Origin of the sequence: Emticicia fluvialis (genome assembly GCF_024793945.1) — a bacterium.
Taxonomy (GTDB): Bacteria; Bacteroidota; Bacteroidia; order Cytophagales; family Spirosomataceae; genus Emticicia; species Emticicia fluvialis.
This window is the reverse complement of the sequence record NZ_JANUSD010000018.1, coordinates 57,672-98,571: the sequence shown is the minus strand read 5'-3', so window position 1 is coordinate 98,571 and position 40,900 is coordinate 57,672. Positions and strand designations below refer to the sequence as shown.

Sequence of the window (40,900 nt, the reverse complement as noted above, 5' to 3'; positions counted from 1 at the left end):
CAAGATTTACTTTAAGGGGTCTTCAGAAGGTAGGTATTGAGTTTGGCCTGATGGCTATCGGGCATAATCTGAGAAAGTGGGCAGCAAAACGCCTGTCTGAACAAGAAAATCAACAAAATTCAGCATCTACCGCTCAAAATAGGACTATTGCTATACTTTTTGAATCTTACCAGGTAAAATATCGCTACGCCGCTTAGTAAAACCCGAATCATTCCTATCTAAACTAAAAAAAGAAGCTGCCCCTTTTTGGACAGCCTCTTTTATTGTTTTATAACGTATGATTGTTTCTAATTCAGATACCTGGTCTCCCGAGGCCTGAAGAACGGAATATCATTCCGTTCAACGTTAAACCGCCTTAGTTTTACCCGGCATCGGAATCGGATACCAACCATCTTTGTCTGGCAAAACTTTGGGTAGCGTATCCCAGGTATATTTATCAGGCATCAGGTTAATTTCAGAGTTAAGGGCTTCTTCCCATTTCACACGTTTACCTGAATAACTGGCCATGCGACCCATAATGGCTGTCATTGTACTTTTTGCACCGTTTTCAGCGTCATTCAAAGGCTTGTTGTTCACAATGGCATCAAATAACACATCGTGTTCTACCTGATACGGGTTTTTATCGCCATCGCCTTTGTGTCTCCAGATACTGTTACCTTTCAGGTCATAAATTCTACCCTCAGTAGCACGGCCTTTAGTACCAATCAGGTGCTCTGAAACGTCAGAAACCGTACCCGGCTGGTGGCGGCAATAGCTGTTCAGAATCATGCCGTCGGCATATTTAAACTCTATTGCGTGGTGGTCATATATTTCACCGAATTTTTTATCGGTTCTTACCTGGCGTCCGCCCATACCTAATGCTTCGGTAGGGTACCCACCTTTAAACCAGTTGATAACGTCAATGTTATGGATGTGCTGCTCATTGATGTGGTCGCCGCAAAGCCATACAAAATAGTACCAGTTACGCATCTGGTATTCCATCTCTGTCTGGCCGGGTTGGCGCTCATTTACCCACACACCATCGTTATTCCAGTAACAACGGGCAGAAACAATATCACCTATGGCACCTTCAGTGATAACTTTGTTGTAAGTCTCAAGATATGATTTCTGATAGTGACGTTGCAAACCAACCACTACTTTCAGGTTCTTCTTTTTCGACTCTTCGGCCGCTGCCAACACACGGCGGATACCAGGGGCATCAGTTGCCACAGGTTTTTCCATAAAAACGTGCTTGCCCTGGCGCACCGCCTCTTCAAAATGAATAGGACGGAAACCCGGAGGGGTTGTCAACAATACTACGTCTGCCAATGCAATGGCTTGTTTGTAACCATCAAAACCTGTAAACTTACGGTCTTCAGGTACATCAATCTTACTTTTTACACCTTTTCCGGGTTCTTTTTCGGTTGTAAGGTTTTTATAGCATGAGTCTATTCTATCACGGAAGGCATCGGCCATTGCTACCAGTTTCACATTTTGCTTTACAGAGAGTGCCTGCATGGCCGCACCTGTTCCACGTCCGCCACAACCAATCAAAGCAATTTTGATGGTATCATCAACAGAAGAGTTGGCTGCTGACTCAAATGGAAGACTGGTAACAGACAATCCACCTGCTACTACAGCAGACGCCTTTACAAAATCCCGGCGAGAAAAGTTTGTGTTCATTTGTTTGAGAGGTTATACGAGTTGATATTTTTCAGAAAACAAATTTATCTTATTTCCTGAAATTTTCATGTTTTTTTTTGGAAAATGTCAAGCCGCTTATTCTTAATTACTTGAAAATCAATTTAATTATCGATAATTTTGATTATAACTTACAACAGCATAGGTCATTATAAATGAAGCATTTCAGAATAATGAAACCTTTATTTACTAACGGTTTAACCAATGACCGGCAAAAATATAGAACAAAACCGCCGGATTCCGGAATACAAGCGTGGGAAAGCATGGCATGACCATCAATAAAAAACTAATTGCTGAATACCCGGCAGCCGGGCAATATACCTGAACATGCTGAAGATGATTCGTGAATTTCTGATAAGAAATAAACAAACTGTAATGTATGGCGTAAGCCTGGCCATACTACTGTTTTTGCTGAAATGGCTAGAGCTGCGGTTCATACTTTTTAGTCACTCAATGGAAATTTACATTGGGTCCATTGCCCTTTTATTTACCGGCCTGGGCATTTGGCTGGCATTAAAACTGATGTCTCCTAAAGTAGAAGTTAAGATTGTAGAGCAATTGATTGAAAAGCGGGTAACAAAACAAAACAACGATGAATTTGAGTTGAATGAAGCATTGCTACTTGATTTAGGCTTGAGTAAAAGGGAACTGGAAGTATTGGAATTGATGGCCAGCGGGCTAAGCAATCAGGAAATTGCCGGCAAACTGTTCGTTTCGCTCAATACGGTAAAAACGCATACATCAAACGTGTTTGAAAAACTGGATGTAAAAAGGCGCACCCAAGCCATAGAAAAAGCAAGGCGACTGAGCCTTATTGCCTGATTATGCTCATACTTTGGTATGAAAAATCAGGTCTCGAGTCAAAATCACCCAAAAGTATGAGCCCCAATTGATTTTTTGATGCCAGTTTTACGACCTAAATAAAACAAAATACTATGAAAAGAATTGTACTTGTAAGTGGACTCATAGCAGGGCTAATTGTGTCTACATTTATGGTTTGCTCAACGGCATATTGCTATGCCACCCAACAGTTTGAGGGCAGTATCTGGGTGGGGTATGCCTCTATGTTATTGGCTTTCTCGCTGGTTTTTGTGGGCATAAAAAACTACCGCGACAAACACAAAAACGGTGTTATCAGTTTTGGGCAGGCCTTTAAAGTGGGTTTGCTGATTAGCCTGGTTGCTTCTACGGTTTACGTGGTAGTCTGGACGATTGACTACTATGTATTTGTACCTGACTTTATGGAGGTTTATTCTACCCGCATGATAGAAAAGGCAAAGGCCAGCGGAGAAACAGCAGCTAATATACAGGAAGAAATAGCCATGATACAGCAATCGGCAGGCATTTATAAATCGCCCCTGGGGGTTATTGCTTTTACTTATTTTGAGATACTACCTGTGGGCTTGTTGGTAACACTCATTAGCGCATTGATACTAAAAAGAAAACAAGCAGTGGCAGGGTGATAATTGAGTGATTGAGCGGGCGGCGTTCAGCTGAATGAGTGATTGAGTGATTGAGTGATTGAGTGATTGAGTGATAAATTTAACTTAATCAGTTGATTTCATACCTGTTTAGTATAAAAAAATGGTGAATGCCGATAATTTTTATCAAGGCATTCACCATTTAATTTTATAGCAATTCGTATGTGCTAACTCGCCATCTGTTCATTCGCAATTCAGCCAATCACTCATTCAGCGGAACGCCCGCTCATTCATTAATTCAGCGTAACACCGCCCGCTCATTCACTAATTCACTAATTCACTAATTCACTAAATGCCCCATTCCCAAATCAAGGTATATCCTTAGGAGGGCGGGCAAAGTATGCTTCTATTTCTTCTTTAGATGGCTGTTTTACGGGTCTTACTACCCTGAAACCCAGAAAAGGTGCATCGGTCAACCACCAGTCAGACTTAGGAATCTGAGGGTCACGTTGTTTCAGTTCAGGAGTTGACGTTTTGCGAGCAGCGCTACGGAGTTTGTCGGCGTCGTCGTCCCAGTGTCCGCCACGAATCACGTGCGGATAATGCTTCGTTGGTTTTACATAAGGGTTATTAGCAGCCTCAGGTTTACCGTAGAAGTCTGCCACATACAAGTCAGATGTCCACTCGGCCACGTTGCCATACATATCATACAAGCCCCAGGCATTTGGTTTTTTCTGACCAGATTTTTTATAAGCGCCATCTGAGTTATCAAAAAACCAGCCATAGTCTTTCAGCTGCGAGGCGTCATCACCAAAATAATAAGCAGTCTTGCTACCGGCACGGGCGGCGTACTCCCACTCTGCTTCTGTCGGAAGGCGATAAAAATGCCCGGTTTTGGCGTATAGCCATTTACAGAAAGCTCTGGCAGCAAACTGTGTAACATTACAAACCGGAAAACCACTTTCTTTTCCTTGACCGAACGACATCTCTACATAAGGTTGTGTCGGGCGGGCAACTACCCCTACTCTGCTTTGCACTTCGGGTGTGTTTTTAGTATCGGCCACCTCCAGTTCTTTGTTAAAGAAGGTTTCGTACATTTCCCAACTGGTTTCAAATTTAGCCATCCAGAAGGCATCAATCATTACAGTGTGTTGGGGGCCTTCATCTGGTTTGCGGTCTTTTTCGGTAGCAGGGCTGCCCATTGTAAATTCGCCTGCCGGAACGGGTACCATGTCGAGCCCATGAGAAAGCCCCGGAATATGCTCAGTGTAAGGTTTGAAATCATCACTGCGGAAACCGGAAAAAGCCAGTAAAGTTGCGCTGAGAATTATGGATATTTTTTTCACTTAGGTTGAATTTTTAATTTCACAAATATACTTACAGCATCTGTTCTATTGCAAAAATCACGATTTCAGAATACTTATTCTTTATAAAATACACGTTTTACGCGTTCGCTCACACCAGTAAGAATCTCATAGGGTATCGTTCCTATTGAGGCCGCCAGCTCATGTATCGGCAGGTCTTTACCAAATATTATCACCTCGTCTCCCTCTTCACAACTGGCTTCTGTTACGTCTACCATGGTCATGTCCATACAAACATTACCAATTACGGGGCATCGTGTTCCATTAACCAGTACATAGCCTACACCCTTACTGAAACCGCGGTCGAACCCATCGGCATAGCCAATGGCAATAGTAGCAATGCGGGAGTCTTTATCAAGTACACCTTTACGGCTATAACCAATGGTTTCTCCTTTTTTTAGGTGTTTAATCTGCGATATAATGGTTTTAAGTGTTCCAACGGTCTGCAAAGATTTCTGCTCGGTTCCGGTAGCTTCTACACCGTAAAGACCTATACCCAGGCGTACCATATCAAAACGGGCCTCCGGAAAACGGATAATACCCGCCGAATTGCAGATGTGTCGTAATGGTGGTGTTTCACCCGCAGGCAGGGTCTGTATTATTTTATCAGACATCCGTTGAAAGCGGTCTATCTGAGACTTTGAAAAATCATTATGTTCGGCTTCGTCGGCCCCCACCAGATGGCTGAATATAGATGCAATCTTAACAGAAGGATTCGATTTGAGCTGCTCAATCAGGGTATCGATATCCTGTTCCTCAAACCCAAGCCGATGCATTCCGGTGTCTAGTTTAATATGAATTCTGAATGTGGTATCAGGATATGAACGGGCAAAGTCAATAAACCGTCGGAAGATTGAAAAACTGTAAATCTCAGGCTCCAGATTATATTCTTTTAACTTACTGAAAGTTTCGGGCTGAGAATTAAGCACCATAACCGGCAGCTTAATGCCATTCTGCCGCAAAACCACTCCCTCGTCAGGATACGCCACCCCCAGGTAATCTACCCGGTGGTATTCAAGCAGGCTGGCTACTTCGGCGCTACCGCTGCCATAGGCATAGGCTTTTACCATTACCATTATTCTGGTGTTGTTTCCGGCTTTGCTTCGGTAAAAATTAAGATTATTGGTAAGGGCATCCAGATTAATTTCAAATACTGTACCATGCACTTTTTGTATGAGCCTGTCAACGATTTTCTCAAATGCAAACTTTCTGGCACCTTTTATCAGAATCAGGCTGTCTTGCAGTTGGTTAATCGGGTATTGTTTCAGAAACGCTTCGGTTGACGGGTAGAAAACCCCATCATCAAAAAAATGCTGGTTTCTTGAAATGTCTTCTCCTATACCCACCAGGTGGTCAATGCCTTTGCCTTTTACCAAATCGGCAATACTCTTATACAACTCGGTTTCTTTAAGGCCAGACTGCAGTAAATCGCTGATTATTAACACCTTGTTTCTTTTGGTGTGGTGCTGGCTCATAAAATTGAGCGCCATGTTCAGGCCTGCGTAGTCGTTATTATAAGTATCGTCTATCAGGTAGCAGTCATTAATGCCCTGTTTCAGTTCCAGACGCATGGCTACCGGCTTCAGATTCATCAGGGCGTCGGCCATCACGCCTGAATCCTGCCCTTTGGGGGTCAGCAGCAGGCGCGCAAAAACACAATGAGTAGCATTTTCTATAGAGGCATCATCAGTAAACGGAATCCTGAATTCATATTCTTCGGCGTTCCAGTTGATACACAGTGTTGTATAATGTGAGGCTTTGCTGTAAGTAACATTTATGGGGTTCTCCTGGCTCTTAGACCAGCCAATCAGCTGTATACCCGGATTAACCGCTTTCAGCAATAGTTTTATTTCTTCATCTATTTCTTCGTAGTCTTTACAATAGATAAGCGTTTGGCTCTTTTTAAACAAACGCAGCTTTTCGGTAACTTTTTGCTTGCGGCTTCTGAATCCCTCATCGTGTGCCGAGCCAATATTGGTAAAAATGCCAATGGTTGGGCTAATGATTGGCTCAAGGTTTTCCATTTCTCCTGATTTAGAAATCCCTGCTTCAAAAATCCCCAGTGTGTGGCTTTCATTCATTTGCCAGACAGATAAACCAACGCCTATCTGCGAATTATAGCTTCGCGGACTTTTGATGATGGCGTAATCGCGGGCCAGCAGGTTACTCAGCCATTCTTTTACAATGGTTTTGCCATTACTGCCCGTAATGCCAATAACCGGAATGCTGAATTTCTTTCGGTGCGCTGCAGCAAGGTTTTGCAAAGCTTTTATGCCGTTTTCAACCATCCAGAATTTCCCGTCCGGAAAGCGGACAAGTAAATCAGCAGGCGCTGCTTTTTTTTCAACTACAAACTCCCGGACACCCTTCCGGTACAGTTCTTCAATAAAAGCGTGGCCGTCATGCCTTTCTCCTTTAATAGCAAAAAAAATACTTTGCTGTGGTTGAGAAACAAAACGGCTATCGGTAAGCAAAACAGTAGCCCCTGTCAATATGGGTTCAGAAAAGAAGTTCACGGGTATAAACAAAAAAAAGAATGCTGAAGAAAAACAGATACTCTATAAAGACGGCACCAGTTCAAGATTAACGGTACTGTTAGAGGATATTAACTGATTATTGGTGGCTTGCAGTATCAGTTTGGTATTGGCAAGCTGTATTACTTTAAAATCGCCACCGAAACCGGTAATCTGAATCTCCATTATCGTATTATTGCTTTTAAGATACCATGTGCCTGCATTTTTTATTTGCTTTGACACTCTGTCGCGTCCGCGGGTTACGTTGTCTTCCCGGAACTCAAATTCAAGATCAAATATGGCCTGAGCCTGAGAATTCAGCTCGTTGTTTCCCAAGGTTTTTCCGTTTACGTCGGTGTAACGGTCAAGTTTCCAGTAATTGGCCGACAGTATCTTTACCGAAGCAGTGGCAGGATTATTGCCGTCGCTTTTGCAGGCTGCCGCAAAAACTGACAACATTAGTATAAAAAGTAGTTTTTTCATGTGAGTTTACCGTGAGGAAAATAAATTATGGCTGCAAAATTAGTATTTCAGCCTAGAGTAAACGTAGAACGGCGTGTTTTTATTCAAGGTTATACGGTAAAAAATCATTTACCTTGGCCCCGTACTTATGTAGCTCTCTTACAATGGTAGAACTGATAGGTGCCAGTTCTGGCGATGTAATGAGAAATACGGTTTCCAAATCATCTATCAGATGGCGGTTTACCTGCGATATCGTGTTTTCGTATTCAAAATCGGTAGTGTTTCTAAGCCCCCTCAAAAGAAAATTAGCCCCCAGGTTACGGGCTACATTGGCGGTCAGGTCATCATAAGTAATTATTCTTACTCCGTCGGTTCCTTTAAATGCCTCTCTGATTTTCTGCACCATCAGTTCTAAAGGGAAATAGCGATTTTTCTGGGTATTGGTGCCTATACCTATTATTACCTCATCAAACAGTTTAAGCCCTCTTAAAACAATATCAGCATGGCCTTTGGTGAAGGGGTCAAATGAACCGGGGAATAACGCTATTTTTTTCATGTAAAACCAGGGTTAATTAGAATGGGTGAGAAAGCCAGCCAGAATTACTGTTTGCCTTTTTAAGCAATAAAATTAAACCTCAAAAATTTAAGGAAAGGCAAAGTTGACTGAATATTTTAAAACTTTTAATATTTCAGCCGTAAATCTGCAAAACTAAAGGCTTTTCTCATGCCTAATATTCACCTTTTTATATCTTTCTGCGCTTACATTTTCTCAACTCTCACAACAATAGACCTGCTGAAATCGGGCAAGATTGTTGCATTGTTTTTTATTTCTCCTTTGGTCCATTGTTGTTTCCAGGGGTCATAAAACTCTACTCTTACCACTCCGGATTCAAGTTTAAACTTCTGGCTTTTAACTACCCGCGGAGCCTTACCATTTACAAGCTCGGTCTGCCAGTTGTTTTCGCCATCTCTTATCCATACCAGGTCTTTGCCGGTACCCAGTAAACTGTAAATCTTAAGTTGGTTTTCGCCATTGCTAAAGTAGGGTTTGGCATTTTCTTTTACAGGGTCAAATCCTTTAATGGCTTGGCTAAAACGGCCCAGATGATACCACAAGTTATTCTTGTCAACATAAAAATCCCAGTACCAGCTTTGCCCCGGAGCTGCCGAGCCAGAAAAGAATGGAGCAAAAAGTAAATCGTGAAACAAAATACCGTTTACGTCTTTATCAAACAATTTAGATGGCCCCGAATGGTTAGGCTCAACGGCGCTTGTTTCTGCCAGAACAATTGGTTTATCAAGATTAAACGACCTTAAATCGTTAATGGCATCTGCAGCCAATTCATCCATTGGCCCTCTGCAAACCGCCAGTTCGGCCCCCATGTCAAGGTACCGATGCACCTGAGCAATTGAATTATCAGGAATGGCCGAAAATGTTTTATAAATAGACCTTGCCCAAGAGGTACTCATGCTACCCATGCTCTGCATAACCAGATGGTTAGGTGCCAGTTTTTTAACACCCGGAAAAATCTCTTTCATCCAGGCCTCCACAGCTGGCGTAGGCACTCTGGTATGCTCCATTTCGTTCCACAGTTCCCAACCAAATATTATGGGTTTGTTGGCATACCGGTTTAGCCAGAATGCCGCCCGGTTGAGATACACGGCTCTGCCTTCTTTGCTATTAATGTAGTCGGGCATATCTTTAAATTTGCCACCGTTTTTAACAGCATAAAATGGTTTGTCGAAAGCAAGCGAGTAAACAAAGGGCGCCGGATACCCGGTTAAATCTCTGAAATGCTCAAAGCAAAGTTTTAATCTTATCTGGTATTTTTCGGCCAATGCTACAAGTTTATCAACCCGCTGGGCAATAACCGAATCGTAAACACCTATTTTTTTATTTTCAATTTCAAAAGCAGGCGCGCTAAGCCAGATTCTGGCAAAATTACCACCATACTTTGCTGTTTCCTGAAAATAGTGTTCGTATTTCTGCAAGATAACTTCTTCTTTGTCTTCCTGCCTGATAAATGAAGTATTGATACCGATAGGTATAAAGGTATCGCCATTGGTAAGCTGTAGGTATGCCTTGTTCTGAGGGCTTATACGTACATAACTTTCTGCTGCGGGTTTTACAACAGTGGTGTCTACGGGCGGTTTGGTTGTGACTACTTCTGGAGCACAACTCATCACAGACATAGAAAAGAATAATAAAACGGACGTAATCATGCGTTTGCGACTTCTGTTCTTCATTTAATAATAGGGCGTAAAGTACTATAAATAATAGTCAGATTGTAATTAAAAAACGATTTAAACGGTCAAAAGCATGGCTACATATTTATTATTCCAACTCCAGCCTGAACACCCATACCGCTTTCGGTACTGAATGCTTGAATAGGAAATTTGAAATAACAGATTGGTGGATTATTTGCCGATAAAACAAATAAACAAAGGAGAAGCCTCTACAACTCAGGGTACCTGATTTACCCGGTTATAAAAACTATCCAGATGTTAATCTGGTGTTTATCAATCATATGAGAGTACACCCAATTTAACTTAGCGATTGTTGTGAATTAAATCAAAATCTTTTTTGAAGTGTTTTAAATAATTCGATTCGAAATTAACACACAGGCAGGTAATATAAAAATAATGCAGTAAATATCAACAAAAATTTAATCTGTCAGGGATTAACAAAACTAAAGCTTTGGTCAGTAGAGATAATAAGAACAAAAGAGGGTGTAATACCGGTGCTCGGGCATTTCTTCAAAATACTGGCTGAATTTTATTCTGGACGGGTTGGCAGCAAATTCAATATTTTTGAAAGTTTTGTTCAGAAGCACAAACCCCTCTGAAAAAGTGGTTATCTCGCCATAAAATCTAACGGGTACGTCGGCATCCAGTGTAAGCTCGTTCATAATAAACATAACGTAATAAACCATGTCCTGGGCAGTACGGTATTGAAGCCTGTTGCAGAAATGCAGTCGGGCATCCTGAAAATAAACCACCGATACGTAGTTTTCTTCAAAATACAAATGCAACCCTGTGTTGGTTTTATCTTTGATGCTCCCCTCTATCAGCGTACTCAGCAAAGGTTGTGGCGTTATTTTCTTGGCCGGATACATTTCTTTCAGCCAGTTAACCAACTCTTTTTCTACACTGAAAACATTAACAATACCCGAGTGGCCATGTTTAAATTCAAAAGCCTGCTCGAGTTCTGACAGATTTTTACCGGCAGCAAAATTAAGATATTTGGCCATGTCGTCTGGCTGATAAAGCTCATCCGGTATCAGGGTAAAGTGGTTAGTGCTCACGGTAAGCCTGATGCTCTTCCAGTAATTGGCTGATAAAAACGGGTGGTTCTTGTAGATCTGCTTTACGGTAGCCAAAAGCTGGCTGTGCTTAAATAAAGAAAAAACGTGGTAGTCTTCCAGCCACATAACCACCTCATGAATAGTATTATAAACTGCAAAACGAAAACGGTCATGCCCCGCCTCAATCAGCAAATGGCAGTCTGCTATCTGACTCACATCAAAGCGGTCGTCCTTAACCTCAAAGCTAGGCGAAATATTAGTTACAGTGGCCTCCAAATTATCTACCCTATTTTTATTATTCAAAACGGAATATCGCAATATTTTACCAGATAGGCAAAAACATCAGACATCCTGGTTATTTATCTTCCTGTAAAGCTCCTCTGAAACATATTCTCTGTTTTTAACAGGCACCCACTTTACCTCTTTTATTACTTGTATGTGGTGGTCAGCCTCGGGGTCATGCCCTGTTTTTAAAGCTCCAGATACAACCTTTACTTCAAAATACAACTCAACACCATGCAAAGGGTAGTGAATAAACTCCGACACAAACAAAAATCGGCCTACACTTATTTCCAGTCCGGTTTCTTCCAAAAACTCACGCGCCAAAGCAATTGGCAGTTGCTCGCCTTCCTCAACCCCTCCACCGGGGGGCAGCCAAACGTCATTGTCGTTCACAATGCCTTTATGGCACACCAGCAATATCTGCTCATTTTCTATACATACCCCACAAACCCTGACACGAATCTGATGCCCGTAAAATTTTAAGGCTGCTTCCTGCGTTTTAATTGGCATTAGTAATTAGAAAGATTCTGCAAAGATATAGATTACTATCTTAGCGGACTTCAGAAAATATGAATGTTTTTTGAGGTATTTTCTAATAGATTCATAGCTACCTTTTTATGCACGACATATATCTGCTTACTTTGCATAAAATAATGTGCTTCCGTAGATGAACCTTGCCCCAGATATTAAACCTTCAGAAAGGTTATTTAAAAAATTTCCTTTTACGCCAACACCCGGACAAGCCCGCTTGTTTGAGTTGATGGATGAGTTTATTCTGAGTGAGGATAAATACAGAGATGTATTTTTACTGAAAGGCTACGCCGGTACCGGTAAAACTACCTTTATTAACACACTTTTAAAAGTGTTGAAAGAGTTTGGCTATAAATCGGTACTGATGGCACCTACCGGCCGTGCCGCTAAAGTAATGGCAGGCTATGCTAAAAAAAGCGCTTTTACGATACACAAGAAAATATACCGGATGGTAGAGAACACCTATACTGGTGCACTGGTATTTGAGCGGGTAAAAAACAATAATGAAGGCACCGTTTATATTGTAGATGAGGCCTCTATGATATCAGACGAGCGCGATTTTGGCACTAAAAGCCTGCTGCACGACCTGCTGGACTTTGTTTTTGAACAGGAAACCAACAAATTAATACTGATTGGTGATGAAGCCCAGCTGCCCCCCGTGAAAATGAACGTAAGCCCTGCCCTGAATGCCGACCACCTGAGGAACCACTACCACACAGAACTGACCGAACATTGCCTGACAGAAGTAATGCGGCAGGAGCAGCAGTCGGGCATATTGGCCAATGCGACGGCACTAAGAGATTTGCTTGATACTGAAAACCCGGCGATCAGATTAATGACCAGCAGGTTTAAAGATATATACAAAATGGGTAGCGACCGCCTGGAAGACGGCCTGCGATATGCCTATGGGAAGTATGGCCGAGAAAATACGACTATTATTACGAGGTCTAACAAAACAGCGGTGCAGTATAACCGATACATCAGAAACGCCATTAACTATGCCGATAGTGAAATTGAAAGCGGTGATATGCTGATGGTTGTACGCAATAATTATTCGGTTCTGAATGAAGATTCTAAAGCTGGTTTTATTGCCAACGGCGACTTTGTGGAAATAGTAAAGCTGCGTAAAGAGGAAGAAATACACGGTTTCAGGTTTATAAACGCTTCTCTAAGGTTGGTTGATTACCCCGATGAGCCCGAGTTTGATGCCAAACTGATACTGAACACGCTTTATTCAAACGCCCCTACCTTAACGCAGGAAGAAAACAAGGCCTTGTATGAAAGCGTGATGAAAGACTATTTCTGGGCGAAGTCGAAAAAAGAGCGACAGGAATTATTAAAAGCAGACCCTTACCTGAACGCCTTGCAGGTAAAATTTGCCTATGCCCTTACCTGTCATAAGTCGCAGGGTGGGCAATGGGATGCCGTTTTTATAGACCAGGGATACCTGCCCCCTGACACCGAGATTGACAATGACTATATCCGGTGGCTTTATACGGCAGTTACCCGCGGCGTAAAAGAGGTTTTTCTAATCAATTTCAATAAAGATTTTTTTGAGTAATCGTTCCAGGCTATGTCTAAGCATCATAAAAAACTCAACACTTATATTAACAAAAAAGCTTTTACTTCGCCCGGCACATTGGTTTACGTGGGCAAAGAAGTAGCCGAAAGCACCACTATTAAACTTGTAGAGTTTAATCAGGAGGTTTATAACGAAAAAACCACTAAAGTTTTAAATGATTGCCGCCCGTCTAAAAAAGAGAATCAGGTGGTTTGGCTGGATATTGACGGTATACATGAAGTGCAGGTCATTGAGGCCATCGGCAAGCTTTATCATTTACATCCGCTTTTGCTGGAAGACATCCTGAACACCGGCCAAAAACCAAAAATGGAGCATTTTGGCGACAACCACCTTTTTACTGTACTTAAAATGTTTCAGTTTAACACAGAGCTAAACATGATTGAGTCAGAACACGTGGCTCTGGTATTGGGAGAAAATTACGTAATCAGTTTTCAGGAGATTCATAAAGCTGATGTGTTTGCACCTATTTTCAGCCGCTTAAAAGCATCAATAGGCAAAACCCGCCGGGGAAAAGCCGACTATCTGTATTATTCGTGCTGCGACCTGGTAGTTGATAATTACTTTGTGGTGCTTGAAAAACTGGGCGAAAAACTCGAAGAACTTGAAATAAAAATTATTGATAAACCCCAAACCGACGACCAGAAACAATTGTACCTGCTGAAACAAGAGCTGATGACTGTCAGAAAAGCAGTTTTACCTCTGCGCGATATGTTCGGTACGCTCGTCAGAGAGGAGTCGCCTCTTATTCAGTCTGCTACCCATATTTATATAAGAGACCTCTACGATCATGTATTGCAGATACTGGATACCATTGAAACCTACCGAGAAATAGTTGAGAATATACAGAATATTTACCTGACCAGCCTGAGCAACAAAATGAATTCGGTTATGAAAACCCTTACGGTTTTCACGGCAATTTTTATGCCTTTGTCGTTTATAGCAGGTATTTACGGCATGAATTTCGACAACATGCCTGAGCTTCGGCACCCGTATGGTTATTTTTATACACTTGGGGGCATGGTTCTGATAACAGCTACGCTCTGGATTTATTTTAAGTGGAAAAAATATGTTTAATGCAATCTCAAAAGGTTAATCAATAGTAATTACAGTAATTTTCATGTTTTTTTGAAAGGATTACTTTTTACGCACGCCGACCTGCATAAGTTGGCAACAAAATGCTTTTAATGGTTAATACTGCCGTCCTTTCCAGACCAGCCTGGTAGGCAATATATAACTTACCAACTGCAAAAACCAGAAAACATACATATACACCGTGTAGGCTGGAATGTAACGAAACAACCGTAACTGATGCAGACGGGTTAAAATACCGTAACCCACAATCATATTAATGAGTAGGTTAAGACCAAAAACAAAAACAGGAATCTGCCAGTAGAAAAAACCGAGAATGACCAAAACCGGTAAAGCAACCCCCTGCAACAATGCCGGAAAAATAAGTGCTGTACCCGTAGATAACCCTCCGGCCACCCATCTTTTACGCTGCTCAAAATAATGAGGGGGTGGCTTGGTAATGGTCATAACCGAGGCATCAAACCCTTGTTTGTAGGCATACCCTTTGTCTATTATAGCTTTATAAAGCGCGTAGTCTTCTACTATTGAAAATTCAAATCCCTCATAACCACCTGTGGCCAGATACGCTTCTTTCAGCACCATCATGTTATTGCCCATAGCCGTTGAAGGTATCTTCATATCGGTCAGGGTTTTCATTATCTTCAATGCAAAAAACCATTCAAGAGCCTGACAGGCTTCAAACCAGTTGGTGTTCTTCACTAAAGTAATGCCGGTAACCACACCTACCCTGTTTTCGCCGGGCTTTTTATTCATTAGTGCCATCATTTGTTCAATCCAATGGGCCGGTACTTCTACATCCGCATCGGTAATGAACAGATATTCGCCTGTGGAATGTGCAGCCAATTGAGCCAGCACATTAGCCTTGCCCTTCAGGTGAGCCACCTGCTTCTCAATGGTCAATACATTGAATGCTTTTCTGTCGGCATCTGTTAAACCTTTCAGATATTCATTTATTACACCCGCCGTATTGTCTGTTGAGCTATCATTACCAATCAGAATTTGTGTAAATTCTTTTGGGTAACTCAGTTTCCTGAGCGATTCCAGCAGGTCGGTTATATTGTTTTCCTCATTGCGGGCAGCAATCAGGATACTCACCATCGGTAAACTCATGGGTTTAATCCTTAATACTGGTCGCTATTTTTTTAAAATCGGGCAATAGTTTATCAAACTCCGAACTCAACGACCAGCATAGTATCTGATAATAATATTTTTTCGTTTCAACGTAGGTAATCAGATAGGTAATCTTTACCTCTTCTTCATTTGCTTCCTTAAAATCTACCTCAAGCTCAGACTGAAAAAACCGGTTGCCTTTCCATTCAAATTCACGCGGATCCGTCTCCGTCCATTTGTTTTTTTCGCCTTTCAGATTGATGATGTTTTCATCATGAAACTCGCGCAACGACCCGAATTTTATACCCTTCATTTCCAATTCTTCTTTCGAATCATCAATAACTACCATAAAAGCGTTTTTAACGGTATTAACATACTGCATAGATGCCACCTCGTTCAGCTTTACTGTTCTGGTCATGTAATTAGGTACTGACACATAATAAATATGCCCTGCTTTCTGCTCGGCAAATGTACTCTGGCTATACAATGCCTTGGCCGCAATTACCAGCAGCCAGGCAAACAGCACTCGTTTAATTTTCATGGTTTGAAAGGTTATACTGAGTTTAATTACGATGAATTAAGCCCAACTTGTCACAACATTTTTTTTCAGATACATTCAAAACGAAATCCCTTCTCTGAAAAATACGCAAGGAATCTCGGTAAAGCAAAACTCATATTCTTGTTGGCTTTAATGCTATCATGAAAAAGCACTATAGAGCCTGCCTCTGTGTATTGCAGTGTTTTGGCCAGTACTTTTTCAGGCGCTATATCTGCGGCATAATCTGCTGTCAGCACATCCCACATTACAATATCATATTCAGGCAGCAAAGCCCTTGCCTGGCTACGCCTGATTCGCCCATGCGGAGGCCTGAATAGTTTCTTACCAGGCAGCATCAACCGGGCCTGACTGCTAATCAGGGCGTCACATTGCTTTACGTTGTCCAGATATGCTTCAGTGGCAGTATCCCAGCCTCTTAAATGATTAAAAGTATGGTTGCCAACAGAATGCCCGCCTGCTATTACTTTATCAAAAACAAGCGGGTGTTTCCTGATGTTATCACCGATACAAAAAAAAGTTGCCCTGGCATTATATGCGGCCAGGGTTTCCAGCACAAACTCGGTTATTCCTGGTATGGGGCCGTCATCAAATGTGAGGTATATTTTCTTTTCCTGTGTTTTTTTTCGCCAGATAAAGTCCGGATACATGGCTCTCATCAGGAAGTTCGTCTTATGAATAAACATAGCCACAGTTTCTTCAAATGTTATAAAATTGTTCTAATAACTAACTAATTTATCTAAATTGCAAAAGAAAATATCAGATTGCCAGTGCTACACAATTATCTTTTCCGGTTCTGAAATAAACAATTTGTATGAACAAGTTTTTGAGTATCTGCCTTTTTTTATGCCTTTTTTTTAATGCCGGGGCACAAAATAAACCTTTAAGCAACCGCATTGCCAACTACAACATTGATGTAACGCTGTTTGCCGAAAAGAAAATTCTGCTGGGTAAAGAAACACTGGTCTGGAAAAACACATCAACCGATAACATTACCGAATTACAGTTTCATTTGTACCTGAACGCATTCCGCGATAAAAACTCGACCTTCATGAAGGAATCAGGCGGACAACTACGTGGCGACAAGTTAGATGCTACCGATAAAGCCAATCTGGGTTACATTGATGTGGTTTCAATGCAAGTGCGCAATGGAGAAACCCTGACACAGAAGCTAAAGTTTATTCAGCCTGATGACCTGAACGATAAAGACCGAACCGTAATCAGTGTGCCGCTCAGCAAACCTCTGAAACCAAATGAAACCATTACGCTGGATATTGATTTCAGAGCCAAATTACCTAAAATTTTTGCCCGTACCGGCTTTGCTGATAACTACTTTCTGGTTGGGCAGTGGTTTCCTAAAATTGGTGTTTACGAACCGGCTGGTATGCGATACGCCACTAAAGGCCAGTGGAACTGCCACCAGTTTCATGCCCATACCGAATTCTACGCCGACTTTGGCAGCTATCTGGTAAACATGACCATACCTAAAGATTATAAACTGGCCGCAACGGGTATTTTTCAGAAAGAAACACTTAATAAAAATAATACAAAAACCATAAGCTATAAGGCAGACGACGTACACGATTTTGCCTGGACAGCCTCCCCGCGTTTTGAAATCAGCGAGCGGCAATGGAAACACGTAAAGATAAAAGCCGTAATGCAACCGGAACATTCGGGTTCAACCGAACGCTATTTTCAGTCGGCCATTACAGCCTTAAACTATTTTGAGAAGCACGTTGGCCGATATCCGCATACGGTTCTGAGCCTGATTGACCCTCCGGCCAACGCCAGTGGTTCAGGCGGTATGGAATACCCGACCTTTATTACCTGCGGAACCTTGTGGGGATTACCCAAAGGCCTGAAATTTCCTGAATTGGTAACCATACATGAGTTTGGGCATCAGTATTTTCAGGGTATGCTGGCCAGTAACGAATTTGAAGAGTCTTTTCTGGACGAAGGCTTTAACCAGTATTTTGAAGGCCGCATCATGGACGAAAACTATTCGCCCGGCTCGCAGGTCAACCTTTTCGGTTTTACTATCAACGACATGGAGACGTCGCGAAGGAGTTATGTAAAAATGAAAAACCCGAAAATAACCGAGGTTTTCAGAAAAGCATGGGAGTATCCGCAAGGTACTTATACCATTATGACCTACACCAAAACCGCCGTCTGGATGAAAACCCTCGAAAACCTGATAGGCCGTAAAGTAATGGACGAAGTAATGCAGACCTACTTTGCCCGCTGGCGTTTCAGACATCCTTGCGTGCGGGATTTCATTAGTATTGTGAATGAGATTGTGCCTAAACGATTAGGAAACACATTCGGGCCTGACATGAACTGGTACTTTGAGCAGGTTTTATACAAGGCTCCGGTGCTTGATTATGCCATCAGCTCATTAAACAACACCACAAACGGACAAACCACCGAAGGCACATTTACGGCAGAGCGTTTGGGTGATATGATATTGCCCACTGAAATTCTGGTGAAATTTATGGATGGAAGCCAGCAACTACTCAGCTGGAGCGGGAAAGAAAAAACCAAGGTTTTTAAGTTTAAAAAGCCTGTTGCATCTGCTAAAGTAGACCCTTTGAATAAGCTATTGTTAGATTTAAATTTTAACAACAACAGCAAAGCCACTGAGCCATCAACGTTGGCGCTAAAAAAATACAGCATTAAAATTATGTTCTGGGTTCAGAACCTGATGCAGTGGGCGGCTATGTTGTCTTAAATTTCAGGTGCATTAATGATTTGTACTTCTGTAATTATTACAACGTAAGTAGCGCTTTGTTGAATCAAATAGCCGTAAGTAATACACCCACTATACATTTCATTCACTAAATCACTAATTCGCTCATTCACTAATTCACTAATTCACTCAATCACTCAATCACTCATTCACTCATTCACTCATTCACTCATTCACTCAATAAAAAATGTCCAATATCAGCCTGATAATTGAAGAAAGGCCCACACACTTAGGTAGTTTTATGGTGGGGCGGTTGCTGCCATTCAGAGGTAAGCGCATGGTAGGACCATTTATATTTCTTGACCACATGGGTCCGGTTTGCATGAGTGACAGAGAAAATGCAGATATTGGCCCGCACCCGCATATCGGTTTATCTACACTTACCTATCTGTTTGAAGGTAACATGATGCATCGCGACAGCCTTGGCACTGTTATGGAAATAAAACCGGGCGAAGTAAACTGGATGACCGCCGGTAAAGGCATAGTGCATTCGGAACGAACACCCGACTACCTGCGAGATACCGATAAAATGTTGCATGGCCTTCAAATCTGGATTGCCCTGCCCAAAGAGCTGGAAACCATGGAACCCACATTTTACCATGCCCCTGCTGAAGAAATACCAACCTGGCAGCAAGATGGTATTACTTACAAACTAGTAGCAGGCGAAGCTTTGGGGTATCAGTCGCCGGTGCCGGTTTATAGCAAGTTGTTTTTGATTGAACTTAAAAATACGGAAGAAAAGACCCTGACCATCGGCCGCGATTTATACGGCGAAGTAGCCATATATATTTTAGAAGGCGGCATTGAAACCGAAGGCAACAGCTATGAACCCAAGCGTATTCTGGTTGCCAAAGACAATAAACTTTGTGAATTTACCCTGAAACCCAACAGTACCATCTATATTTTTGGCGGAGAACCCTTTGCGGAAGAACGATTCATTTACTGGAATTTTGTAGCAACCAGCAAAGAAACTATTGACGATGCCAAAACCAGATGGAAAGAGCAGTCTTTCCCAAAAATTGAAGGAGAACCCGGATATATACCCTTACCAGCCTGATTATGAACAACCTGAGAATATCAACGGCGCAATTTGAAAACAAAAGCGGCAATAAACCATATAATTTATCTGTCATAGACCAACTGGCCGGTAAAGCCGCGCAGGCTGGCTCGCAGGTAATAGCGTTTCATGAATGTTCAGTAACCGGTTATACTTTTGCACGCTCACTTTCTAAAGAACAGATGCTGGCCATAGCCGAGGAAATTCCTGACGGAGAAAGCATTCAACAACTGACAGCCATTGCCCGCAAGCATGGCATTGTAGTGCTTGCCGGGCTGTTTGAAAAAGACAAGGAAGACAACCTCTTTAAAGCCTATGTATGCGTAGATAAAAACGGACTGGTGGCCAAATACCGCAAAATGCATCCTTTTATCAACCCTCACCTTACTCCCGGCAACGAATATTGCCTATTTGAAATCCACGGCTGGAAATGCAGCATTCTGATTTGTTACGATAATAATATCATAGAAAACGTGCGTGCTACCACCCTACTGGGCGCTGATGTTATTTTTATGCCCCATGTAACCATGTGCACGCCATCTACAAGGCCGGGCGCCGGTTTTGTAGACCCCCAACTCTGGCTGAACAGGGAAGCCGACCCAACCTCGTTGCGACTGGAGTTTGATGGCATGAAAGGCCGGGGCTGGCTAATGAAATGGCTGCCAGCCAGGGCTTATGATAACGCCATTTATGCTATTTTCTCGAACCCGATTGGTATGGATGCTGACCAGCTGAAAAACGGTTGCTCTATGATTGTTGACCCATTTGGTGATATAATTGCTGAGTGCCGCACACTGGGCGATGATTTTGTAACAGCCACGCTAACGCCTGAAAAACTGACACAGGCAGGCGGCTACCGGTACAAAAAAGCCAGAAGGCCGGATTTGTACCGAGACATCATCGGGCAGGAGCATACACCTGAACAAAAAGTAGTCTGGCTGAATACAGATAAATAGTATGTCATCAAACCCCGGACAAATACTTGATAAGACCCTGGTCTTTGTAACGGCTCCATCTAATCTGGGTCTGAAACGGATGCCCTATGCCGATAAAGATGGCCCGGGTACAAGAAAAATGCCTGGGGTATTCAAGCAGTTTTTATTTGCAGAAAGGCTGAATATAGCAGCGCATATACACATAGAACCTCCTACCTACAGCGGTAAGGTTGACGCTGAAACAGGCATCAGAAACCTGCCTGAAATACTTAGTTACAGTAAGCAATATGCGGCTGTCATTAAAAGTATTGTAGAAAAAGACCAGCTGCCAATTGTAATTGGTGGCGATTGCAGCATTTTAGTAGGCAGTATGCTGGCACTTAAACAGTCAGGCACTTATGGTTTGGCCCATATTGATGGCCATTCAGACTATGCCATAGCCAAAATAAGTTCGTCAACAGGTGGGGTGGCAGGTATGGATTTAGCCATTGTAACCGGCATAGGCCCAGACGCTATTACCAATATTGACAACCTGAAGCCGTATGTGGCCGAAGCCAATACGGCTCAATTTGCCAACCGATGCTATGACGAAACTTTCAACGGCAACTTCTATAATACCAATATTTTTAGTGCCGACTTACCCGAATTAAGAGCGAATGGAATTGAAGAAACAGCCAATGCATTTATAGCAAAACTACGAAAAAATAAAGTAGACGGCCTATGGCTGCATGTAGATGCTGATGTGCTTGATGAAGAGCTTATGCCCGCCGTCGATTCGCCGCAGGAAGATGGTTTATCTTATGCAGAGCTTAAGACATTGCTAAAGGCATTGTTAAGGTCGGGGTTGGTATGCGGGTTTCAACTGACTATATACGACCCCGACCTTGACCCTGGCAAAGTCTATGGCAAAAAACTGGTTGATGAGCTGGTAGATTTGTTTCAGCAAGCCTGAAATCAAACAGCCAGCATATCCATAAATTCAGTTTCTGATATCATTTTAACATTCAGTTTCTTAGCCTTTTCTAATTTTGAAGAGCCGGGTTTTTCGCCAACAATGAGGTAATCGAGCTTGCCAGATACCCCGCTAACAACCTTACCCCCATTGGCCTCAATTTTCTGCTCCAGCGCCTCACGCTCAAAGTTCTCAAATGTACCGGTATACAAAAATGTTTTTCCGGCTAAGGCTTCTCCTTCTATTTCTTTTACTTCGTTGCCCGCGGTAAACTGTAAACCTGCAGCCCGAAGCCGCTCAATAAACTGGTTATTATCTTCATTTTGAAAATAATCAAGAATACTCAGCGCAATTTTGTCTCCAATTTCAGGTGCGGTTCTTAATTCATCATAAGAAGCGTTTTTAATTGCATCTATATTTTTGAAAAAACCAGCCAGTTTTTCGGCTACTGTTGCCCCCACGAATCGGATACCAATAGCAAACAGCACCTGTTTAAACGGCATTTGCTTCGATTTCTCAATACCATCCAGAATATTCTGTACCGTTTTTTCTTTGAAACCAATCTTCTTTATTTTACCAGTCTCTTTGTCTTCTATTACTTTTTCGAGGCCAAAGAGTTTTTCATACGTAAGGTCATACAAATCGGCGGCATCATTGACCAGCCCTTTTTCATAAAGCAGTTCAATTTTTCCTTCACCCAGGCTATCAATATTCATAGCCTTGCGATGAATAAAATGCTCTATCCTGCCGCGTATCTGTGGTGGGCATCCTTTTTCGTTGGGGCAATAGTGGTTGGCTTCGCCTTCTTTTCTGTACAGTTCAGCGCCGCATTCAGGGCAATGAGTCGGGTATTCAATCTTTTGCGAAATAAAAAGATTTCGTCTCGTCAAATCAACGCCCGTTACTTTGGGTATAATCTCTCCGCCCTTTTCAACAAAAACCGTATCACCTATTCTTAAATCCAGCCTTTCTATTTCATTGGCATTATGCAGCGACGCCCGCTTTACCGTTGTGCCTGAAAGATGGATACCCTTGTTGTTCAGCTTCTCGTTGTCTAGTTCCGCCACCGGAGTAATAGCCCCCGTTCGCCCTACCTGATAAGTAACGCCTCTCAGAATGGCAGGTTTCGACTCCGCCTTGTATTTATAAGCAATGGCCCAGCGGGGGCTTTTGGCAGTATAGCCCAGCTCTTCTCTTTGCGCAAACGAGTTAAGTTTAATTACGATACCATCTGTGGCCAGGGGTAGCTTATACCGCTCTTGTTCCCATTCATTAATGTAAGCCATTACCTCTGCCATGTTGGTACACTTGCGCCAGGTCTGAGATACCTTAAAGCCCAGTTTTTTTAGTGCAATCAGGCTTTCTTCATGGGTACTGAAAATCTCGTCGTCAGACAAAAACTGATAAACGTAGGCATCCAAACCACGGCGTGCCACTTCTTTTGAATCCTGCAGTTTAAAAGTGCCAGAAGCCGCATTTCTTGGGTTGGCATAACTCTCTTCGCCAGCTTCTTCGGCCTCGCGGTTCATGCGTTCAAAAGATTCAAAAGGCAAAAAGCCTTCACCGCGTACCTCAAAAACATCGGGCAGTATAATACCCTCTTTATTATTAACTTTTAATGGCAGGCTTTTTAGTGTTTTTATATTGGTGGTTATGTCATCTCCTTTCACCCCGTCACCTCTGGTTACACCCCTTACAAATAACCTGTTCTGGTAGGTCATTGATAACGAAATACCATCAAATTTCTGCTCGCATATATATTCATAGCTTTCCCCGTTCAGCCCTTTTCTAACACGTTCGTCAAAATCAAGCAGTTCCTGCTCGCTGTAAGTATTGGCCAGCGAAAGCATAGGATACCGGTGCGCCACACTGGCAAAATTTTTGGTGATACCCCCACCTACCCTGTGCGTTGGCGAATCAGGCTGTTTCAGTTCCGGATACTCCGCTTCAAGGCTTTCCAGTTCTTTTAGCATCAGGTCAAATTCCTGATCCGAAATCTCCGAAACGCTATCCTGATAATAGCGGTCATTATAGTAATTCAGTTGTTCTGTCAGTTCAATAATTCTATCGGCCGGGTTCATTTCTGTCAAGTTCTTAGGTATAGACACTGTTTTTGTTCTTTTATGTCAAAATTAGAAGAAATATTCTAATTTCCGATTGAGGGTTTAGTTTGAAAAAAATCAAGGAAATTAACGTATAACAAAAATGCCCGCTTAAAGCAGGCATTTGTACGAAATCAAAATTCTATTGTGTCTAAACACTCATGATATCTTTCTCTTTGTCAGCCAGCATCTGTTCTGCTTTCTGAATATAAGCATCAGTCAGTTTCTGCACTCTGTCTTCAGCTTTTTTCACTTCGTCTTCAGAGCCGCCGTCTTTCTGAATCTTTTTTAACTCATCGTTCGCTTCCTGACGAACCTTACGGATATTCACGCGGGCCACCTCAATTTCGCTTTTTACTCTTTTTACCAGATCACGACGGCGTTCTTCTGTCAATGGTGGAATATTCAAACGGATAACTTCACCATCATTGGCAGGCGAAAGGCCCAGATTTGAATTGATAATGGCGCGTTCTAAATCGTTGATTAATTTTCTCTCAAAAGGCTTAATGGCAATGGTGCGGGCATCTGGTGTGCTCACTGACGATACCTGGTTTAATGGCGTGGGTACACCATAGTATTCAACCATGATGCCGTCAAGCATATTTACGCTGGCTCTTCCTGCTCTTATTTTCGAAAGTTCAATTTGAGTATGTTTCAAGGCACGCTCCATCGAGTCCTTCGACATATCAATTACGAGATCAATTTCTTCCATTGTCTAATATATTTTTCAGTCTCTGTTACTATTTAGTGATTTAGTGGTTGAGTAATTGAGTGAATATTTTTCTTGAATAATGACTTTGCAATCAGCCATTTCAGCCTAAACACTCAGTCATTAATTCACTCAATCACACAATTATTACTACTCGCTTACCAACGTTCCAATATCTTCGCCGGTTACCACTTTCATCAGGTTCCCTTCCTGATTCATATCAAACACCACAATCGGCATTCTGTTTTCTTTACAAAGCGCAAATGCGGTTAGGTCCATTATTTTAAGGTTTTTGTTAATGGCCTCATCATAACTTATCTGGGTGTAACGGGTGGCAGTCGGGTCTTTGCGTGGGTCGGCGGTATAAACACCGTCTACACTGGTGCCTTTCAAAAGCAGGTCAACGCCTAATTCATTGGCTCTTAATGCCCCGCCAGAGTCGGTCGAAAAATAAGGATTACCGGTTCCGGCTCCGAGTATTACCACTCTTCCCTTTTCAAGATGACGTATCGCTCTTCTGCGTATAAATGGCTCGGCCACCTGTTCCATTTTAATTGCCGACAGCAGCCGGGTAACTAAACCAACTTTTTCAAGGGCGCTCTGAATAGCCATACCATTAATAACGGTGGCTATCATGCCCATGTAATCACCCTGTTCGCGCTCAATACCAGAGTTAGTACTTGCCCCGCGGAAAATGTTTCCACCACCGATAACGATAGCCACTTCGCAGCCCGCATCTACCACCGATTTGATTTCCAGTGCGTATTGCGAAAGGATATCTGAATTAATAATCTGGCTTTTATCTCCGCCATTTAAGGCTTCGCCACTTAGCTTTAAAAGGATTCTTTTGTATTTAAGTTGGTTCATAGTGTATGATTTGCGCGTAAAATTAAATATTTGTCTCAATCAATCAAAAAAATACCCTCTTTGTTGAAAGAGGGCAGCGAATAAATTTTATTCAAATTCCATTATTACCTGGTTCTTCTCTACGGTCTCACCCGTCTTTACCTTTATTGTCTTCACCTTACCGTCGCCGGCGGCTTTAATAGCATTTTCCATCTTCATCGCTACCAGAATCAACAAAACGTCACCTTTCTTAACCTCATCACCCACCTGCACTTTCATTTCATAGATAAGCCCGGGCATGGGTGCTTTCAGGTTGTTCAACCGGGTTGATTTACTGCTGCTCATGCCCATTTTTTCAAGAAGCAAATCTGTTCTGTCTTTCAGATTTACGGTATGAACGGTGTCGCCGATTTTTAATTTAAAAGTCTTTTCGGCATAGTTGGCTTCTACTACCTCAACATTATATGATTTATTGTCTTTCAGAATATGAAAGTCTTTTTCAGAAATCTTTGACAGGTTCCAATCAAAAGGCTCGTTATTCACAAGTATATGCCCTTTGTCTTCAGATACCTCCAGGGTTTCGGTGTCGTTTACAATCGCTTTCAGCATAAAGCACAACTTATTTTTTGTTGATCAGATATACACCCACTAATATAATACTCATTCCTGAATAATGCAGCAAAGAAATTGGTTCTCCGTCTAAAAAGCCCATAATAGTTGCTACAATTGGTATGAGGTAGGTAACCGACGAAGCAAAAACCGGAGAAGCCGCCTGCAATATATAATTAAAAATAATAGTAGCAATGCCAGAATTAACCACACCCAGCAAAATAATTAATAACAAGGGTACGATATTGGCCTGATTGATTTTTTGGATGAAATCTGTAGAAAAGAGAATAACACCGGCCATAAGGGCAACACCAATGAGTGTCCAGCCGGTTAGCAATACCGGATTAATAGTGTTAAGATGTTTACCCGTAATGTTAACATTGAAGCCATACATGAGCGATGCCGCAATAACCAGCAAGGCATAAGGATTATTGAAAGAGAGCCCGTCTTTACCTGCCGAGAGTATAAGCATTAGACTACCCCCAAAACCAAGCACCAGCCCTGCCAATTGTGAAACCCTGATTGCCTGCTGAAAAAACAAGGCACCCACCACCAGCACAAAAAGAGGAGTGGCAGAATTGAGCGCCCCTACCAGCGAGCTGTTAACCCTTGTGCCAGCCAATGCAAACAAAAAAGCAGGAAAAAAATAGCCTAATAAACCGGTAAGTACAAAGTATTTTGTTTTTGCGGCAGGATAATCTTTCCGGTGCTTAATAAGCAAGGGCAGGAAAACCAAACCCGCCGACATGATTCTGAGGGCACCTATTTGCACAGGTGTAAAAGCGGGCAGACTTTTTTTCATGATTAAAAAAGAAGAACCCCACATGGTGGCCAACAGGCATAGCAACAGCCATACAACTATGTTTTTACGACGGGTAGCAGAAACGGCAGTATTCAATTGTTATATAATAGGTTAGTTTAATCTACACCGGCGTACTCAACCTTTATGGCTTGTTTTTCAAGTACGTATCCATCATACAAAACCGGAATTTCGTTCAGGATATCCATAATTTCGTTAATATCCAACGATTGCACTATCCGCATACGATACTCTTTAAAATTGGGCAGGCCTTTAAAATAATTACTGTAATGCCGGCGCATTTCCAGAATACCCAGGCGGTCGCCTTTCCATTTTATAGAAAACGTAAGGTGCTTACGTGCGGCCTCTACCCTTTGGTCAATACTTGGGGCGGGTAGTTGCTGGCCGGTTTCAAAATAGTGCTTAATTTCATTAAATATCCAAGGGTAACCAATGGCTGCGCGGCCAATCATGATGCCGTCTACACCAAAGCGGTTTTTATACTCAAGAGCCTTTTCAGGTGAGTCAATGTCTCCGTTTCCAAAAATCGGTATTTTAATTCTCGGATTCTCCTTTATTCTGGCTATCAGCGTCCAGTCGGCTTCACCTTTATACATCTGGGCCCGTGTGCGCCCGTGAATGGTCAGCGCCTGTATGCCTACATCCTGCAATCGCTCGGCCACTTCTTCCACATTTTTAGTTTCCTCATTCCAGCCCAGGCGTGTTTTTACAGTTACAGGCAGGTGTGTGGCTTTCACAACGGCGGCGGTCATCTCTGTCATTTTCGGAACATCCTGCAACAAAGCAGCTCCTGCGCCACGGCAGGCCACGTTTTTAACCGGGCAACCGTAATTGATATCTATCAGGTCCGGACTGGCATTCGTAGCAATTCTGGCACATTCGCCCATGGTTTCAACATCACTGCCAAACAACTGAATGCCAATGGGGCGCTCATACTCAAATATATCCAGTTTCTGCACACTTTTTGCTGCATGCCTTATGAGGCCTTCAGACGAAATAAACTCAGTGTACATCAGATCTGCTCCGTTTTCTTTACACACCAGCCTGAACGGCGGGTCGCTGACATCCTCCATAGGTGCCAGCAAAAGCGGAAAATCTCCTAATGATATGTTACCTATTTTTACCAAAATGAAAATTGAATTAGTGAATTCACAAATAAGTGAATATTTTTACTGCAAATTTACCGAATTCCGTGCAAATTCTGTTATACTAATTTTAAACAGTAATTATGGAAAATAATTCCCGAATGTACATCAAAACCAACGAAAACCCTGCTGCTTCTTCCGTTCTCATTATTCTCGGCCTTTTTCTGGTTAACTTTCTGGTGCTTGGGGGTCTGATACAACTGGTAACAGTACTCGCCGCAGGTGTCTCACTGGAAGTCATGATGAAAGGTGGTGAAGACCTGAGAAAAATACCCAATGCCTGGTTAGGCATGATTATAGGCCAGGGATTAGGGTCTTTTGCAGGTTTTGTTGGCACAGCGTGGTTGTACTGGCGGGTTATTGAGAAAAAACAATGGAGCGACCTCAATTTTCAATCCTTACCGCCCATCAGAATATTCTTCATGGTTTTACTTATTGAGGTAAGCTTTATGGGTTTCAATGGCTGGCTGCAGGAACTAAACCAGAATTTCGTTTTCCCGGAGTCAATGAAAGGCCTTGAAACCGCACTCAAAAGCATGGAAGATAAACTGGCCGAAACCACCAGGTTTTTTACATCTTTTACCTCATTGTGGCAGTTTTTATTGGCTTTTGTGGTGATAGCCGTTATTGCAGGTGTAGGAGAAGAACTGGTGTTCAGAGGTTTGCTGATGCGTAAATTGTTTATGGGCACAAAAAATATTCATGTAGCTATCTGGCTATCGGGTTTTATATTTGCGGTTATACACTTCCAGTTTTATGGTATTTTACCGCGCATGATGCTTGGCGTGTTGTTTGGTTACCTGTATTACTGGACGGGCAACATCTGGGTGCCTATTGCAGCTCATATTTTTAATAATGGCTTGGCTATTATCATTATGTATCTTTACAACCTTAAAATTGTAAAAACAGACCTTGAAAACCTTGACCACATGCCTACTCCTATTGTTATTTTTTCACTGATTGCAACCGCTGGCCTGTTATTTTTGTTTAAGAATTATCTTGACAAACAGTCGGCAGAATCATAACATTATGGAAAAACAGAATAAATTTAAGCTCTGGTTTAAACGTCTGGGTTGGGCAGGTTTTTTTTTCTTTCTTATTAAAGGCTTGTTATGGCTAATCATACCTTACCTGATTACCAAGGGAATTTTGAGCAAATAATTGAATCTTTTCATTGATAAGTTTGCACCTGTAAACCCAATTTAAGGACATTTTTTAACTTTTAAAGCCGGACCTTCTGATGACAGATTGCGTTTATGTGCCTTGGGGCTGTCCGGAATCAAATACCTGAACACCTGATGAATTATTATTTTGCTTATGGTCTTACTTTGGTAACTGATATTGTTTTTCCTGAACTTCATATAATTGCCCCAACTGAAAACCCGGATATACGTGTAGTTATCGGCGCAACCCCTTCAGCCTATACAGACATCAAAAAAGAAAGTGAATCAACTATTAGTTTTGATTCAGACAACTATTTTCTCAATATCATAAACGTGGGTAGCTATTATGTTACCTCTGGTAAACACGTGATTATTGAACCTGCCGCCAATGCCGATATGAAAGAAGTGCGGCTGTTTTTTTTGTCAAATGCAATGGCGGCCATTTTGTATCAACGCCAGATGATACCTATGCACGCTTCTGCCATTTATGATAACGACGGCATAGTATTGTTTCTGGGAGACTCCGGAGCGGGGAAGTCAACCACGGTAGCTTCGCTTCAGGCAAAAGGCTACAGAATATTTTCTGACGATGTATGCGTACCAGTGCCAACTCCTGACGGCATAAGCGCCTATGCTGCCTACCCGATGATGAAACTCTGGAAAGACAGCTTTGACCTGGCCAATATTGGTGATTATGAGGAAGAACTCAGGATAAGACCAACCATGGATAAATACGGCAAATTGTTTAACGAATCATTTGATACCAGGCCGATGAGAATCAAGCGGATTTTTGTTCTGGAAAAAGAAGATACCGGCCATCTGGAAACCAGGCAGGTTATGGGTATTCAGGCATTTAAATATCTGCAAAATTATGCCTACCGGCTTCAGTATATTGAAGGCATGGGGGTATTAAAAGACTATTTTCAGGTAATTAGTTTGCTTTCAAATCAGATACCTACAACCGTAATAACTCGCCCGAACGAAGTTGACACACTGGATACCATACTTGCATATATTGAAAACCTGCTTGAAGAAAAACATTAAAGCCTGACAATAAAATGATTAACGTGTTGTGATAGATGCTTAAATTAATTATAATACTTTTATATACCGTATTTGTAACTCATTTTAAGACCCGGATACTTTTTTTTAAAATTAACATTTCACCCCTATGGCACCCTATTCAGTAAGCACCAAGAAAGTAAAAAAAAGCTGGCAAACGCCTTCTTTTGAAAAAATTGAGCTACAAACCAAGTCAGGCATCAAATCATTGGCAGGTCTGAAATTGCTAGACCCCGATGCCATCAATTATTAAAAACCGGCAGGTGGTTTACGTTTCTCTTAATATCGGGGGGTGGGTTCTGCCCCCCGGCACAAACCTGATCATCCATAGGTTGGCTTTCAATAAGCCCGTTTGTTAATTCTGCCTTAGACCTGCAACTCCTTAGCCCTGCCCTCTGTGGGCAGTCATTTTCTGGCTAATCCAACTATCCTTAAATTTTACCGTTAGTTGATATTTTCAGACGTATCAGCCTATTTCATTTTTTTAATATTAGAAAGAAATCTATTTTCGTTTGTCAGAATCCACCTGCGCACTCAATCACTCAAACAAAGATTTATGATCAAGTTTTTCTTTCTAGTATTTGAGAGTTTCCGTTTTGCCGCTCAGGCATTGCGGGCCAATCTGTTTCGTACCATGCTCTCGTTAATGGGAGTAACCGTAGGTATTTTTTCAATTATAGGGGTACTGACAATGGTGGATTCGTTGGAAGCCAACATCAAAAGCAGCCTTAATTCAATAGGTACCAATGTAATATATGTTCAGAAATGGCCCTGGCTTTTTTCTAACGGAGACTACCCCTGGTGGAAGTACTTTATGCGCCCCGAACCCAAATATAACGAGTATAAATACCTGAAGGAAAATCTGGAACATGCCCAGGCAGGCGCCATGATGGATTTTGCAGGTAATGTAACATGCCGCAGAGCAAACAATAGTATTGATGCCCTTTGCCAGGGTATAACCTACGAATTTAACGAGATAACCGAGGTACCAATTAATAATGGCCGGTACTTTGCTCCACAAGAGATTGAATCTGGCAAAAATGTAGCTGTGCTGGGCGCTGAAATTGCCGAAACTTTATTCCCTGACACCGACCCGATTGGTAAAACCTTTAAAATGAAAGGTCAGAACATTGTTGTAATTGGTGTGCAGGAGAAAAAAGGAAAACAGATTGCCGATTTTGGTGGTGAGCCAGACCAGAAAGTGCTGATACCTTTTCTGGCGCACAAAAGGATTTTCTCGTCTGGTGAACTGACAGGCGACATTGTTTTTAAAGGATATGACTCCGACGAAGGGCTTTATGAACTGGAAGGAGAAATAACCGGATTGTTGCGTACCAAACGCGGCCTGAGACCATCGCAGGAAGACAGCTTTGCGCTGAACCGCCCGGAAGCAGCAGCAGCCATGCTCGGGCAACTATTCGGAACGATACGTGTTAGTGGCATAGCCATCGGTTTTTTTGCGCTTCTCATAGGCGGCTTCGGTATAGCCAATATCATGTTTGTAACTGTAAAGGAACGAACCAATATTATTGGCATACAAAAATCGCTTGGTGCAAAAAACTACTTTATACTTTTCCAGTTTCTGTTCGAATCCATATTTCTTTGTGTAGTGGGCGGGTTGTTCGGTCTCTTACTGGTGTATCTCATCAGTTTCTTGCCATTAGGTTCGCTTGATATTATTCTGAGTTACCGCAACATTGTTTTGGGGCTGGTGGTTTCCAGTTCTATCGGTATATTATTCGGTATTATACCTGCCTGGCAGGCAGCCCGACTAGACCCCGTTATTGCCATCAGAAGCAAATAAACGGTAAAATCTTGATGCCTTGTCAGACGAATGAGTAATTTTGTGAATTCAAAATTACTCATTTTTGTAATGGCCATCATTCTAAGTATTGAAACTTCTACCAAAGGCTGCTCAACAGCTATCCATCAAGGCACCCGGTTATTAGCGCTCAGCGAGTTGTTTCATGAGAAATCGTCGTCCGGTATGCTCACCACACTGGTGCAGCAGGTAGTAAAAGTTTCTTCTTTGAGCTTTGACGATATTGATGCCATTGCCGTTGCCAAAGGCCCGGGTTCTTACACAGGCCTGCGCATAGGTGTTTCTACTGCCAAAGGCTTATGTTTTACGCTAGACAAACCCCTTTTAGCCATTAACACCCTTCAGGCAATGGCCTGGCAGGTGCATCATGTGGCAAAATCAGTTGGCAATGATAACCCACCACTACTTTGCCCTATGCTTGACGCCCGGCGCATGGAAGTGTACTGCGCTTTGTACGAAGCAAAGAGCCTGGAGCAGGTAACTGCTACCGAAGCAAAAATAATAGATGAGACATCTTTTGAAGAGATATTAAAAACGCGCAGAATTGTTTTCTTTGGCGATGGCGCTGCTAAATGCCAAGCAGTGCTGGGTAATTTTCAGAATGCCATTTTTCTTGACGAAACCATTAACCCATCTGCAAAAGCCATTGGCGCGCTGGCTAATGATGCATTTCTTAAGCAGGAATTTGAAAACGTGGCCGACTTTGAACCGTATTACCTGAAAGAGTTTATGGCTACCACACCTAAAAAAGCCTTATAAACCCAAAGTGCCACCGCTATACTTTGGCATAACTGTGGCACCCTGTAAATACCTGCAATAACTTTTATTTTCCGCCTTTCAGAATAGACTGGTATCTGGGCATATCTTTAAATAATTTAATTGCTTCCTGCACTTCTTTGTCTCTGTCAAACGAAACAAACTTCATGGCTTTCTGATAATAATAGCGGCTTAGAATCTCGGCCTCCAGCTGTTCTTTAATATCAGCTTTATACTTTATCAAGTCTTGCTGCTTGGTCTGGTTTATTTTTTCTCTCAACAATTTCAGGCTCTCCTGCACTGCATCAAGGCTGTTTTCTTTTCTGGCAGATGCCTCCAGGTTATCCAGGCTCTTTTCCATTGAGGTGGCGTAGGTAAAGTTTCTGGTTTTCAGCCAGTTTGTAAAATCCTGGTATTCAGCATCTTTCAAAGAAAACTTCTCTTGCGGTTTAGCAGCCACATGCTCAAAGTAGTATTTGGTGGCGTAGTCAAAAATCATGTTCTTCAACAACAGATTAGTTGTTATTGACGCCATCTGAGGTACTTCGGTTTTAATATCAGGGTCAACGCCGCCACCGTCATAAACCGTGCGCCCGTTTTTTGTTTTAAACGCAGTTTTTAAAGAATCGGGCACCCTGCCCACACTACCATCAGGGTTTCTGTGGCTGTAGTCAAGCGCCTGAATACAACGTCCGCTCGGAATATAATATTTGGCCGTTGTAATTTTCATTTTGGTGTTGTAGGTCAGGTCACGGGTGGTTTGCACCAGCCCCTTTCCAAACGAGCGTTGCCCCAGAATTACGGCACGGTCGTAGTCCTGTAAAGTACCACTCACAATCTCAGAAGCAGACGCACTAGAACTATTAATAAGTACCACCACAGGTATTTCAGTATCCATTGGGTTTTCCATTGAATTAAACTTTTTGTTCCATTCAGCCACTTTTCCTCTGGTTTCTACAATGAGCTGGTCTTTAGGAAGAAAAATGTTACAGATTTCAACAGACATATTCAGCAAACCTCCGGGATTACCCCGCAGGTCGAAGATTAATTTTTTCATACCCTGCGCTTTCAGGTCGGTAAAAGCGGCCTTTACTTCTTTTGCTGCTGTGGCAGTAAAATCAGTTAGTTGTATATAACCCACCTCATCGCTGATCATACCCGAGTGCGGCACGTTCAGGGTTTTTACTATATCCCGCCCGACTGTCAGGTCAACAGGGGCATTTTGTCCATAGCGTTTAATTTGTATTTTTACAGTTGTGCCGGTTTGCCCTTTCATCAGGCGGCCCATATCTACATCTTTGCGCGTAACCACATCAACCCCGTCTATTTTCAAAATCTCATCACCTATTTTCATACCGGCTTTATCAGCTGGCGAGCCTTCGTAAATCATAACCACCAGGTGCTTGTTGTTCTGATGCGACACCGTTGCGCCAATACCGTTATACTTACCGGTGGCCAGGGTCATATAGTCTTCAATGTCATCTTCCGGATAAAAGTTGGTGTAAGGGTCAAGCTGTTTCAGCATTGACTCTATACTCACTCTCATGGCCTTATTCGGGTTGATTTCGTCTACATAGTAGGCATTCAGCTCTTTAAACATGGTGGCGAATATGTCCAGATTCTTGGCTATCTCAAAATACCGGTCGTCAATCTTAAATGCCACAAAAGGTATGGCCAGCAAAAGGATAATCACAACCGATAACTTACGTAAACGTTTCATTGCTTAATAATTTTTAAATTTTTTATTCATCTCCTTCCATTCACAATATTACCGATAGGCTAACGAAAAAATCAGAAAAAAGGTATTCGCCAACCCTTAAATCGCTGAATCAGGGTGTGGGTTTACCATAGGTTTTTGCCGTAAAACTAAGTTTCTTTTGGGGGGCGGTCTGTCTTTTTACAATATACAGGTTGTCGAAATCGGTTTCTTCCAGGTCTTTTTTCAAGGTATCCTGCTCAAACAGGCCATTGGCAATATGCCTTACCGTATTGCTGTGCCCAACTATAAGCACGTTTCTGCCTTCAATCTTTTTCAAATCTTCAATAAAAGGTTTCTGTTTGCGGGGGTCATACTTTTGTATGCTCAGTTGCATGGCATCTGCAAAAGGTTGAGCAGTTAAAGACGTACGCTGATAACTGGTAGCATAAACCGCCGAAATCTTTCTATCTGCCAGAAGTTTTTTTAACGTTTCGGCTCTTTCCTGCCCGGCTGCGCTCAGCACAGGGTCTGCAGTATCATCGGCTTTTTCGCCATGCCGTACAATGTAGTAAGTTGACTGAACAGAACGCTGGCAGGCCGATAAAAACAGCACAATAAAAAGCAGGTAAAAATAGTTTTTCATAATGTGTATCAACAGGTCAATGGGCTGAAAAACGCCCGGTTTTAATTAAAAAATCAGGCTCTGATTAATTGTATTCTGCTAATAATCATTAGCTTATAAATTTCGATTTGTAGATAAAAAAGTGTAACTTTACAACTAATTTATGTTAATTATTAGTGAATATCAAGCATCTATTTTAAGATATAACTAATTTATTGATAGTCAATTGTTTACTAAAACTAATTATGACAGAAAATCAAGAAAACACAGAGCCACAAAACTCAAAAGCAAATTATGGCGCGGAGAACATCCAGGTACTGGAGGGGTTAGAAGCAGTAAGGAAACGTCCGGCCATGTACATCGGTGATATTGGTATAAAAGGACTTCATCATTTGATATGGGAGGTAGTTGATAACTCGATAGATGAAGCGCTTGCCGGCCATTGCGATACAATAAAGGTAACAATAAACGAAGATAACTCAGTAACCGTAAAAGATAACGGCCGGGGGATACCTACCGGTATGCACCCCAAAGAGAAAAAGTCGGCGCTTGAGGTGGTTATGACCGTACTACATGCCGGTGGTAAATTTGACAAAGATACCTACAAAGTTTCTGGTGGTTTGCATGGTGTGGGGGTATCGTGCGTAAATGCCCTTTCTACGCACCTGAAAGTTGAAGTACACCGCGAAGGCAAAATATTTGAGCAGGAATATTCAATTGGCAAGCCTTTGTATCCGGTGCGCGAGGTAGGTGAGGCAAGCGACAGAGGAACGACCGTTACTTTCAAGCCTGACGCAAGCATTTTTACCATTACTGAATATAAGTATGAAACAGTAGCGAACAGGCTGCGTGAGTTGTGTTTCCTGAATAAAGGAATCACAATTATTCTGACTGACCTGCGTGAAAAAGATGAAAGCGACAATTTTAAAGCAGACACTTTTTATTCTGAGGGTGGTCTGGCAGAATTTGTAGCTTATATAGACTCAGGCCGTGAGCGTCTGATTCCCGAACCTATATTTATGGAAGGGAGTAAAGACGGTATCCCGGTTGATGTTGCCATGCTTTATAACACCAGTTACAGCGAAAACGTATCTTCTTTTGTAAACAACATTAATACCCATGAAGGGGGTACTCACGTTTCGGGCTTCCGTATGGCGCTTACCCGTACGCTGAAAGGCTATGCCGAGAAATCGGGCATATTGGCAAAAGAAAAAATCGAAATTAGTGGTGATGACTTCCGTGAAGGCTTAACTGCCATTATTTCAGTAAAAGTTCAAGAACCACAGTTTGAGGGGCAAACCAAAACCAAACTGGGTAATAGCGAGGTAACATCGGCCGTTAGCTCTTGTGTTGCTGAAATGCTTGAAAACTATCTGGAAGAACACCCGAAAGAGGCTCGCATGATAGTAGACAAGGTATTACTTGCTGCCAAAGCACGTATTGCCGCCCGTAAAGCACGCGAAATGGTACAGCGCAAAAACGTATTGGTTGGAACCGGTTTACCGGGTAAACTGGCCGATTGCTCGGAGTCTGACCCATCGCTTTGCGAAGTATATCTGGTTGAGGGCGATAGTGCTGGTGGTAGTGCCAAACAAGGCCGTAACCGGGCGTTTCAGGCGATTCTGCCTTTGAGAGGTAAAATTCTTAACGTCGAAAAAGCGCAAGAATACCGTATTTACGAAAACGAAGAGATTAAAAACATTTTTACGGCACTGGGTGTGCAGATTGGTAAAGATGGCGACGAAAGGGCTTTAAATACAGATAGGTTGCGTTACCACAAAATCATTATCATGACCGATGCCGATATTGATGGCAGCCATATTCGTACCCTGATTCTAACGTTCTTTTACCGCTACATGCGCGCATTGATTGAGAGCGGATATATTTATATTGCACAACCACCGTTGTATCTGGTTAAGAAAGGGAAAGAAGAGGTTTATTGCTGGACAGAAGAGCAGCGCGAACGTGAGGTGAAGCGTCTGGCTGGTGCAGGCCGAGAAGACAGCGTGGGTATTCAGCGCTACAAAGGTCTGGGAGAGATGAACCCCGAGCAGCTATGGGAAACAACCATGCGCCCTGACAAACGTACTTTGAAACAGGTATCTATTGAATCGGCAGCAGAGGCAGACCATCTCTTCTCAATGCTGATGGGCGATGAAGTAGCCCCTCGCCGCGATTTCATTGAACGCAACGCCAAGTATGCAAGAGTTGATATTTGATGTTTATTACCATAACAGGAAAAAGGCCGGGAATCCGGCCTTTTCCTGTTATATAGAATATCATTATTTTAATTACACCTCCCCTACACCATCAGTAATTGCCATCCGGTAAGAAACGAGTTTCTGCCCAAACTCAGTTTCATAGGCCTGCTCCATATCGGCGAGAAATGTATCAACCGCCTCTTTTTTAATCAGGTTAATGGTACAGCCTCCAAAGCCTCCGCCCATCATTCTTGAACCCACAACAGCTTCGTTTTCCAGGGTTTTTTCTACCAGAAAATCCAGCTCCGGACAGCTTACTTCATACAACTCACTTAGCCCCCTGTGGGTCTCATACATTTTCTGTCCGAAAGATATAAAATCGTTATTCAGTAAATCTTTGCAGGCCTGCTCAACCCTGTTTATTTCTTCAATTACATATCGGCATCTGTTATAGACAATCCCGGGCAATTTATCGGCCTGGCTTCTGAGCATAGCAATGCTTGCATCCCGCAAACTATTTACCTGAGGGAAAGCCTGCTGTAAAATACTGATACCCGCTTCGCATTCTGCCCTGCGTTTATTATATTCGGTATCACCCAGGTTATGCTTTACGCCCGTATTACATAAAACTATGGCGTACTCAGTGGTTTCAAACGGAAAATACTCGTAGCTTAAATCACGGCAGTCTAGTTTGATAACGGCTTTATCTTTACCATGAATAGACGCAAACATATCCATAATACCGCAATTAACCCCGGCAAAATTATGCTCGGCCTGTTGTGCTGCCAAAGCCAGGTCAATTCTGGCAAGCCCAAGGTTATACAATTGATTCAGTGCATAGCCAATGCCACTTTCAATAGCCGCAGAAGAAGACAAACCACCCCCAAAAGGCACATCGCCCCCAAATACAACATTTACGCCGAAGGGTATCTCAGCTCCTTTTCTACCCATTTCGGCCATCATCCCAATCAGGAAATTCGCCCATCCCTTCTCAGATTTATCCAATGCATCTAAAGAACACTCGTAGGCATCATCTAAATCGTAAGAAAAAAGTCTCACCTGCCGGTCTTCTCTTTTAGAAACTGCGTAGTAAATGGCCTTATCTATAGCCGCCGGTAGCACAAAACCATCGTTATAGTCGGTATGTTCACCTAACAGATTAATGCGCCCCGGGGCGCGTACAAGTATGTCTGGAGATTGGTTATATAAGTCTGAAAACTTTTGTCTGATATTTTCTGAATACATTTACTGATTGGTTTCTGTCTCTATTGGTGTTTCTTCTGATACAATTTCTGTGGGTGCGTTCTGCTGTGCAAACAAATTTGCTTCTTCAGACCCATTCTCTTCAATTTCAAAAAACATTTTATGAATATTGATAGGTTGGTCTTCTGGTGTTAGCAAACATTTTACTTTTGAATACGAACCATCTTCCTGCAATTCGTAAGCGTTTACGTTATCGCGCAGGTTATAATACAAAATTTCAATGGCATGTTTTTTAACTTCATCGTCTACGAGCTCAAACATGGACTCTATCCGCTTATCAAAACTACGCACCATGATATCGGCACTACTTCCGTATACCCTTGGCTCGCCGTTGTTATGGAAATAAAATATACGGGCGTGCTCAAGGTATAAACCTACAACCGAGCGCACGGTAATGTTTTCGCTGAGATGCTGACGCCCCGGGCGCAAGCAGCATATACCTCTGATGATAAGCTTGATTCTGACACCCGCCTGCGACGCTTTGTATAGTTCATCTATAATATACCGGTCTTCAAGCGAATTAAGTTTGATACAAATACCGCTTGGCAAGCCCTGCTGCGCATTTGATGCCTCGTTTCTGATTAGCTCAATCAGGCGGCGGCGCATATCTCTTGGCGAGGTAATCAGATAACGGTAATCACCGGGCTGCGAATGCCCCGTAATAACATTAAAAAACTCTGAAATATCTTTGGTGTAAGCCGGATTAGTGGTTAACAGGCCAATATCAGTATATAACCTGGCCGTATCTTCATTGTAGTTGCCACTGGCCAAATGCGCATACTGCACAACACGGTTGCCTTCTTTGCGCACAATCAACATCAGCTTGGTATGTGTTTTATACCAGCCGATACCATAGATAACGAAACACCCGGCTCTTTGCAGGCGTTCGGCTTCTCTGATGTTGTTTTCCTCGTCAAAGCGGGCTTTTATTTCAAACAGCGCCGACACGTGCTTGCCGTTCTCGGCGGCCTTTAACAAAGCCTGCGTAACGCGCGACTTTTTGGCCAGGCGGTAAATTGTCAGCTTTATGGCCAGCACATCGGGGTCTTCAGCAGCTCTTTCCAGCAATTGCAATACCGGCTCAAAATTATTGTAAGGGTGGTGTAACAGTAAATCCTTTTCACGTACCACCTCAAAAATATCGTTATTCTTTTCTTTTAGTCTTTTAGGGGATACAGGCGGATGGATAGGTTCCAGTTCTTCCTGAAACTCCGGATGGCGGATAATCTGCCAAAGACAGGTGTAGTCAATCAGACACTCGTCAACAAAAATATTATACTTGTCAATTTCCCACCGTTTCTGCAAAATATTTACCAGCCATTCGTTGGCATTGGCTTCTATCTCCATATACACCACACGGCCCAGCCGACGGCTTTTAATTTTCTGTTTTATTTCGTCTACAAAGTCTGACTCAATGTCATCAGACTCCTCCAGTGTAAAGTCGCCATTACGTACAATTCTGAAAAGGCTTACCGACTGAATCTCAACGTTTCGGTACAGTTTCTTTATCTCATGGCGAACAATCTCTTCAATTGGCAGAAAAAACAACTCATCATTTCTCTCAATGGTGTAGAAACGGGGCAGATTACCTGGAATCTGTACAAAAGATATCTTTTTGGTTTCGCTGTCTTCTGAAAATAGTGTAGAACGGCTTGAATCAGTTACCACGCCAAAAATAAGCGTTTTGGCAATAAGCACCGGAAACGCATGGGTGTGGTCAAAGAGCATCGGTGTAAGCATCGGATAGATGGTGTAATCAAAGTAATCCACCACCTCTGTCAACTCATTGCTGGTAAGGTCGCTAATTTTTACTACCTGAAACTTGTGGCTCTTGAACAAGGGTTTCAGTTCTTCATCAAAGATTCTGTCTTGTTCCTGACAAAACTGCCTTACTGCAGATAACAACGCCTTACGAAAAGGGATTTCTCTTAACCCCGAATAATCTATACGTTCTTTATGGTAATCAAGGTAATTATACAAGCTACCCAATCTGATGGTAAAGAACTCATCAAGATTGGAAGAAGTAATGGCCAGAAACTTCAGCCGCTCAAAAAGATTCAGGTTGCTGTCGCGGGTCTGGTCAAGCACACGTTCGTTGAATTTAAGCCAGCTCAGGTCACGGCTTATATAGTTAGACTGCTCAATGCTGTCGGCATACCGACTGATTTTTGATTCAGGAATAGCACTGCTTTTGTCGTCGCTTTTATTTGAAGTTGACCCCACTAATCCATTTAAAAATGAAAAAAGGCTACCCTTTGAGCCCCGTTCATTTGCTTTGCCTTTATTCATATCGTCCATTGCTTCAATAACAGAATGTGTCTTGCGAAGTACGTCAATTATAGCAAAAAATTCAAGTATTTAACAATAATTTAATAGTTTTATACTATTTTTTTACCCGCATCTGCACATTTTATTTGAGCGGTCAGGCATTCAGTTTCTTCCAGAGCATATCCTTTATTCCGCTTGCCCGGCGTCTTGAGATTGGCAGCATTGTGC

36 protein-coding genes and 1 pseudogene (1 of these 37 running past the window's edge) are annotated in these 40,900 nt (G+C 42.4%); 15 read left to right on the top strand and 22 right to left on the bottom strand.

The window, feature by feature from the left end:
* Window positions 1–197 (top strand): annotated as a pseudogene (locus NZ848_RS18930) (hypothetical protein); the annotation flags it as partial.
* A gap of 148 nt (window positions 198–345) precedes the next feature.
* Here NZ848_RS18930 and NZ848_RS18925 read toward each other — a convergent pair.
* Entirely contained in the window at window positions 346–1,662 is a 1,317-nt protein-coding gene (locus tag NZ848_RS18925) for a Gfo/Idh/MocA family oxidoreductase (RefSeq protein WP_253528036.1), read from the bottom strand.
* 354 nt (window positions 1,663–2,016) lie between these two features.
* Between NZ848_RS18925 and NZ848_RS18920 the strand changes: the two genes are divergently transcribed.
* Window positions 2,017–2,502 (top strand): helix-turn-helix transcriptional regulator, encoded by a 486-nt coding sequence (locus NZ848_RS18920; protein ID WP_259016846.1) that lies wholly within the window; start codon window positions 2,017–2,019, stop codon window positions 2,500–2,502.
* A 113-nt stretch (window positions 2,503–2,615) separates the two neighbouring features.
* On the top strand, window positions 2,616–3,143 hold the full coding sequence (locus NZ848_RS18915; RefSeq protein ID WP_253528068.1) for a DUF4199 domain-containing protein: 528 nt from the start codon (window positions 2,616–2,618) through the stop codon (window positions 3,141–3,143).
* A gap of 326 nt (window positions 3,144–3,469) precedes the next feature.
* Here the strand turns inward: NZ848_RS18915 and NZ848_RS18910 are convergent, their stop codons facing one another.
* The 7 genes from NZ848_RS18910 to NZ848_RS18880 all read right to left on the bottom strand — a co-directional run bounded on the left by NZ848_RS18910 (window position 3,470) and on the right by NZ848_RS18880 (window position 11,537).
* The gene (locus NZ848_RS18910; protein ID WP_259016845.1) at window positions 3,470–4,447 is read right to left on the bottom strand and encodes a formylglycine-generating enzyme family protein; all 978 of its coding nucleotides are present in this window, start codon (window positions 4,445–4,447) and stop codon (window positions 3,470–3,472) included.
* A gap of 74 nt (window positions 4,448–4,521) precedes the next feature.
* Window positions 4,522–6,981, bottom strand: a complete 2,460-nt coding sequence (locus NZ848_RS18905; RefSeq protein ID WP_259016844.1) for a bifunctional UDP-N-acetylmuramoyl-tripeptide:D-alanyl-D-alanine ligase/alanine racemase — start codon at window positions 6,979–6,981, stop codon at window positions 4,522–4,524.
* 42 nt (window positions 6,982–7,023) lie between these two features.
* Window positions 7,024–7,461, bottom strand: a complete 438-nt coding sequence (locus NZ848_RS18900) for a hypothetical protein (RefSeq protein ID WP_101725869.1) — start codon at window positions 7,459–7,461, stop codon at window positions 7,024–7,026.
* A 79-nt stretch (window positions 7,462–7,540) separates the two neighbouring features.
* Window positions 7,541–7,996: a pantetheine-phosphate adenylyltransferase gene (coaD, locus tag NZ848_RS18895; protein ID WP_101725870.1), complete on the bottom strand. Its 456-nt coding sequence runs from the start codon at window positions 7,994–7,996 to the stop codon at window positions 7,541–7,543.
* Between the two features lie 203 nt (window positions 7,997–8,199).
* Window positions 8,200–9,687: a glycoside hydrolase family 5 protein gene (locus NZ848_RS18890; protein ID WP_259016843.1), complete on the bottom strand. Its 1,488-nt coding sequence runs from the start codon at window positions 9,685–9,687 to the stop codon at window positions 8,200–8,202.
* A 455-nt stretch (window positions 9,688–10,142) separates the two neighbouring features.
* Entirely contained in the window at window positions 10,143–11,048 is a 906-nt protein-coding gene (locus tag NZ848_RS18885; protein ID WP_259016842.1) for a DUF3822 family protein, read from the bottom strand.
* A 39-nt stretch (window positions 11,049–11,087) separates the two neighbouring features.
* A complete protein-coding gene (locus NZ848_RS18880; RefSeq protein ID WP_259016841.1) occupies window positions 11,088–11,537 on the bottom strand; it encodes an NUDIX domain-containing protein in 450 nt (149 codons plus the stop codon).
* A gap of 157 nt (window positions 11,538–11,694) precedes the next feature.
* Here NZ848_RS18880 and NZ848_RS18875 point away from each other — a divergent pair, with 157 nt between their 5' ends.
* Window positions 11,695–13,119, top strand: coding sequence for an ATP-dependent DNA helicase (locus tag NZ848_RS18875; RefSeq protein ID WP_259016840.1), 1,425 nt, complete (start codon window positions 11,695–11,697; stop codon window positions 13,117–13,119).
* A gap of 12 nt (window positions 13,120–13,131) precedes the next feature.
* Complete coding sequence (gene corA, locus NZ848_RS18870; protein ID WP_259016839.1) at window positions 13,132–14,214, top strand: magnesium/cobalt transporter CorA; 1,083 nt, start codon at window positions 13,132–13,134, stop codon at window positions 14,212–14,214.
* A gap of 114 nt (window positions 14,215–14,328) precedes the next feature.
* On the opposite strand, the gene NZ848_RS18865 is transcribed toward corA, so the two are convergent.
* The 3 genes from NZ848_RS18865 to NZ848_RS18855 form a co-directional block, all read right to left on the bottom strand.
* On the bottom strand, window positions 14,329–15,339 hold the full coding sequence (locus tag NZ848_RS18865; protein WP_259016838.1) for a glycosyltransferase: 1,011 nt from the start codon (window positions 15,337–15,339) through the stop codon (window positions 14,329–14,331).
* A 4-nt stretch (window positions 15,340–15,343) separates the two neighbouring features.
* The gene (locus NZ848_RS18860) at window positions 15,344–15,880 is read right to left on the bottom strand and encodes a hypothetical protein (protein WP_259016837.1); all 537 of its coding nucleotides are present in this window, start codon (window positions 15,878–15,880) and stop codon (window positions 15,344–15,346) included.
* Between the two features lie 65 nt (window positions 15,881–15,945).
* Window positions 15,946–16,581 carry a polysaccharide deacetylase family protein gene (locus NZ848_RS18855; RefSeq protein ID WP_259016836.1) on the bottom strand — a complete coding sequence of 212 codons (636 nt, stop codon included), beginning with the start codon at window positions 16,579–16,581 and terminating at the stop codon, window positions 15,946–15,948.
* A 128-nt stretch (window positions 16,582–16,709) separates the two neighbouring features.
* On the opposite strand from NZ848_RS18855, the gene NZ848_RS18850 reads away from it, so the two are divergent.
* The 4 genes from NZ848_RS18850 (at window position 16,710) to NZ848_RS18835 (ending at window position 21,585) form a co-directional block, all read left to right on the top strand.
* On the top strand, window positions 16,710–18,623 hold the full coding sequence (locus tag NZ848_RS18850) for a M1 family metallopeptidase (RefSeq protein WP_259016835.1): 1,914 nt from the start codon (window positions 16,710–16,712) through the stop codon (window positions 18,621–18,623).
* A gap of 205 nt (window positions 18,624–18,828) precedes the next feature.
* Window positions 18,829–19,698 carry a pirin family protein gene (locus tag NZ848_RS18845; RefSeq protein WP_259016834.1) on the top strand — a complete coding sequence of 290 codons (870 nt, stop codon included), beginning with the start codon at window positions 18,829–18,831 and terminating at the stop codon, window positions 19,696–19,698.
* Window positions 19,699–19,700: 2 nt separating this feature from the next.
* Window positions 19,701–20,654 (top strand): nitrilase family protein, encoded by a 954-nt coding sequence (locus NZ848_RS18840; RefSeq protein ID WP_259016833.1) that lies wholly within the window; start codon window positions 19,701–19,703, stop codon window positions 20,652–20,654.
* A gap of 1 nt (window position 20,655) precedes the next feature.
* Window positions 20,656–21,585: an arginase family protein gene (locus NZ848_RS18835; RefSeq protein ID WP_259016832.1), complete on the top strand. Its 930-nt coding sequence runs from the start codon at window positions 20,656–20,658 to the stop codon at window positions 21,583–21,585.
* Between the two features lie 2 nt (window positions 21,586–21,587).
* Here NZ848_RS18835 and ligA read toward each other — a convergent pair whose 3' ends face one another.
* The 6 genes from ligA to dusB form a co-directional block, all read right to left on the bottom strand.
* On the bottom strand, window positions 21,588–23,666 hold the full coding sequence (ligA, locus tag NZ848_RS18830; protein WP_259016848.1) for an NAD-dependent DNA ligase LigA: 2,079 nt from the start codon (window positions 23,664–23,666) through the stop codon (window positions 21,588–21,590).
* 172 nt (window positions 23,667–23,838) lie between these two features.
* Window positions 23,839–24,399 carry a ribosome recycling factor gene (gene frr / locus NZ848_RS18825; RefSeq protein ID WP_259016831.1) on the bottom strand — a complete coding sequence of 187 codons (561 nt, stop codon included), beginning with the start codon at window positions 24,397–24,399 and terminating at the stop codon, window positions 23,839–23,841.
* A gap of 147 nt (window positions 24,400–24,546) precedes the next feature.
* Window positions 24,547–25,263 carry a UMP kinase gene (gene pyrH, locus NZ848_RS18820; RefSeq protein WP_253528178.1) on the bottom strand — a complete coding sequence of 239 codons (717 nt, stop codon included), beginning with the start codon at window positions 25,261–25,263 and terminating at the stop codon, window positions 24,547–24,549.
* 87 nt (window positions 25,264–25,350) lie between these two features.
* A complete protein-coding gene (locus NZ848_RS18815; protein WP_259016830.1) occupies window positions 25,351–25,851 on the bottom strand; it encodes an acetyl-CoA carboxylase biotin carboxyl carrier protein subunit in 501 nt (166 codons plus the stop codon).
* Between the two features lie 10 nt (window positions 25,852–25,861).
* Window positions 25,862–26,698, bottom strand: a complete 837-nt coding sequence (locus NZ848_RS18810; protein ID WP_259016847.1) for a DMT family transporter — start codon at window positions 26,696–26,698, stop codon at window positions 25,862–25,864.
* A gap of 71 nt (window positions 26,699–26,769) precedes the next feature.
* Complete coding sequence (dusB, locus tag NZ848_RS18805) at window positions 26,770–27,798, bottom strand: tRNA dihydrouridine synthase DusB (RefSeq protein ID WP_259016829.1); 1,029 nt, start codon at window positions 27,796–27,798, stop codon at window positions 26,770–26,772.
* Between the two features lie 101 nt (window positions 27,799–27,899).
* Between dusB and NZ848_RS18800 the strand changes: the two genes are divergently transcribed.
* From NZ848_RS18800 to tsaB, 5 genes are all read left to right on the top strand, one after another.
* A complete protein-coding gene (locus NZ848_RS18800; RefSeq protein ID WP_259016828.1) occupies window positions 27,900–28,841 on the top strand; it encodes a CPBP family intramembrane glutamic endopeptidase in 942 nt (313 codons plus the stop codon).
* Window positions 28,842–29,114: 273 nt separating this feature from the next.
* Complete coding sequence (locus NZ848_RS18795) at window positions 29,115–30,023, top strand: hypothetical protein (protein ID WP_259016827.1); 909 nt, start codon at window positions 29,115–29,117, stop codon at window positions 30,021–30,023.
* A gap of 127 nt (window positions 30,024–30,150) precedes the next feature.
* Entirely contained in the window at window positions 30,151–30,294 is a 144-nt protein-coding gene (locus NZ848_RS18790; RefSeq protein WP_259016826.1) for a hypothetical protein, read from the top strand.
* Between the two features lie 303 nt (window positions 30,295–30,597).
* A complete protein-coding gene (locus NZ848_RS18785) occupies window positions 30,598–31,845 on the top strand; it encodes an ABC transporter permease (RefSeq protein ID WP_253528224.1) in 1,248 nt (415 codons plus the stop codon).
* A gap of 69 nt (window positions 31,846–31,914) precedes the next feature.
* Window positions 31,915–32,622, top strand: coding sequence for a tRNA (adenosine(37)-N6)-threonylcarbamoyltransferase complex dimerization subunit type 1 TsaB (tsaB, locus tag NZ848_RS18780; RefSeq protein WP_259016825.1), 708 nt, complete (start codon window positions 31,915–31,917; stop codon window positions 32,620–32,622).
* A gap of 64 nt (window positions 32,623–32,686) precedes the next feature.
* On the opposite strand, the gene NZ848_RS18775 is transcribed toward tsaB, so the two are convergent.
* Together NZ848_RS18775 and NZ848_RS18770 are read right to left on the bottom strand one after the other, a co-directional pair.
* On the bottom strand, window positions 32,687–34,339 hold the full coding sequence (locus NZ848_RS18775) for a S41 family peptidase (protein WP_253528230.1): 1,653 nt from the start codon (window positions 34,337–34,339) through the stop codon (window positions 32,687–32,689).
* Between the two features lie 109 nt (window positions 34,340–34,448).
* Window positions 34,449–34,961: a phosphoglycerate mutase family protein gene (locus NZ848_RS18770; RefSeq protein WP_259016824.1), complete on the bottom strand. Its 513-nt coding sequence runs from the start codon at window positions 34,959–34,961 to the stop codon at window positions 34,449–34,451.
* 224 nt (window positions 34,962–35,185) lie between these two features.
* Here NZ848_RS18770 and gyrB point away from each other — a divergent pair, with 224 nt between their 5' ends.
* Window positions 35,186–37,159, top strand: a complete 1,974-nt coding sequence (gyrB, locus tag NZ848_RS18765) for a DNA topoisomerase (ATP-hydrolyzing) subunit B (RefSeq protein ID WP_259016823.1) — start codon at window positions 35,186–35,188, stop codon at window positions 37,157–37,159.
* Between the two features lie 72 nt (window positions 37,160–37,231).
* On the opposite strand, the gene galK is transcribed toward gyrB, so the two are convergent.
* From galK to NZ848_RS18750, 3 genes are all read right to left on the bottom strand, one after another.
* Window positions 37,232–38,386 carry a galactokinase gene (gene galK, locus NZ848_RS18760; RefSeq protein WP_259016822.1) on the bottom strand — a complete coding sequence of 385 codons (1,155 nt, stop codon included), beginning with the start codon at window positions 38,384–38,386 and terminating at the stop codon, window positions 37,232–37,234.
* Complete coding sequence (gene ppk1 / locus NZ848_RS18755) at window positions 38,387–40,693, bottom strand: polyphosphate kinase 1 (protein ID WP_390890900.1); 2,307 nt, start codon at window positions 40,691–40,693, stop codon at window positions 38,387–38,389. It abuts the gene before it with no gap.
* Window positions 40,694–40,826: 133 nt separating this feature from the next.
* Window positions 40,827–40,900 carry the end of a LytR/AlgR family response regulator transcription factor gene (locus tag NZ848_RS18750; RefSeq protein ID WP_253528258.1) on the bottom strand. Its footprint extends 307 nt past the window's final position, so 74 of the gene's 381 nt are visible here — the last part of the coding sequence; its start codon lies beyond the right edge, outside the window; the stop codon is at window positions 40,827–40,829.

Bases quoted from the DNA above. Each gene is read 5' to 3' on its own strand.
- NZ848_RS18925 (WP_253528036.1), bottom strand. From the start codon at position 1,662: ATGAACACAAACTTTTCTCGCCGGGATTTTGTAAAGGCGTCTGCTGTA.
- NZ848_RS18920 (WP_259016846.1), top strand. From the start codon at position 2,017: ATGATTCGTGAATTTCTGATAAGAAATAAACAAACTGTAATGTATGGC.
- NZ848_RS18915 (WP_253528068.1), top strand. From the start codon at position 2,616: ATGAAAAGAATTGTACTTGTAAGTGGACTCATAGCAGGGCTAATTGTG.
- NZ848_RS18900 (WP_101725869.1), bottom strand. From the start codon at position 7,461: ATGAAAAAACTACTTTTTATACTAATGTTGTCAGTTTTTGCGGCAGCC.
- coaD (WP_101725870.1), bottom strand. From the start codon at position 7,996: ATGAAAAAAATAGCGTTATTCCCCGGTTCATTTGACCCCTTCACCAAA.
- NZ848_RS18890 (WP_259016843.1), bottom strand. From the start codon at position 9,687: ATGAAGAACAGAAGTCGCAAACGCATGATTACGTCCGTTTTATTATTC.
- NZ848_RS18880 (WP_259016841.1), bottom strand. From the start codon at position 11,537: ATGCCAATTAAAACGCAGGAAGCAGCCTTAAAATTTTACGGGCATCAG.
- NZ848_RS18875 (WP_259016840.1), top strand. From the start codon at position 11,695: ATGAACCTTGCCCCAGATATTAAACCTTCAGAAAGGTTATTTAAAAAA.
- corA (WP_259016839.1), top strand. From the start codon at position 13,132: ATGTCTAAGCATCATAAAAAACTCAACACTTATATTAACAAAAAAGCT.
- NZ848_RS18865 (WP_259016838.1), bottom strand. From the start codon at position 15,339: ATGAGTTTACCGATGGTGAGTATCCTGATTGCTGCCCGCAATGAGGAA.
- NZ848_RS18860 (WP_259016837.1), bottom strand. From the start codon at position 15,880: ATGAAAATTAAACGAGTGCTGTTTGCCTGGCTGCTGGTAATTGCGGCC.
- NZ848_RS18855 (WP_259016836.1), bottom strand. From the start codon at position 16,581: ATGTTTATTCATAAGACGAACTTCCTGATGAGAGCCATGTATCCGGAC.
- NZ848_RS18850 (WP_259016835.1), top strand. From the start codon at position 16,710: ATGAACAAGTTTTTGAGTATCTGCCTTTTTTTATGCCTTTTTTTTAAT.
- NZ848_RS18845 (WP_259016834.1), top strand. From the start codon at position 18,829: ATGTCCAATATCAGCCTGATAATTGAAGAAAGGCCCACACACTTAGGT.
- NZ848_RS18840 (WP_259016833.1), top strand. From the start codon at position 19,701: ATGAACAACCTGAGAATATCAACGGCGCAATTTGAAAACAAAAGCGGC.
- NZ848_RS18835 (WP_259016832.1), top strand. From the start codon at position 20,656: ATGTCATCAAACCCCGGACAAATACTTGATAAGACCCTGGTCTTTGTA.
- ligA (WP_259016848.1), bottom strand. From the start codon at position 23,666: ATGAACCCGGCCGATAGAATTATTGAACTGACAGAACAACTGAATTAC.
- frr (WP_259016831.1), bottom strand. From the start codon at position 24,399: ATGGAAGAAATTGATCTCGTAATTGATATGTCGAAGGACTCGATGGAG.
- pyrH (WP_253528178.1), bottom strand. From the start codon at position 25,263: ATGAACCAACTTAAATACAAAAGAATCCTTTTAAAGCTAAGTGGCGAA.
- NZ848_RS18815 (WP_259016830.1), bottom strand. From the start codon at position 25,851: ATGCTGAAAGCGATTGTAAACGACACCGAAACCCTGGAGGTATCTGAA.
- NZ848_RS18800 (WP_259016828.1), top strand. From the start codon at position 27,900: ATGGAAAATAATTCCCGAATGTACATCAAAACCAACGAAAACCCTGCT.
- NZ848_RS18795 (WP_259016827.1), top strand. From the start codon at position 29,115: ATGAATTATTATTTTGCTTATGGTCTTACTTTGGTAACTGATATTGTT.
- NZ848_RS18790 (WP_259016826.1), top strand. From the start codon at position 30,151: ATGGCACCCTATTCAGTAAGCACCAAGAAAGTAAAAAAAAGCTGGCAA.
- NZ848_RS18785 (WP_253528224.1), top strand. From the start codon at position 30,598: ATGATCAAGTTTTTCTTTCTAGTATTTGAGAGTTTCCGTTTTGCCGCT.
- tsaB (WP_259016825.1), top strand. From the start codon at position 31,915: ATGGCCATCATTCTAAGTATTGAAACTTCTACCAAAGGCTGCTCAACA.
- NZ848_RS18775 (WP_253528230.1), bottom strand. From the start codon at position 34,339: ATGAAACGTTTACGTAAGTTATCGGTTGTGATTATCCTTTTGCTGGCC.
- NZ848_RS18770 (WP_259016824.1), bottom strand. From the start codon at position 34,961: ATGAAAAACTATTTTTACCTGCTTTTTATTGTGCTGTTTTTATCGGCC.
- gyrB (WP_259016823.1), top strand. From the start codon at position 35,186: ATGACAGAAAATCAAGAAAACACAGAGCCACAAAACTCAAAAGCAAAT.
- galK (WP_259016822.1), bottom strand. From the start codon at position 38,386: ATGTATTCAGAAAATATCAGACAAAAGTTTTCAGACTTATATAACCAA.
- ppk1 (WP_390890900.1), bottom strand. From the start codon at position 40,693: ATGAATAAAGGCAAAGCAAATGAACGGGGCTCAAAGGGTAGCCTTTTT.